Below are 57,671 nucleotides of genomic sequence, written 5' to 3' on the forward strand. Positions count from 1 at the left end.
GGGAGCAGGCATCATAAACGGTGTAGGTAACGATGAGTTTGCACCGAGGAAGAATGCCAGCCGTGCAGAAGCAGCAGTGATGATCTTTAATTTGTTGGGCTTGATGTAGACACATTAAGTATAGAGAAACGCCATCACATTACGTGATGGCGTTTTTATTTGGAATACTGGGGAACTCAGTGTACAAGGAAGAGTTTTTGTTCTCTATTCAGAGGTACGCGCTTTATGCCTTGTCTCAATTAATTTGAATACGTCATCCACGTCGAGGGAAAACATCATGCTCTTGCTCGTTATCGGCTGGAAGTGGAATTCCAGCTTTTCTTTGCCGAATTGCTTCTCTAACTCCGTCCACTGCTCCGTTGACAATAATAGAAATGCCAACGTGTCACTGCCCAGGGATTCCATAAACCATCGAATCTGATATTGGGGAGCGATCATCTCCTCCATAGCCCGAACGGCACTGTCCCGATCAGTCCAATCATCGGCGAACGGAATCGTCAGCGTACGCTCGTCCGAACTTAACACGATATCGACGCCCCTTGGTTTGTCGATTTGGATAATTTTACACTGGATTTGGTGAGATTCCGGCAGTTGGCCGTTAAAGTAATGGATGATATCTCCCTCGTCTTCTCTCCAATCAATCCAGATTAACGACTCGTACTCGAAAAACTGTTCTATGACGTCTTCATCGGACGAATGTTTCAAGACATGGATAATCGGTTGAAGCGTACTCATTGTCATCCCATCCCTTATATAAAGTTGATATATACTCTATATTATCCTATAAGATGATCAGTTCTGAATAGGGCAACAGACATACTGCTTTTCGGAAATAGAACTACTCTCATCTTTCAATTCGATGTTATGATAATGGAGAGTTGTCTTTTAAGTTTAATTTTTAAAAATAGGAGCATGTCAATTATACATATGGAGGTAATAACGTTTGAGTACTCACTATTATTTCAGTTGGTTTAATGATTTTTTTCCAGAAAAGCTGGTCGGGCGGTTACATGAGGATATCACAGATAGAAAATCGCTTGTGATGATAAGCGCTAAGCCGTCTGATTATGAAGGAGAGCAAGTGAACTTTGAGGATATTACGGAATGGACTTGGTTAACGCAGGCTAACCTTAGTTTTGATGAATATCACTTCATTGATTATCGTATGCAGAAAGAAGAGGCTCATCAGTTGATTCGGAACGCTTCTGTCATTTTTATGTGTGGAGGATATCCTGTTCAGCAGCACGAGTTTTTGGCGGAATATGAACTATCCGATATTATTAAGAACAGTAACGCCGTTATCCTCGGTGCAAGTGCCGGTGCATTAAATATGGCTGCAAAATGGATATCTTCGGCTGATACTAATCCTAAGGATGAAACAACTACGTTTTATGAGGGTCTGAGCTTTAATCATTTTGCCTATGAATCTCATGCTAGACGCGACTACAGCACGTTTGTTAAAGGATACCTGTTTCCACTATCTGAACAGATGAATGTTTATGCGGCAGAGCAGGAGAGTGCTATTCGTGTAAAGGATGGTAAAATGGATATCTTAGGCCCTGTATATTTAATTTCTGAATCTAAAATTCAGAAATTGATGGAAACGCTCTGATATACATACGGTTTGTAAACAGCTGCAGAGAATGAGCATTTTTAGACCGCCTTCAATGGCGTTTTTTTTAGCTTTAAAGGTTTTGGATGCTCCTAGGGAATCAAAAAAATCTGGGTATAACAGCGATAGGAAAGTTATTCTGTCATCTGAGTGACCTGTGTAAAAAGGAAAAATTAGCTTGTTGCCTCTACCATCTTTTTCGGAAATGTAGCCAATCAACAATCTCATAACTTTACCCTGATATCGGATGGATTTTTCCCCTAAGATTATCGGTATAGGCCAGATTTCCATCCGTCGTGATTACGGCAGCCTCGATATCCTTCATATTATTAACTTTATGAATAATGGAGACCGCATCTAACCCAAATAATTCTGTAGTATATATATCGCAGTCGAGCGATCTATCCGCAATAATCGTTAAAGAAGCGATATTACTTTCGATTGGATAGCCTGTTCCGCTGTTAAATATATGATGGTACTGACCCCCTTTCTTCTCTAAAACTCTCTCGTATATTCCTGATGTAACGACGGATTGCTCCCGTATACTAACGAGTGCTGCTGCATTTCCTCTAGGTAAAAAGGGATTTTGGATTCCAACTTTCCAGTGACTGGACCCGGTGGGAGAATCGCCATGAACCAGAACATTGCCGCCCATATCGACCATAGCTGATGTAACTCCGTTTTTCTTGAAAAATGACATAACTTGATCGGCAAAATAACCTTTAGCAATCGCGCCAAGGTCGATTTCCATGCCTTTTTTGAATAAATGAACCGTTTGCTGCTCATCGTCAAGCTGTATATGCTCCGGATTCAAGAGTTCCAGCACTGCTTTAATCTCTGTATCCTCCGGCACATGTGCCTCGCGGAAACCAATTCTCCACAATTTGATCAAAGGCCCTATCGCAATATTTAAAAATGAATCTTTATTCAGGCTGTGTTCTTTGCCTATCTTAATAAGATCATACAGTTCCTTGTCTACTCTAAGCGGATGTGATGCGGCTTCTTTTTTTAGCATGGCAAGCTGCGATTGCTCACTGTTGGCACTAAACACTTGTTCATAATGGACAAGCATATTCACGGCTTCCTCGGCAAGCTCTTCAGCATCTGTCCCCTTGATATAGAGGGATATGTTAGTTCCCATAAGCGGTATCGTTCTCGTAAAAGGTTTCATGATAGCCTCCTATATTGCACATTGTTGTCCGTGATTGAGAAAAGTATGGATGAGGTCATGATCCACGCTATTCAGCTTTTTTGCTCCATGATGGGCTATAAAATAATCCAGACTCATCTTCTCTAGAGGGATTGGATAGATGTTATATTCCGAAGGGCACTCCTTGATATGGATGCTTTCAGGCACAAAAGTCAGACCTAAATTATGCTTTGCAAGCTTGAGTACAGTGTAGATTTCATTGCTTTCCATAACGATATTAGGCTGTACCTTATAGACACTGAGCAATTGATCAATCTGTTTTCGGATTGCCGAACCTTTGGACGTTAGAATAAGCTTTTGATTCAAAATGGTGCTGATCTCAATTGTCCCCTCCGGGATGACTGCAACATTCTCTTGATATAATTCGCAGCAACGCGGAATGATGGCCTGGTAACTGTGCCTGCCCCAGTTAAACGAGTTCAAGTTAGGGGAGATACTGCTTGAATTTTGCCCGATCCAGAAGTCCAGCTCATTATTTTGGAGACGTTTCTCATTTTTTTCAGGTAAATCCTCGACAAGATTAATTTTATAAGCAGGATGAAGCTTGAGAAAATCTGGTAAAAAAAGGGGCGTTAAATAAGAACCAAGGCTCGGAAGAATGCCGATCCGTAACACTTTGTTGTCGATCTCCGATACATATGAGATTTCCCTTATAAGCTTGGCGTAGCTATGTTCAAGTGACGTTAGGTATTGATAATATATTTTCCCCTGCTCGGTTAATCGGTACGGAAGTTTGTTGCGAGTGATTAGCTCACAGCCCAACTCAATTTCGATTTTCTTGACAACCTTTGTGAGGTAGGGCTGAGATATGTAAAGGGATTGTGCGGCCCTTCTATAGTTGCTGTATTTTAATAGGCTGTCAATGTAACACAAGATATCTTGAGATTCTAACTTAGACATGTTCCTCACCCCTTGTGAAAAAAGTAACAAACTTTGAATTTGAGGTGATTATAACAAATTAGTTATCAAACTGCAATGAATAACTATTAGATCATTTGAGCTTTGATATGTTAGAGTTAGGCCGAAAGAATCGAGCCTGACAGTAACGAACATCATCTCGAATGACAGAGAGGGGATTACGATGAACTATTTAGCTATCGTGGGCACGAATTCGGATGTGTCAACGAACCGGACGCTACTTCAATTTATGCAAAAGCATTTTGCTAGTGAAGCCCAGATTGACTTGTTTGAAATTAAGGATTTGCCTGCTTTTATTGAAAAAGATGAATTAGAGGATGCTGAAGTTGATATTCCTTTGAAGGTACAAGAGTTATTAGATCAAATCTCTAAAGCGAAAGGTGTCATTATCGCTACTCCCGAGTATGACCATGCGATCCCTGCCGTTCTGAAAAGTGCGCTGGAATGGATCAGTTACACCACTCAAACCTTGAAAGACAAGCCTGTTCTGATTGTGGGTGCTTCACATGGTGCGCTCGGTTCTTCCAGGGCACAAGCGCATCTTAGACAAATCCTGGACTCACCTGAGCTTGGTGCAAGAATGATGCCTAGTAGCGAGTTTCTTTTGGGAAAATCCCAGAGTGCATTTGATAGCAGTGGTAATCTCATTGACGCTCAAAAAGTGGCCGAGCTTGACGAAATCTTCAATGAGTTTGTTTTGTTTACGGAGATCACTACGGAACTGTTATCCAAAAGGACGTTGAAGAAAAAAACGAAAAAATTTTCCTGGCAAGAGTAGGGGGCTAATCACAATGAAAATCATAGCAATCGTTGGCACAAATGCAAAGAAATCGTATAATCGCAAGCTGCTTCAATTCATACAAAAGCATTTTGAGTCCAGAGCAGCCATTGAAATCCTCGATATTACAGATGTTCCGATGTTTAATCAGTCCGATAACCAAACAAACAGTGTAATTATACAATCGTTTAATGAAAAAATTATCGCAAGTGATGGTGTCATTATTGCGACACCAGAATATAACCATTCCATCCCTTCATCCCTTAAAAGCCTGTTGGAATGGTTGAGCTTTGAAATCCATCCGCTGGCTGGCAAACCCGTGATGATCATAGGTGCGTCACAGGGAACACAAGGTTCCTCGCGTGCACAACTGCATCTTCGTCAAATCCTGGATGCACCAGGTGTCGAAGCTAACGTGATGCCAGGGTATGAATTTTTGCTTGGTAGCGCACATAAAGCATTTGACGAATCAGGCAACCTGAACAATGAAGGAACGATCGATTTCCTGGAAACATGTTTCCTGCGGTTCCTTCGGTTTGCCAAAATTTCAAATCAGCTGAACGAAGAAGAAGAATTCACTTATAATCCCGGTGTGTATGAGATCAATGCTATAGGTCACAGTGGCAATCTTCCGATGAAGGTATCCTTTAGTGAAAATAGAATTGAAAGCATCGATATCGATTCGAAGGGTGAAACCGAAGGCATCGCGGATGTTGTTTTTGTAAGAATTCCGAATAAAATCATTGAGGGACAGACGCTGAATGTAGATGCTCTCTCAGGTGCTTCTGAAACCAGTAATGCTGTCATCAATGGTGTAGCCAAAGCGGTTAAACTTGCCGGAGTGAATCCTGACATTCTGAAAAGACGTCCAAAACCTGCAAGCAGCCAGATGAAAGAGGACGAAGAATATATTTGTGATGTGGTCGTAGTAGGTGGAGGTGGCGCAGGACTCAGTGCTGCTGCTACAGCTTTACAACAAGGAGCAAGTGCGATTGTGCTTGAGAAATATCCTGCTGTTGGGGGAAATACGATCCGCTCAGGTGGTCCTGTCAATGCTGCAGATCCTGTATGGCAACAACAGTTCACTGAGAATCCAGGGGAAAGACAGACGATTGAGAATTTGTTAAGTACCGATGAGAGCTTGATCCATCCAGAATATGTAGATGATTTCCATGCACTCAAAGAAGAGTTTACTGCGTATCAGGATAAGTTCGGCACAGAAAAGGCTTATTTATTCGACTCCCCACTTCTTCACAGAATGCAAACGTATTTTGGGGGCAAACGTACAGACCTGAATGGGAGCATGATCTATGGACAATACGATCTGGTTAAAGTACTTACAGACCGTGCCTTGGAAAGTGTAACGTGGCTTGAGGATATCGGGGTTGAGTATGATAAGAGTATCGTATTTGCTCCAGTGGGTGCCCTTTGGCGTCGTGGCCATAAACCTGTCAAAAGTTATGGCTCTGCCTTTATCATTGCACTTAGCAAATATGTAGAAGAGCATTCAGGAAAAATTATTACAGATAGCCCGGTCAAACAATTGATCATCGAAGATGGAAAAATAACAGGTGTTATCGCAACAGGTGTCAATGGTCAGAACATAACCATTCATGCCAAAGCCGTTGTGCTTGCCAGCGGCGGTTTTGGTGCAAATACACAGATGCTCAAGGAATATAACACATACTGGAGCCATATTGACGATGATATCAAAACAACAAATTCCTATGCGATGACTGGTGATGGAATATCGCTTGGTAAGAGTGCAGGAGCAGCGCTGACAGGCATGGGCTTCACTCAAATGATGCCGGTAGCCGATCCGGATACGGGCGAGCTGTTCAGTGGATTGCAAGTACCTCCTGAAAACTTTGTCATTGTTAATAAAAAGGGAGAACGATTTGTTAATGAATTCTCTGGACGAGATGTCTTAACCAAAGCTGCTATCGAGCAGGGAAGTTTATTTTACCTGATTGCGGATGACGAGATCAAGAAAACGGCAGCGAACACAAGCCAGGAAAAGATAGACCGTCAAGTCGAAGAAGGTACCTTGTTCAGAGCCGATACCATAGAAGAACTGGCAGTGAAAATCAAAATGGAACCTGAAGTTCTTAGAAATACGATTGATAAGTATAACTCATATGTGGATGCGGGCTTTGATCCGGAGTTCCATAAGGATACGTTTAGCTTAAAAGTCGAGAAGTCTCCATTCTATGCCACACCTAGAAAACCGGCAGTTCACCATACCATGGGCGGAATTAAGATCGACACCCAAACCCGCGTATTGGATGAAAACGGTCAGCCGATTGCACATCTGTATGCCGCTGGAGAAGTTGCAGGAGGTATACATGCAGGCAACCGTTTAGGCGGTAATGCCTTGACGGATATCTTTACTTTTGGGCGAATCGCTGGTAAGACTGCTGTTGATGAGATGAATGATTAGAATGTAAAATAAGAAATATAGATCACTCTAGATTCCATATGTAAAAACCCGCTTAACACAAGGATTTTCGAGTGTTAAGCGGGTTTTTTCGATGTGGAAATGGTTTGGTTTTGTGGTGGTGGCCACACGAATGTTCTCAGACCCCAAACCAAGCCCGGTGAAGGGCATATACACCTTCTGTAATATCCTCAATACTCAATCCACCAAAACCAATCTGAACCATGGATTGCTCCGCTTGAGCTGGTTGCGCCCAAAAGGGGGATACCGGGTAGACCTGAACACCTTCCTTCTCAGCAGTAGCAATCAGCTTGTGTTCATCCATTCCGTTATGTACACGCATCAAAATATGAAGTCCTGCATCCTCACCAACGATGGTAACTTGAGCACCCATCATCTTCTGAATCATTGAAATAAGTGTGAATTGCTTCTGTCGATATACCTTCCTCATCTTGCGAATGTGGGCTTCCCAATGTCCATTACTCATAAACAGCTCTAGGGTGTTCTGCTGAAAAGGAGAGACTGTTTGATCATATAATCGGTAGTCTTGTTTACGGTGTAGCTCTACCAGGGCATGTGGTAGAACCATATACGCAATACGTAATGAAGGAAGAAGGCACTTTGAAAATGTCCCCAGGTAAACGGTTCGCTGTTGAGTATCCAGGCTTTGCAGGGAAGGTATCGGTTTGCCGACATATCTGAACTCACTATCATAATCGTCCTCAATAATGATCCCATTCTGATCTGTTGCCCATTTCAGTAATTGCATTCTCTTGGCCAGCGGCATGACCATTCCATAGGGGAACTGATGTGACGGTGTAATGTAGACGATGCGGGAATTGCTTTTGTATAACTTATGGATATGAAGACCATCTGCTTCCAGCGGAATCGGGTGAATGTTTAGACCTTTATGTTGAAAAACCGTCCGAACACCGTCATATCCCGGGTCTTCCATCGCGATACCATGACTAACGTTATCTATTAATCCAGATAACACACCGAGCAGGTATTGAACACCAGCTCCAATTATAATTTGATCAGGTGAACAATTTACTCCCCTAGAGCTGTGCAGGTAATTTGCAATTTCAGATCGAAGTCCCGGTTCTCCAAGAGGATCGCCATAAGAGAACAACTTCATTTGGTTCTGGAGCAAGCTCTGATTGGATAACTTGCGCCAAGTGGCAAATGGAAAATGCTCGGCATCTACGTCACCATAACGAAAATTGTATCGAATCTCAGGGCTATCCTGAATACTGTTTTCCAACCAATTTTTACTCACTACATGGGACAGGGGCAATGCTTCCAGCTTCAAATCCATTATGTATAAGCCACTCCTTGGCCTGCTCTGGACATAACCTTCGGCTAATAACTGTTGATAGGCCATATCGACTGTATTACGGCTAATGTGGAGGTGGCTGGATAGTGAACGAATAGAGGGAAGACGACTATCGGCTGGTAACTTTCCGTTCAAAATATCTTTCTTAATATAGTGATAAAGCTGAGCGTATAACGGATCTCCAGACTCTCTGTTCAACAATAATGTCAAATCAATCATGCTAATCCTCCTCGTTGCCAGAACTGACCCTATGATTTTGTTGAGAGTTGTCACTACTTATGGGGTCAATCGATGGTTACAATTATATCAGTTCCGGTCGAATTGAAAAGATATCAGTGCACTGGATTACTATTGTTGTAGGAGGAGAAGGAATGAACAAACCTATAGATGTTATGGAACGAATAGAAAATCCGTCAACAAAAGCGGTGGAAAACTTCAATCAACACCCTGGTTTCCGCCGTATGTTTGCCCCAGACCAATTAACAATAGGGCTGTTTTTACCATTTAAATTCTATAAAGGACACATGGATGTTCTAAAAGGTCAAGCTGACCTCGTGGAAAGCATTGATCAACGCAATTTTGCAGCCGTATGGGTGCGAGATGTCCCTTTATTTGATCCCGGCTTTGGAGATGCTGGACAAGTATTTGACCCATTTGTCTATCTAGCCTATCTTGCTGCAAGAACCAAAAACGTCTCCCTAGTAACAGGAAGCGCGATCTTCACGCTTCGCCATCCGATTGATTTAGCCAAGGCAGCTGCATCCATTGATGTACTCTCGGGCGGACGACTTGTGTTAGGGATTGCTTCTGGCGACCGACCTGCTGAGTTTCCGGCATATGGGATAGATGGGGAGCATCGTGATGTGCGATTCCGGGAGACGGTGGAGTTTTTTCGTGAGCTTATACAGGATAGAACTGGCGCAATTCAATCTTCTCTTGGTCAATTGAAAGAGCTTGAATTGCTCCCGAAGCCCGCAGCCGGTGGCATTCCGCTCGTTGTGACGGGTTCAAGCAGGCAGTCTTTAGATTGGATTGCGGAGAACAGTGACGGCTGGCTCACATATCCCGAAGCAACGGCAAACGAATCCGGTCCTCAGATGCTTGGCCATAAGATTAGTGCCTGGCGTGAAAAAATACCTAATGGCATGTTCAAACCGCATATGACCAACGAATGGATTGATCTTGTGGAAGATGTCAATTATCCGCGAACACCGCTTCGTGGCGGATACATATTACGTACAGGTCGGGCAGGTTTGATTCAGCTTTTGGAGGAATGGCGAGCGGTGGGAGTTAATCATGCTGCACTAGGTATTCATTTTTCGAGTCGGCCTCCTGCTGAGGTGATTCAGGAGTTGGCAGAGGAAGTATTGCCGCTCTTTCCTACGCATGTGGGTCCGAAGCCGTTGTTTACAGGGTGGTAGAGCATAAAATTATTGCCTGATGACACAGATGGCTTTTCTCCGCATTTCTGTTAACGATCAGAAGAGTATCGATCCGCTGACAGCGATAAGGTCAGGGGTTCGATCCCCTAGGTACCATAACGAAAAAGACGTCATTACGAAATATATTATGGTGTTTTTTTCGTTATGGATTGTTCAAGTAGCGAATGCGTAGCTTAGTCCGCGTGCGTGCATGAAGCTGTAAATTGACTCGATACAGCAGATCAGGGATGATGCCAAAGGTATGACACAGTCTTTGTGTAAACGCTTTAATTTAATATAGACAAGGGATGTCGACGGTGATAATATTGTTTCTATAAGAAACTATATTGTTCTTATCAAATATAATTATAAGGACTTCATTCTTAACTACACGAATAACGCCCTGTACTAAAATAATTTAATTGTTTGGTGCTTGAGCGTAGCGAGAGGGATGGGAAATATTATGAGTATAATTGAAAAAACAATCGAATCTTTTGACGGTACTCGGCTATATTCTAGTAAAAATTTAGTTAGTGATGCGAAGGCAGCTGTAGTCATTGTTCACGGACTAGCTGAACATGCAGGGCGCTACGATTATTTGACAGAGAAGCTGAATCAGCGTGGGTTTAGCGTATATCGGTTTGACCATCGTGGTCATGCCAGATCCGAGGGACAGCGTACGTTTTATAAAGAGTTTGATCATCTTATTGAAGATGTTCATGTCATTGTCGAGGCGGCATTGCAAGAGAGCGGCGATCTTCCGCTGTTTGTCATCGGACATAGTATGGGCGGTTTTGCAACCTCGTCCTTTGGAACGAAATATCCAGGCAAGGTCAAGGGCATCGTACTATCCGGAGCGCTCACTCGTTACAATACAAAAGTTGCCGGAGAACTGCCGATGGATCTTCCTACAGGCACGTATTTCCCTAATGAGCTGGGCAGTGGCGTATGTAGTGATCCCGCAGTTGTATCCGCTTACGCGAATGACCCACTGGTTGAAAAACAGATTTCTGTAGATTTATTTAACAGTCTGGGAAATGGAATAACATGGCTCAAGGAGAACGCCAAGCAGTTTACAGATCCCGTGCTTGTACTGCATGGGGCCAATGATGGACTGGTCAGCGAAAAGGATTCCCGTGACTTTTACGGCGATATCGTTTCAACGGATAAAACACTCAAAATTTATGCTCATCTGATGCATGAAATATTTAATGAACCGACTCGTGATGATGTTATTGAAGAAGCAATTACATGGATTGAAAAACGGATCTGATTTCAGTAGAGTAAGAGAGAGAATCTGAAATATGAAAGGGATTACGCATGAAATTAGATTGGATGGGCGACCATCGGGAACTGATTGAGAAAATTATCAAATACGGTAATGCGTACTCAAACACGTATAAGCTGCAGCGAAGTTATGGTACAGACATGATGTTCTCGGCTTCACAGATTCAGACGCTGGAATACATTCTGGAAGCCGAGGACAAGGAAGAGAAGATGTCGGAAATGGCAGCACGCCTGGGCGTAAGCCGCAGTACATTTTCCAAGAACGTGAAGAATCTGACGGAAAAAGGGCTGCTCGAAAAATTTCATTTAAGCGGCAACCGCAAAGACATATACGTCAAACCTTCGACGAAAGGTCGCGAGGTATATGCGAAGTACACTGAATTTGTAAGGGAGCTTTGCTTTGATGAGATTTTCAAGTATGCAGATCAGATTTCAGAGGCGGATAAGCAGAACTTTATTCGCATCATGGATTTGTTTGCTGACGTGCTCGTCTGGTATGGTGAAAAAGAACAGGAAGCGCGCAAGTTAATCAGAATTGATTCCTCTGAAACATGAACCTTGAAATTAAGGGCAACAGCCCATTCCCTCCGCGAATGTCCGTCATACAGTATAAAGTGCTTGATGCAGCAGAGGCTGTAGGACGATTATTCAGTAGGGAGTGGGATGTGTGAAATCATCAACAAAGCTTACCGGACGGGTTATTTATAAAGGAGATCCGGGATATGAAGCGGCGCGCAAGAACTGGGACCCGCATACCGACAAATATCCTAAAGTTTTTGTTTTTGCCCAAAAGACGAAAGATGTATCCAACGCTATCCGATGGGCTCGTGAAAATAATGTACCGATCAGGCCGCGGAGTGGAAGACATGCGCTTGAGGTTAATCTTTCACAGGTTAACGGCGGAATTGTCATTGATGTAAGTGATCTGAATTCCATCAAACTTGATAAAAAAAATGGGACCGTTGTTGTGGGTACGGGTAACCGAGTAGGGAGAATTGCGAATACCCTTGCCAAGCAAGGTTTCATAGCTCCTTTTGGTGACAGCCCTACTGTAGGGATCGGTGGAATTACGTTAGGTGGGGGAATTGGGCCTCTCCAGCGTACCATCGGTCTCATCAGTGATAACCTGCTTGAGGTAGAGATGGTGGACGCCAAAGGAAAAGTGATTCGGGCTAATAAAAATCGTAATTCGGATCTCTTTTGGGCCTCGCGGGGAGGAGGCGGCGGTAACTTCGGAGTATACACCCGTTACAAATTCAAAGTGCGCCGTGCTCCAGCGAAGGCGACTGTATTTAAAATCACCTGGCCATGGGCTCAATTCGAAAAGGTGCTTAAAGTATGGCAGAGGTGGGCTCCCTCTGTGGATACAAGACTGGGTAGCGAGTTGTCCATCGGACCGAAAAAGGGTGGTAATGTCGTCATGGAGGGGCTGTTCCTAGGGTCAAAAACAGAGGCACTCCGTCTATTGCAGCCGATTACGAGTGTTGGCACACCGACAAGTTCCATTGTTCGTTTGTTACCTTACACGGAAGTTGTGAAGTTCTTATTACAACCTGATCCGACCGAAACTCAACGGTATAGCAACCAGTTCTCGTCCGGTTTTGGACGAAAACCATTCCCCGACAAAGCCATTAAATCGATGCAAACATTTTTGGAGAACCTGGAAGAGGGGCCAGGCGGGTTCTATTTCCTCAACTGGGGCGGAGCAGTAAGTCGCAAATCACCTAGATCAACCGCCTTCTTCTGGCGTAAAGAGAAGTTTTATGTGGAATGGACCAGTACGTGGCTCAAACCTTCCCATGCCGCCAAAAATATCGCACTCGCTCGTAATACTCGCAAGAAATTGCAACCATACATTGTGGGTTCCTATATCAACGTTCCAGACCAAGGGATCAAAAATTCCGGTCCAGTGTACTATGGAGCCAACTATGCCAGACTGCGGAGAGTCAAAGCCAAGTATGACCCGAAAAATGTGTTTAACAATCCGCAAAGCATTACTCCAACTCGGATAGTGTAGTACATGTTCACTTGTTTAATACCTCTTCAATGAGTGAAGAAAACACGCCTTAATTGGCGTGTTTTTTGTTGAAGTGAACTTATTTTCAAAAGGAAACTAAAAAGCTGCCCTCGGTCATATGACCAAGAGCAGCTTTTTCACATGCACTATAAGCATGGCAGTTAATGCGCTATTAAGCTTTAACTTGTTCTCCAGCAAATACTTCAACGTTCATTGGAGCGGCCATGAATGCTGCTGCTTGTTGAACAAAAGCTTGGAAATGCGCGCTTGTGTTGTGGGATGCTGTAGCAGCTTCATCTTTCCACAGTTCGATCATCGTGTATTGTTGTTCGCGTTCTGTGCTTTTTGCCAAATCGTAGCTGATGTTACCTTCTTCTTGACGTGTAGCAGCCATCAGTTCTTTCGCAGCTGCGAGGAATGCTTGCTCTTGGTCCGGTTTAACTTGCAGATGAGCGTGAATGATAATCATAATGTATAACCTCCATATTGTGTTTGTTTGGAATGTGTTAAGAAAGGGGAAACCGTCCCTGATATTATGCCCAAGTTGTGATTGTTTCTACTGGCAGACGGTAGGAAGGATGACCTTCTTTGGCCGATTTACCAATCGAGATCAACATAACGGGTTGATAACGTTCTTTGTCCATGCCAAATGCTTCTGCAATTTGATCTTTTTCGTAACCACCGATTGGGTTAGTATCATAACCGTGAGCACGTGCTACAAGCATTAATTGCATGGAAGCAAGTCCAGCGTCGATCATATTAACTTCGCGAATAGCGGAAGCAGGCATATTTTCATAATAAGGCAATACTTTTGATAGTTGCATATCTTTAACTTCTTGTGGCATATAACCGAGTTCTACGGCTTTGCCAAAAATTTCTTCCATATGTTCCGCGTTTTTCATGTCAATGAATACGCCAATGACTGCGGAGGAAGTCAACACTTGATTTTGATTAAATCTCGCAAGTGGAGCAAGCTTTTCTTTACCTTCAGTTGTATCTACAACCAGAAAACGCCAAGGCTGCAAATTGATCGAAGATGGTGCACGGGAAGCTTCTGACAGAATTTCAGTCATTTCTTCACGGCTAATTTTCACTTCAGGATCGTAAAGTTTAACAGAACGACGACCGTAGGTGATTTCGTTAAAATCATTGGTTTTTTGGAATTTGCTTTGAATTGTACTCATGCATGGATCTCTCCTCTATATATGGGTTTAGAAATTGTTCTGCATACGTTCCAGGAAATCGGCGAGTGATTGAACTTCGTCTTCACTGAAATCCTGTAAAATCTGGTTGATAAAATTGGTCTTCTCAGCTTTGTAGCCTTCAATCTGCTTCCGACCGTGGTCCGTCAAACGAACAAAAGTGACCCGATTATCATCGGGATTTTTACGTCTTGTAACCATCAGGTCCGCCTCAAGCTGTTTCAAGTGGCGTGTAATCGCAGCACTATCAATGTTAATGATTTTCTGCAGCATGGATTGGTTAATCTCATCGACCTGATCCAGCTCATGCAGAATTTCAAAGCGAGAGGAACTGATACCTGTACAGCGTTCGAACTTGGGACTGAGTTTGTTACCCAACACGTTCAACAGATTGATGATTTGTTCTTCTTTGGAAACAATACGTGTCATGACTAGACCTCCCGGGTGAATCTGAATCATGAACAACGGCGTATGTTAACCAATGATTAATGCTGCAGTATACAATGCCATTGCCTAATGATTATTTGGATGCTCTCGAATCATTGATGTATCAATATTTGATGCGTCAATCATTGATGGCTCAATTAATATATCATGCCTTTTATGATTTTGCAACAGGTTAGAAAATGTTGCTGATTCTAGCGTTATTATCCCGCTACGTATACATTGCAGTCCATATATGTTGTCCAAATGGGTAAGTTAATATTGATTGTGCATGTTATTGAGAATTGTTATCAATTGATTTATAATGAAATGAAATATACATACTGAGCGAAAATTACAGGCTCTTCATAAAGAGTAGCAAGAAGGTATGTCGATGTAATATGGCGGGAGGGAAAGTACAGCGGATATGAATTTGAATGATCACATCAGGTTGTGGAATTATGTTTTTGTCAAAATACTGGATGTACGCCAAAACGCTTTGCATCCTGGGGAGAAGTTGAAGAATTATCAACTACCAGCAAGTACCTATCTATATATCACCGACGGAAGTGCACGGATACGAATGGATCAACACAGATACATCGTGGAGGGATTCCACATCATTCATGGAGGCAAGCAGGCGTATTTAAATATGGAGACGGATTCGGGCGTGGCGTATTATATGATTTTGTACAAAGCCATCCTAGCCTTGCCCTGTGGGATGGAAATTCAGTATCTGATGGACCATGAACGTCCGTTTCAGGACCAATATGCACTTGTACCAACCCGTCCGCTACACATGTATCAGTGTATGGAGGAATTGAAACAGGAGTGGGAGCAGTCTACTAAGCTTGCAAAGTTACATGCCAAAACCTTATTTCATCAATGGGTATATCTTTTATTGACAGACTTACACGAACAATCCATTCAGCCACATAAACCGGATACGGTCACACAGGCTATTGAATATATGAATGCTCATCTCCATGAGCCCATAGCTCTTGACGTAATGGCAGAAGCAATGGAATGCAGTGTGGGGCACTTGTCGAGGCTGTTCAAACAAAAGTTAAACATCAGTCCCATCCAGTATCTTGGACAGATTCGAATGGAGAGGGCCGCACATCTTCTGGTGCATACCAGTGCAACGCTGCAACAGATTGCAGAACAGATCGGCTATCCGGATGCACATTCACTGAGCCGCAGCTTCAAAAAAATAAAAGGGCTTTCTCCAATTCGCTACAAAAAAGGAGTAAGTCAACGGTTAAACAAGTCGAAACACCCATTGGTATTGAACAACAAGCAAGATTTGCCCAGTGTAATGCAAGAAAGTGCCCTTCATTCGTTACATTCCCATCTATATAATGATATTGATTATCAATATCAAAAGAGTGTTGGAGGGGAATTAATAATGCAAGGAAAATTCAAAATGACAGCACTAAGCATGATGTTGTGTCTCACGCTATTGCTCACGGCCTGTTCCAGTCCAGCGCCGTCTGCAAGTGGTACGCAAACAGAGACCAATGCGACTACTACACAATCGGGTAACCAGGCAACGGAGGCAGGGAAATCGACTGCACAGCCGGAGACGCGGACCGTCTCTACAATGAGGGGAGATGTGGTAATCCCGGCCAATCCGCAGCGTGTTGCTTCAGATCAATATATGGGGTACCTGCTGAAACTGGGCATAGTACCGGTTGGTGTAAGAACATTTATGCTGAACGAAGGATGGATTGAAAAGTCTGGCATTGCTACTGATGTTATAGCGGGTATTGAAGATTTGGGAGGAGAGTTCCCAATGAATCTGGAGAAGTTAGTGTCACTTGAGCCGGATCTCATCATCGGTTCCATTGATAAAAATATTGAGGATTACGAAAAAATTGCAACGACCGTCTTTTTACCTTATTGGGAAGGTGATAAAACTTCTGGCCCACTGGAAAAGCTACGCCGGATTGCTGGTGTTTTTGGAAAAGAGAAGGAAGCAGAGCAATGGATCACGACATATGAAGAGAATATCGAAGAGACTAAGAAGCAGATTGATGGTGTAATTAAAGAAGGCGAGACTGTATCCATCATACAAATAGGGTACAAAGCGTTGTATGTACTTGGTGCAGAAGGCGGGAACTATGGTAGTTCCACGATCTATGAGATGCTGAAACTGCCTCCAACTCAGCAAGCACTCGAAATGAAGGATGGATTCGAGACGATCTCCCTTGAAGTACTGCCTGAGTATATGGGAGATCATATCTTCTTATATGGTTCGGGTAGTGAGGACGCCAAAGAGATCCTGAACAACGAGGTTTGGAAACGTCTGCCTGCTGTGCAGAAAGGACAAGTCTACACCTATGGTTCCTTGGATGGTACAGAGGATGAGTTCGTCATGGAAGATCCCTATTCACTGGAGTTGCAGTTGGATAGTATAAAGAATTTACTATTGGGAGCTGAAAAATAGAGTGTAATCAGTTCACATAGAATCGGATCAGAACAGGGAGGGGACGTGAGCATGGAGGAAAATGATTGGATCAAACAACTGGAGCAACTACATTTCTCTGCTGTCCACGTCTGCCATTACTCTAGCAATCCGGGGGCTGTTCAGCGTCGGATCTGGAAAAGGTTCGCCATTTGCAGGGTCATCGTGGGCAAAGGATCTTTGTCTATGGATAACATTGTACATACGGTATCTCAAGACGAGTGGTTTTTGTTGAAGCCAGGAATGCATGTGGAGTTTCAGACGGATATGGAAGCACCTGTCCGATATCAGATCATTTTATTTTCCTGTGTTACACTTACCCGGCGTAAGAATGCTTGGCATACCGAGGCATTTGATCTCCCTGTGACGGGCAAGCTTAATGTTCCTTCCAATACACGTGATATTCAGGAGATGATGGATACCCTGGTGAGTGGAAAACACTCGTTTACGAGTCTGGAAAAGACGCGCAGGAAACATCTTTTGCATCAGTTGTTGATTCAGTTAATGATGCACGTGAATGAAGCAACTCCCCCTGTAGCGGGGATGGATTCGGCACTTGATTATATGACACATCAGTATAGGGAAGACATTCGAATTGATCAGATGGCCCGCATGGCAGGGCTTAGTGTGAATCATTTTATAAGAACATTCAAACGACAATTAAATATGACCCCGATTGAATATATCCTGAAACTACGTATGGCAAAGGCCAAGCAGCTGTTATTTTCTTCAGATAAAATCAAGGAAATTGCGGAGCAAGTGGGTTATAAGGACGAGCACTATTTCAGCAGAGTTTTCAAGAAAAACGAAGGAATCGCCCCAACGTTGTATATGAAAAATAAAGTGAATCGCATTGCCACCTTGTATTACGGGTTGGACGATTATGTGATAACGCTTGGTTTGAGGCCAGTATCCGCTTTATCCTATGGTCAGAGGGTGGCTCGACATGTTGCCATACCTGCGCTTCAAGCACACAGTCATCAGGGACTTATTCTGGATAGCTTCAATCAGAACTATGATGATTTGAGGCGAGTCCAACCGGACCTGATCATTACAAGTGATCGTTTGGAGCCAAATGACTCCCTGAATCGTATCGCGCCTACCACCATGCTGGAGCATACCAACCATTTTGGCGAGAGGCTTCTGTATATGGCGGACATTATGGGTCGCACCGAACAGGCCGTACAGTGGATAGAACAACATGCTGAACTGAGCCGGGTTCTTCGAGGACGCATTCAATCGAGGTGGGGGAAACAGAGTGCCATGTTCATCCGGGTGACTTCTCATTTCTACCGAATGTATGGATTGAACAACCAGACAGGGGCGCTATTGTATGATGATCTGGGATTTTATTTGCCTCGTGATTTTCCGGAACAACAGTGGGCTGTAGAGAGCAAAGTTTGCGATTTGCAGTTATACGACGCGGATCATGTGTTTGTAATGGTCGATCCCACAGAAGACGCACGTGCTCAACTGAGGCAATTACAGCAATCCAGTGCATGGTTGGCATTAAAGGCTGTTCAAGAAGGCCATGTATATAATGCAGGAGATATTTTTTTCAAAACGCTGGGTCCCACCGGACGCATGTGGGCCATGCGATATGTGGCAGAGCAACTTGGGGTTACCTTACGGTGATATTGTGCAAGAGAAGAGAGTGGAATAATCCATGGTAAGCCTGTATGCTTTTCCCTACTATAGTGATAATGATTATTATTATTAAATAGTAGAGGGGATTTACTACAAATGGTAAGACAGAGAGCAACAACGATGATACTGTTGGCCCTGCTTGTGCTCGTTCTGACGGCATGTAGCAAGGCATCAGAAGTAACAGAAGCAACGCCTCCGCAACAGGATACGCCTGTGGAAGAGAGTGGTACGCAAACGATTGAGCATCTTAAAGGAACAACGGTTGTACCGCAAAAAATAGAGCGTATGGTGGTATTATCTGCTGCTTACATCGATCACATGTTGACGATTGGTGAGAAACCAGCAGGCGTTAATGTAGAAGTTCGTTACGGAGGAGATTATTTGCCTTACTTTGCAGATCAGCTTGCCGGCATTCCAACGGTAGGGTCTGCAGACAGTCCTAACCTGGAGGCTATCCTTCAGATTGATCCGGATGTCATCGTTATTGAGAGTCGAACTGCGGAGAGTACGTATGATCAGTTGGAGAAAATCGCTCCGACGATTGTACTGGGTACTGAATGGCTGGATTTTGTTGATGATTCAACATATTGGACACAGGATCTGTTGACCATTGCCGGGATGTACAACAAAGTGGATCTGGCAAAAGAAAAGATAGCCGAGGTAGAGCAGCAGGCGAAGCAATTAAAAGCGAAGATCGAACAACTGGATCAAAAAAAGTTGGCTTATCTGCGTGTAAGAGAGAAGACCTTACAAATTTACGCGGCAAAAGGACATCCAACCAACACACTTTTGTATCATGATCTTGGATTTGTGCCAACGACTGTGACACCTGCCGAACAACGTGAGGACCTGTCCATGGAGAAAATTGCAGATGTGGATGCTGATTTCGTAGTTCTGGAGATTGACCCGAATGCCGATGAGTATGTAAACAACATCAACGCAAGCTCACTCTGGAAGGCAGTGCCGGCTGTCGGTGCAGATCAGGTCTATACGACAGACTCGTTCTGGTTGTTTAAGGGCTGGGGAGCGATTGGGCGAAGCGAGATTATCAACGAAGTTGAAGAGATGATTCAATAGATGAGACATTATCCAAGACATGATTATTCAGAGATGTCGGAAGTGTTACAGCAATTTTTTGTGACGACGATCCAAGTGGACTGCGATGATTCCAAGTATCCTTTCCGTGTGAAGGATCTGCTGAATGAAGAGAAACGAAACTTGATATTGCGTGAACAGGCTATGCAGCAAGGGCTTCAATTGGGCGGAAGAGGAAGTGCGGCCGTCGGTACACTTTTTGCCAAACGTTACTCCGTATTCGTGATGTCCGTAATTTCAGCATTCAGTCTATACGATACTATACTTAGCGTTGCAGACGATGATGTGCGGTTTGAATTGAATGGTGCAGGTGGCATGCGATATGAGACTCTGCTGGAGAGAACCTCTCTGGAGGGTGAAGATCCTGTTCAGCGCAGGTCAGAGAGTGGCTTGCTCAAGAAAAGAGTGCTGTTACATCTGGAACCTGTCCTGCGAGCGGTAGCCGTCGCTACAAGAGCGAGCGATAAGGTCATGTGGTCTCTGGTTGCCCATAATGTGCAACAATTGTATGCACGTATGATCAATGATCAGAGCATTTGGAAGACAGATGAACGGCTTGCAAAGATTCAAGAAGATCAAAGCCTCTGGCTGGATCGGCAAAACGATAATGCATGTACATTTGCCAATGAGCTGCAGCGCTTCGAACATTCCGGGTGGCAGGGACCTCCGTTCCTGCTACGCCGATATTGTTGTTTGGCTTATCTGGTTGGAGACGGAAGTCATACACATGGGTATTGTGACAGTTGTCCGAAGCTGGATTCGGAATCCCGATTGCGTAAACTTCTTCAGCAGTGAACAGACACTCTTGTACCGCATGGTACGAATCTGTTTCAGACAAACCATGTTCTCTTCGGTTTCCAGTGGATAGAATCTATGATCGACAAGTTACACAACCTGCAGCGGCTTGAGCCAGCGTCTGCGGGTTTGTTGGCTTTGTACAAGGTCACGATACCTTTGCATCGAGGGATAGTATTCGTTATACTTCAAGCTATTGATCAATTAATCACTAACTATTGGAGGGCGGATTATCATGGCAAAGGATGCAGCAGCGTCGGTTAACCGGCGAAATGATATTATCTCTGCAGCAATTGACGTCTTCGCGGAAATTGGCTATTATCGTGCGACCACAGCCCAGGTGGCTGAACGGGCACAGATCTCACAGCCGTATATATTTCGTTTTTTCAAAACAAAAGAAGCTTTATTATTAACTGCAATTGAGGTCTCATGGACACGGGTGATTGATTCGTTTCGAATTGTGATGGAGACGGCGACACCAGATCAGTTAGAGAATGATCTCATTGAAGCCTATGATAAGATTCTGGAATCGCACAAGAGCGAGATCTTGCTTCAGATGCAGGCGCAAACGATCCGGGAGGAAGTCATTCGTCAGGCTATGCAAAAAGGCATTAGTGATGTAAGAGCCATGGTACTGGAAGCTTTCACCGTTGCAGGAATTGCTGAACCGCTAAAAAGAACCATGATTTTTCTGGCAATTGGGATGTTGTGTAATGTATCTAATGCACTGGATATGCCGGAGCTGAAGGAACGATAGAGAGGGAGGTAAAGTCCCTTTTTGAATTTTAGTTATTGATCAATCACTAAATGGATGAAAGAGGTCGATCTACGATGAAAAGAGCTATTGTGATTGGAGCCACAGGTGGAACAGGTGCAGCAATTACGGAGGAATTGATTAGACGAGGGATTTCAACGATCGCATTTGGGCGCTCCCGTCAAAAGTTGGAGCAACTTGCGGTAAAATTGGGATATCCGGATCACCTGCTAATTGCAGTTGGAGATGCATTTCGGTCGGAGGATATTATTGCTGCTTCCCAGGGTGCCGATGTCATATTTCATAGTGCGAATGTCCCTTATAACGAGATGGAGAGCAAGCTGATTCCGCTAGGCGAATCCGTAATGGTAGCGGCAGAACACTTGGTTCTGAAAGTGGTGGTAATAGACGGAATTTACCCCTATGGCAGAAGACAAATGAACGAGGTAACCGAAGAACATCCGAAACAGCCACATACCCGTAAAGGCAAGATACGACTTGCCTATGAACAGATGTTATTCAGCACAAGTTGGAGCAGAGCTCAGGTGATGATCGTTCGTTTGCCAGATTATTATGGCCCATCGGCTAATCAAGCTTCCTATTTGGGTTCAACCCTTGAAGCGATAGCAAAAGGTAAGATGGCTTTTTTTATCGGAAATATGAAGGTGCCGAGAGAGTACATCTATTTACCGGATGCAGCGGTCATGGTGGTGGAGCTGGCAAGCAGAGAGATGACGTATGGACAGAATTGGAACATTCCTGGATCGGGGATCATCTCGGGTCATGACATCGTGCGATTGGCACAGAAGGCTGCGGGAAGAAGCAAACCTGTGATGGCGTTAGGAAGAGTGGGATTGTCTTTGATTGGACTAGGTGTACCCGTTATGAAAGAAATTGTAGAAATGTTATATCTGACTGAGGAACCCCTGATCCTGAGTAGATAGAAGTATGAGGAACGGATTGGCCCGGTTGTGGCAACATCTTTTGAGGAAGGAATTGCATTGACGATTAAGGAGTTGGAGTTGCAGGGGGAGTAGAGGGGAATATATTTTTTAGAGAAAAGTAATTGATTGATCACTAACTGTGAAGGTTTCATAGGTATATTGAATAGGGGGGCGCACAAAGCTAGTCCAGGGCATAGAGTGTACTATTGTAAAATGCGGGGATTTGACGTGGTGTACAAGGAGGGGGGATTCTCTTGTGAGCGGTATATCCAAAAGGAAACGCAAAATTTCCTCAATCAGTACAGGTAAACGGAAAGCAAAAAAATCAAAAAAACACTCTATCCCAAAGAAGAAGAGTAAGTCTTGTAAGAAAAGCAGACGTAAATGCAAAAAAAAGAAAAGTCACAGGATTCCTTTCCTTCGCGGCCCACGGGGTTATCAGGGAATGAGAGGATTCACTGGAGCAACAGGTGCTACTGGGTTAACTGGAGACCCTGGGTATCCCGGCATATGGGGAGCAACCATTTTAACAGGACGGACCGGAGTAACCGGAACCACGGGAAGTACCGGAATAACTGGAGTCACAGGTGCAACAGGAGCTACCGGACTGATGGGCACCACAGGTGTGACTGGTACTACAGGATTTACAGGTCCGACCGGTCCAACGGGTGAGGCGGGAGCAACTGGATCTACAGGAAGCACAGGAGTTACAGGTGCAACGGGTACAGGATCGACTGGAGTCACAGGAACAACCGGCGCAACTGGAATTACCGGATTTGGTGTTACAGGCGTGACCGGTGCTACAGGAAATACCGGTATAACCGGCTTCACAGGTCCAACTGGAGTTGCAGGATTAGCTGGGGCTACCGGGTTCACTGGAGCAACTGGTCCAACTGGGATTGGTGTGATGGGACTAACGGGATCTACTGGTGAAACAGGATTCACAGGAGTTACAGGTTCGACTGGATTAACGGGAAGTACTGGCGAAATTGGAATCACAGGCCCGTCCGGAGCAATAGGAACAACTGGTATTACTGGAACCACAGGTATCACAGGTATCACTGGAGTTACAGGCGCTACAGGATTTACTGGGGCGATAGGAGCAACGGGAAGTACGGGTCCAACTGGAAATACTGGCATAACCGGCATGACAGGGATAACAGGTGCGATCGGCGCAACTGGTGCCACTGGGGGGATCGGGTCTACGGGAGTTACTGGTGTAACCGGAACTACAGGAAGCACTGGTACTTCTGGAACAACAGGCACTACGGGGGCAACTGGATTAACGGGTGTGACGGGAGCAACCGGCGAAACAGGCATCACTGGCGTTACTGGAAATACTGGTGCTTCAGGGATTACTGGATTTACGGGCAGTACAGGTGCGACCGGCACGACTGGTTTGACAGGATTCACCGGAGCGACAGGAAGTACTGGTGAGGCGGGGCTAAGAGGAGTTACAGGCACGACTGGTCTAACGGGACCCACCGGGGTCACTGGCGAAACAGGAACAACCGGAACTACAGGAAGTACTGGAATAACAGGTAATACTGGTGAAACAGGATCAACAGGTACTACCGGATTACCTGGCGTTACGGGTACCACGGGTGTAACCGGTTCTACTGGAATTACAGGCCTCACGGGAATTACTGGTGTGACAGGACTCACTGGGGCCACTGGTATAAGTGGTGTCACTGGTGAAACAGGACCAACAGGTACAACCGGAGTAACTGGCGTTACTGGAATTGCGGGCACAACAGGAACGACTGGAATAACAGGTGCAACAGGTATTACTGGATTTACAGGCAGTACAGGTGCGATCGGAGCAACTGGTGCCACTGGCACAACCGGAGTCACAGGTACGACTGGTGTGTCAGGACCCACCGGGGATACAGGAGTAACGGGAACTACCGGTACCACAGGAATAACTGGCGTTACCGGAGCAACTGGCGCCACTGGAGAGACGGGTCTAACTGGGAACACCGGCACTACTGGAGAAACGGGTACCACCGGAGTTACAGGTGCTACAGGATCTGCTGGGGCGATAGGGGCAACGGGAAGTACAGGTACAACCGGCGTTACAGGCATAACCGGCATAACCGGCAATACTGGTGTAACAGGAGCCACAGGAATTACTGGAGCAACTGGAACTACTGGAGCAACTGGAACTACTGGAGATACAGGTCCAACAGGGGTCACAGGAACGACAGGGTTAACAGGGGTAACCGGAATCACCGGTGAGACTGGAGCCACAGGGATTACAGGTACAACTGGACTAACTGGCATTACTGGAACCACGGGTATCACAGGCGTGACCGGAGCTACCGGACTGACTGGTGTCACTGGGGAAACGGGTCTAACAGGATTCACAGGCACGACAGGAGCGACGGGACCGACTGGGGCGACTGGAGCAACCGGAATTACAGGTATCTCGGGAGTGACTGGCGTAACCGGAATGACGGGAATTACGGGAGCGACCGGGGCCACTGGTGTCACTGGAGAGACGGGTCTAACAGGAGGTACAGGTGCAGCTGGTATTACAGGTCTTACGGGTGCGACTGGGACCACAGGAATCACGGGTACAGCTGGTGTAACTGGCCCAACAGGTGCGACTGGAGAAACAGGAAGTACAGGTGCCACGGGAGTAACCGGAACAACTGGTGTAACTGGAGAGTCGGGTCTAACTGGGGCTACAGGTGTAACGGGCTCAACCGGTTCGACTGGCCCAACAGGAGAGACAGGACTAACAGGTCTAACTGGAGCTACTGGAAGTACCGGTGCGACGGGAACAACTGGTGTTACAGGTGCAGCCGGAGTTAGTGGCACAACAGGAATTGCTGGCGTAACTGGCGCGACAGGACTCACCGGGGTTACTGGTTCAACTGGTAATACCGGAGCTACTGGCATAACCGGGGTCACCGGCGAAACAGGGCCAACCGGCACAACTGGCTTAACTGGCGTTACGGGTACAATTGGTGTGACCGGAGCAACAGGCGTCACTGGAGAGACAGGAGCTACAGGTCTGACGGGAAATACAGGACCAACGGGTGTCACCGGATTTACGGGTCCAACAGGTGAAACAGGAATCACTGGAGTTACAGGCCCTACTGGAGCAACCGGCTCAATCGGAACTCCTGGAGATACAGGTCCAACAGGGGTCACAGGTACGACTGGTGTGACGGGATCGACCGGTGCAACTGGAGAAACGGGAATTACAGGTGCGGCTGGACTAACTGGCAATACCGGAACCACGGGTGTCACAGGAGGTACCGGAGCTACAGGAATTATGGGAGCGACCGGAACCACTGGCGTTACTGGGGAGACTGGTCTAACAGGGAACACAGGTGTAACGGGACCAACCGGCACGACTGGTTTAACTGGCGTAACGGGACTTACTGGTGTGACCGGAACTACTGGCACTAGTGGTATAACGGGAACAACTGGTATTACAGGAGTAACCGGAGCAACAGGTGTCACTGGAGAGACGGGTCTAACAGGAGGTATAGGTGCAACTGGAATTACAGGTCCGACTGGTGTGACGGGACTGAACGGTGCAACTGGAGAAACTGGAATTACAGGTACAACTGGACTAACTGGCATTACTGGAACAACGGGTATCACAGGCGTGACCGGACTGACTGGTGTCACTGGGGAAACAGGTCTAACAGGATTCACAGGCGCGACGGGACCGACGGGATCGACTGGGGCGACAGGAGCAACCGGAATTACAGGTATCTCGGGAATGACTGGCGTAACCGGAACGACAGGTGTTACTGGAGAAACAGGGTTCACAGGAATTACTGGAACGACGGGAGCAACTGGCGTCACTGGAGAGACAGGAGCAACCGGCTCAATCGGAACTACTGGAGATACAGGTTCAACAGGGGTCACAGGTACGACTGGTGTGACGGGCCCTACCGGTTCGACTGGCCAAACTGGTGAAATAGGACCAACAGGCACAACGGGTGCAACTGGTATTACAGGTCCTACGGGTTTGACTGGAGAAACAGGAAGTACAGGTGCCACGGGAGTAACCGGCGCAACCGGAACAACTGGTGCAACTGGGCTAACAGGAGTCACTGGTGTCACCGGGGCTACAGGTGTAACGGGATCTACCGGTTTGAATGGCCCAACAGGAGAGACAGGACTAACAGGTATAACTGGAAGTACGGGTACGACGGGAACAACTGGTGTTACAGGAGCAACCGGAGTTAGTGGCATAACAGGAATTGCTGGTGTAACCGGTGAAACGGGTACGACTGGAGCAACGGGAAGTACGGGTACTACGGGAGCTACTGGTGTAGCAGGCACAACTGGTATCACAGGGGAAACAGGTCTAACAGGAATTACTGGTCCAACTGGTGTTACGGGATTAACTGGAGCCACGGGCACGACAGGACCAACAGGACCAACCGGAGCCACAGGTGTGACTGGCATAACTGGAGTCACAGGTACGACTGGAGTTACAGGAGCTACGGGGAGTACGGGTTCCACAGGAATAACTGGCGTATCCGGGCCGACTGGTGCTACTGGAATTACCGGCGCCACCGGCACAACTGGCCAAACTGGTGAGACGGGAGTAACTGGACTTACTGGACTTACTGGGGTTACAGGTAATACTGGAATTTCTGGAACGACGGGAGCGACTGGAGCCACTGGAGAGACGGGTCTAACTGGGGTCACAGGTACGACTGGTGTGACGGGGCCCACCGGGACTACTGGAGCAACAGGAACCACGGGCATTACAGGAGTGATGGGTGTAACAGGCGCTACCGGCACGACAGGTGCAACAGGACCAACCGGAGCCACTGGTGCGACTGGCATAACCGGAGTTACAGGTACGACTGGTACTACAGGGGCAACCGGTCCAACGGGTATTACTGGTGACACAGGAATAACCGGCACGACCGGCGTAACTGGCATTACGGGTGTGACTGGAGCTACCGGAATTACAGGTGCCACCGGCACAACTGGCCAAACTGGAGAGACGGGTGTAACAGGGGTCACAGGTACGACTGGTGTGACGGGACCCACCGGGGCTACTGGAGCAACCGGTCCAACGGGTATTACTGGTGAAACAGGGCCAACCGGCACGACTGGCGTAACTGGTGTTACGGGCACAATTGGTGCGACCGGAGCAACAGGCGTCACTGGAGAGACGGGTCTAACTGGGAGCACAGGAGCCACAGGAATTACTGGTGCTACAGGTCCAACAGGGGTCACAGGAACGACAGGTGAGACGGGTCTAACCGGGATTACAGGTGCGACTGGTGCTACTGGAGTTACTGGGGTAACTGGATTTACAGGTGTTACAGGAGCCACTGGCACAACTGGCCAAACTGGAACGACAGGAGCCACTGGAGAGACGGGCGTAACAGGTGCCACCGGTACAACAGGTGTAACGGGACCAACCGGTGTTACAGGAGCCACTGGGGCAACCGGAACTACGGGAGTTACTGGCGTAACCGGCTCGACTGGAGAGACGGGTGCAACAGGCGTTACCGGCACGACAGGTACAACAGGACCAACTGGAGCTACTGGTGCGACTGGCATAACCGGAGTCACAGGTACGACTGGTGCTACAGGGGCAACCGGTCCAACGGGTATTACTGGTGAAACAGGAGCAACCGGCACGACCGGCGTAACTGGCATTACGGGTGTTACAGGAGCTACTGGAATTACAGGAGCCACCGGCACAACTGGCCAAACTGGAGAGACGGGTGTAACAGGGGGCACAGGTACGACTGGTGTGACGGGACCCACCGGGGCTACTGGAGCAACCGGTCCAACGGGTATTACTGGTGAAACAGGGCCAACCGGCACGACTGGCGTAACTGGTGTTACGGGCACAATTGGTGCGACCGGAGCAACAGGCGTCACTGGAGAGACGGGTCTAACTGGGAGCACAGGAGCCACAGGAATTACTGGTGCTACAGGTCCAACAGGGGTCACAGGAACGACAGGTGAGACGGGTCTAACCGGGATTACAGGTGCGACTGGTACAACAGGTGTAACGGGACCAACCGGTGCGACCGGAGCCACTGGGGCAACCGGAGCCACTGGGGCAACCGGAACTACGGGAGTTACTGGCGTAACCGGCTCGACTGGAGAGACGGGTGCAACAGGCGTTACCGGCACGACAGGTACAACAGGACCAACCGGAGCCACTGGTGCGACTGGCATAACCGGAGTTACAGGTACGACTGGTGCTACAGGGGCAACCGGTCCAACGGGTATTACTGGTGAAACAGGAGCAACCGGCACGACCGGCGTAACTGGCATTACGGGTGTGACTGGAGCTACTGGAATTACAGGTGCCACCGGCACAACTGGTCAAACTGGAGAGACGGGTCTAACAGGGGGCACAGGTACGACTGGTGTGACGGGACCCACCGGGGCTACTGGAGCAACGGGAACTACGGGTGCGACTGGTGCCACTGGCACAACTGGCGTAACTGGTGTTACGGGTACAACAGGTACAACAGGTACGACTGGAGCCACTGGGATCACAGGTGTGACTGGAGCAACAGGAACCACGGGTATTACAGGAGAGACGGGTGTAACAGGCGTTACAGGCACGACCGGCGCGACGGGAACAACAGGAACCACGGGTATTACTGGCGTGACCGGAGCAGCTGGGGCTACAGGGCTCACAGGTGTATCAGGAGCCACAGGCACAACAGGAATTACGGGTATTGCGGGTGTGACCGGTGCTACAGGAACTACAGGTACAACGGGTGTAACAGGTGCCACCGGAAGTACTGGTTCAACAGGAGTTACAGGTATAACTGGCGCGACCGGAACAACTGGAGAAACAGGAATAACGGGAGCTACAGGACTAACTGGTGTAACTGGGACAACAGGAACTACAGGTGCAACTGGGGTTACAGGCATCACAGGAGCAACCGGCCCGACTGGACCAACTGGGGCTAATGGAATTACGGGGGTAACCGGTGTAACGAGTGCAACCGGAGCTACGGGTGCCACTGGAGCAACAGGCATAACAGGAACTACCGGTGCGACTGGGGCAACGGGGCAGACAGGAGCCACGGGCCCAACCGGCCCCAATTTTGCAACACAAGGGTTCTCGGCATTCCTGGCTACACTTTCGACAGCAACCAGCACTCAGTTAACCAACTGGACGACTACGGCTCCCTATTACGGTAATGCCAACTTCAATGCAACAACAGGAAACTATACCGTCCCGGTAACCGGAAGATACTCCATTGTGGCCACGATCAATTATGCAACGACTGCAGCGATTGCCCTATCTCTGGGTGCTGGGGTTAACCCAGCCTTTCTTGTACAGAGAACATCACCTACGGTAACGACACTTGTCAGTGGCTTGTTGCCCGTCCTAAATGTCGCGATTACGCTACTTACACTGCGGGCAGTGCTGGGAAGTGGTTCAGTGACTTTGGCAGTAGAAGTCGCATTGAATGCGGGAGATGTGATTGGACTGTTCTATGCCGCAAACGGGCTGACGATTACGTTGAACCTGGGCAGTGGTGCTACAAATGGAATTGTGTGGTCTGTGCATGAGATTACCTAAAAACTTCTCAACGGATTGCGCCTATGGACAAATTCGTAAAGTTGTAATAAGTTAGTTTGAAGATATTCGAAGTATCTTTCGAAATTTGGACTAACAAGTGAGGTGGATTGCATGATTCCTATTTTGGGACGCATTAACGAATTAAGTCGAAAACAACGCAACAGCGTCGGCTTGACAAAAGCAGAACAAAGCGAGCAGCAAGAGCTTAGAAAACAATATTTGCAGGCTATTCGAGGTCAGGTGCTGACAACCATGCTGGCAGTATCCGTTGTGGACCCACTGGGTCATGATGTGACCCCTGAGAAATTAACCAATGAAAAATTGCAGCGCCGTGAACAAGCCAGCCAATAGCATTCCTTTAAAAAGACAGACCAAGGTTACATCTTGGACTGTCTTTTTTTTTCTGCAAATCATCCGCTCAGCAGGAACTGCATTAATAATCCAGTTAGAGTTTCGTAGGAATTAACAAGCATGTTAGATATTTTTAGCATTGATGACAATAAATCTACCGCGAACTTCAAAAAATCCCCGATAACTCATATAATAACGATAATATATTTCAGAAAAACAAAGAAAAATCACAATTAATCTCAATATAACTGACAACAAACTTACATCAAATAATCAAAGAAAGATTAGTTCATATATGTATCTCGAAAGGGTTGATGAATCATGAGCCTGGAAGCTTTGAATGAACGTGTGAAGAATGATCTGGCTTATTTGTCATTTGGTGGCGCGAACTGGGTACGTCCAAGAGAACATGCGGATGGTCATGTCTATGATGTCGTCATTGTGGGTGGAGGCCAGAGTGGATTAGGAGCGGCATTTGGACTTCTTCGTGAACGGATCTCCAATATTGTGGTCATTGACGAGAATGCATCGGGGCTTGAAGGACCTTGGGAGACTTATGCACGTATGGTTACTTTGCGCACACCCAAGCATCTGACTTCCATCGATCTGGGTATCCCCTCGTTAACCTTTCGCTCATGGTGGGAAGCACAGGTAGGGCCCGAAGGTTGGGAAGAGGTAGATAAAATCCCGCGTGGAGACTGGATGAATTATTTACGCTGGTATCGGAAAGTGCTGAATCTGCCTGTGCTTAATGAGGTAGAATTGACGCTGGTTGAGCCTATGGAGAACGGAATACATCGACTTCATGTGAACAAGGCTGGATCTCAGATGGATGTTATACTTGCTCGCAAAGTAGTGTTTGCTACGGGAATACAAGGTGGTGGAGAGTGGCATGTGCCATCCATGATTGCCGATAGATTACCTCGGGATCGGTATGCACATACGTCGGAAGCAATTGATTTTGATCGGTTAAAAGGTAAAAGGGTTGCTGTACTTGGCGGCGGCGCTTCTGCATTCGATAATGCCAGTTATGCCCTTGCCACCGGTGTGGCAGAAGCTTATGTATTTGTCCGGCGGGAACAACTGCCTAGTGTTAATCCCATTCGTCAGATGGAACAATCCGGTATGATAGAGCGATACCACGCTCTTCCGGTTGCTGATAAATATGAAGTGATCTCTCATTTCTTCAAATTCAATCAACCGCCTACCAATGATACGTTTAATCGTGCGGCAGCCTGGCCTGGATTCGAACTACATTTGAATTCGCCTTGGCTGAGTGTAGAAGCAACAGACCAAGGCGCGATTGTGCATACCACACAGGGAGCATATGAGTTTGATTTTCTGATTATTAGCACAGGTCTTCTCAGTGATCCGGCACTCCGTCCTGAACTGAAGCTTGTGGAGCCATACATCGCACGTTGGGAGGATTGTTACCAGGCTCCGCCAGAGCTTCGCAATGCGTTGCTGGACGCACATCCATACTTGAGTTCCGGGTTTGCAATGACAAGCAGGAGTGAACAGGGTGAGAAACCGTTGCACGGACTGTTTGTATTCAACTACTCTGCACTTGCCAGCTGTGGTCTGTCGGCATCGGCAATATCGGGGACCAAGAGCGCGGTGCCGAAACTGGTCTCTGCCATAGCGGATCAATTGTTCCTCGATGATCGGGAGATTATTTTGCAACAATTCTATGCGTATGAAGAACAGGAATTTACGGCTACGTGGGTGAAAAGTGGTGCCCTCGCTGAGTAATCGCACTCTATAATATTGTGAACGTGTGGCATCTGATGCTGCACGTTTTTTCGTTTTTCATATGATGAAGGTTACACTTGCCTTTAATTTGTTGTAAAATGTCGGTTGGAACATGTTAAAGGCAGGGATAATAGATGAATGAAATGAACTATGAACAATTTAGAGCCCATTTGAAGAAAGCGTCGCGTAAACGAAATGTACCTTTGATTAAGATCGTAGCATTTCAAGAGAAATACATGAAGATTGAAGAAGTTCAATTTTACGATGTGGAACAAAATCATATGAGTGTTCGGGCCTGCAATACGTTGTGGATGCATCTGGAGAATAAATCTTTCCGTAATATGGTGTCCCAACATTTGCAGTTTTATAGAGATATGGAGAACCTGGGTCGGCATTCCTTTGAGAATCTGATCAAAGAACTATATGATACGTCTGTTCCTGTGCTGCTCGATTACAATCCCGCTCACTATTACACTTCGGGGCAGCTCGCTGAGATTCTGGTCATGGACGAGGAGAGGTTAATTGAACAATTGGAGATGGGCCGCTTCAAGGGTGCTTTTATTAATGAAGATGGCAAATGGCTTAAACCCAAACCGGATGCTATGGTTGTAGAGTCATAAACGTCATGCAGTTCCCATGAACAGCAAAATCCTGCAACGCCGCGCATCCAGCGCTGGAGGCTGCAGGATTTTTAATGAAGATTTGAAGGGCACGGAATTCCAACTTTAAGAACATGAAGTAAGGGAAAGGGACAATTGGACAAGAAAATAAGTCGAAAGATGCGGGTTTTTGAATGTTTTTAAATTATTTTGAATGAAAGTGGTTGTTTTTTGAGTGAATTATGATACTATAGAAGCAGTTGGAGGAATGAAGATGCTGACTGAAGAACGATATGCTGCAATTATAGAGCGCTTACATTTACAGGGAATTGTGAAATTGCAAGAGCTTGTTGATGTGTTGGGTGCTTCTGAATCAACGATTAGGCGTGACTTGATCGATCTGGAGAGTCGTCAGATGCTCAAACGCATCCACGGCGGTGCCGCACTGGTGAATGAAAAAACGCTGGAACCGGGCATGGAAGAAAAAACGTTCAAAAACATTCAACAAAAAACGACAATTGCCCGTTTGGCTGCACAGGAGATCGAAAATGGCGAATGCATTTATCTGGATGCAGGAACGACAACGTTAGCCATGATTCCTTTTATTGAAGCTAAAGACGTAACGGTTGTTACCAATGGACTTTCACATGTTGAGGCTTTGGTAAGCAAGCGTATTCGCAGTTATTTGCTCGGAGGTATGATGAAAATTCATACAAAAGCAGTCATTGGCAGTATCGCATTACAGAACATGGATAATTTCCGTTTTGATAAATGTTTTCTTGGAAGCAACGGAGTTGATCCCGAAATGGGGTATACAACACCGGATCCGGAGGAAGCCTTGATTAAAAGGCGTGCACATCAATTGTCGGGAAAATCTTATGTGCTGGCTGATTCCAGCAAAATAGGGGAAATTACTTTTGCCAAATTGTTTGATTTGGAGGAGGCCGATTTGATTACCGAGCAGATGCCAGAACATTGGCGGCCTGGAATCGCCCAGAAAACTAAAATAATTGAGGGATAACGATGATATATACGATAACACTTAACCCGTCCATTGATTACATCGTGGAAGTGGATGAGCTGAAGCTTGGCGGATTGAATCGAATGAATCGGGATTTGAAGCTCCCTGGCGGCAAAGGCATTAATGTCTCTCGCATACTGAATCAACTTGGAGCAGATAACACGGCTATTGGTTTCCTTGGTGGATTCACGGGACGTTTCATTAATGACAAGTTGCAAGAAGATAACATTCGGACAGACTTTGTTACGATTGCAGACGATACTCGCATTAACATCAAGCTGAAGCATGGAGAAGAGACAGAGATTAATGGTCTTGGACCTGCAATAAGTGCCGAAGAGGCGGAGCAGTTGCTTCACAAATTGTCCTCATTGCAAAAAGGAGATATTGTCATTCTCTCCGGAAGTGTACCTCCTTCACTTGGAACGGATTTTTATGATCGTCTCATTAAAGTGTGCAAGCAAACGGGTGCCGAATTTGTAATTGACACAACTGGACCTGCACTAATGGAAGCTCTTGTACATGAACCATTGCTGGTGAAGCCAAATCATCATGAACTGGCTGAACTGTTTGGTGTAACGATTGATACTCGCGAGGAACTGGTGTTATACGGGCGTAAGTTGCTGGAAGCCGGTGCTAAACATGTGTTGATCTCCATGGCAGGCGAAGGTGCACTATTCATTACCAAAGCGGAAGTTCATCATGCGAATGTGCCTAAAGGCACTGTGAAAAACTCGGTTGGTGCCGGTGACTCCATGATTGGCGGATTCGTAGGTACCTATGTACAGAGCGGAGATTTGCTGGAAGCTTTCCGCACAGGGGTTGCATCTGGAAGCGCAACTGCGTTCTCGGATGATCTGGCAACACGTGAATTGATTGATGAATTGCGTAATCAAGTAACCATTACGACGATTTAGTCTAACGGCCATATAAAAGGTTTTCACTGTAATTGTAATGTAGTGAGGCCTGCCTAGGCAGGCCGACTGAACTTAAGGGAGTGTACCAAGATGAGAATAACAGACTTGATGATCCAGGAAACGATGATCATGGACCTGCAAGCCACAACCAAAGATGAGGCTATTGATGAACTAATTGCAAGCCTGAACCGAAGCGGACGAATCAATGATCCTGTTCTGTTCAAGGAAATGATCTATAAAAGAGAAGCTGAATCCAGCACGGGTATCGGTGGCGGAATTGCAATGCCACATGCCAAAACAACAGCGGTGAACGAACCAACAGTTGTATTTGCCAAGAGTAGAAAAGGGCTTGATTTTGAAGCGTTGGATGATCAGCCTGCTCATGTGTTCTTCATGATTGCGGCTCCAGAAGGCGCAGGTAATACCCATCTGCGTACGCTTGCAGCTCTTTCCAGGTTATTGATTGATAGCGATTTCATCTCACAATTGATGAGTACAGATACACCTGCTGAAGTTAGTGCATTGTTTGATGCCAAACAGGCAGAAGCAGCTGAGAAGGAAGCAGCCAAAGAAAAAGCAAAAGCTGAAAAAGCAGCAAATGCCGTATCCACTTCTACTACTGGTCAGCAACAAAATACTTCTGGTGTGATTGTAGGTAATGCCAATTCGGAAGATTTTGTTGTTGCGGTTACAGCCTGTCCAACCGGAATAGCGCATACGTTTATGGCTGAAGATGCACTTAAAAAGAAAGCTCAGGAAATGGGCATTAATATTCGCGTAGAGACAAACGGCTCTGAAGGAGCGCAGAATGTTCTCACTGCTGATGAGATCGCTCGTGCTAAAGGGGTTATCGTTGCCGCAGACAAAAATGTGGAGATGGCACGTTTCGATGGCAAACCGGTATTACAAAGACCGGTGAGTGATGGAATCCGTAAATCCGAAGAGCTGATTCGCAAGGCCGTTAACGGTGATGCACCGATTTATCGCAGCCAAGGTGGAAATGCCAAGGAAGAGGGCGCAAGTACTGGTAAGATTAGTGTAGGTAGCAAAATCTATAAAGATCTGATGAATGGTATCTCGCATATGCTACCATTCGTTGTAGGTGGCGGTATCCTGCTAGCAATCTCCTTCTTGTTCGAACAGCTTGCTAGCCCTGAGAATCCGATTGTGCAACTGCTTCAAACGATCGGTGGCGGAACAGGTGCGTTCCACTTCCTGATTCCGGTACTTGCCGGATTTATCGCGATGAGTATTGGTGATCGCCCGGCCCTGATGCCTGGTATGGTCGGTGGATTGATGGCGGTTAACTCAAACGCCGGTTTCCTTGGTGGCTTGGCTGCCGGTTTCCTGGCGGGTTATGTAGTTATTGGTCTCCGTAAGTTGTTCAAAGGATTGCCAAAAGCGATTGATGGCTTGAAACCAATCTTGCTGTATCCGGTATTTGGTTTGCTGATCGTAGGTGCCATCAGTTTCTATGTCTTTGATCCAATCTTTGGTTCCCTGAACACCTGGCTTGTAGATGCACTGGGTAATCTGGGTACAGGTAATGCGGTATTGTTGGGCTTGCTGCTTGGCGGTATGATGTCCATCGATATGGGTGGACCATTCAACAAAGCGGCTTACACATTTGCTATTGGGGTATTCACATCCAGTGGTAACACAGACGGTGCATGGATGGCAGCGGTTATGGCAGGCGGTATGGTGCCTCCTCTGGCGATTGCACTTGCAACAACGTTCTTCAAATCCAAATTTACAGAGCAAGAACGCAAATCAGGCCTAACTAACTATGTACTTGGATTCTCTTTCATTACAGAAGGTGCAATTCCATTTGCTGCGGCTGATCCATTACGTGTATTGACTTCTTGTATTCTGGGTTCCGCTGTTGCTGGCGGATTGACACAACTGTGGAGCATTAATGTACCAGCTCCGCACGGCGGGATCTTTGTTGCAGCACTGGCAAACCACGCATTATTGTTCCTGCTCGCTGTTGCGATTGGTTCTGTGATCTCCGGTCTGATTTTGGGACTGTGGAAGAAGTCACCAACGCTTGTGAAGTAATAAATATAAGAAACATCTCCTGGGTGAAATTCACTTGGGGGATGTTTTTTATTTCAGCTTTTACATTCATCTATGGTAAAATAAATATAAATATATTTTGAAACTATGTTTCGTCTAATGAAACTTATGCAGGAGGAATTGGAATGTCTGATGTAATTAAAAGTCAGGTACAGAAGCAGTTTACGAAAAATGCTGGTAAATACGTGACGAGTTCGGGGCATGCCAAAGGTGAGGATCTCGCGTTGCTCGTGGCTTTATCTCAAGCCACTCCGGATATGAATGTGCTGGATATCGCCACTGGGGGAGGGCATGTCGCGAACGCTCTGGCTCCACTTGTTCAGCGGGTGACAGCTCTCGATCTAACGGAGGAAATGCTACAGGTGGCTGAACAATTTATCCAGGGCAATGGACACTGTAATGTAGATTTTGTTGCCGGGGATGCAGAGAAGCTTCCATTCGATGATGATATCTATGACCTTGTGACCTGCCGAATCGCTGCTCACCATTTTCCGGACGTTTCTTCGTTTGTTCATGAGGCATTACGAGTCATGAAGCCTGGTGGAAGGTTGTTATTCATTGACAACGTGGCACCTGAACGTGATGAGAATGACCAGTTTTACAATGAAGTGGAGAAGTGCCGGGATGCAAGCCATGTTCGAGCATGGCGCAAGACGGAATGGATTCATATGCTGGAGTATGCGGGCTTCCGAATGGAAACGATGTTTTCCTTCCAGAAGCGCTTTAAGTTTGAAGAGTGGTGTAACCGTGCGGCACTGCCGGAACGGGAGAGAAGGGAACTTGAAGCAAGTATGTTGAGTGCACCGTCCATCATCAGAAAATTTTTCAATTTTGAAGTGACAACGAACGGGAAGCTCGACAGCTTCCAAGGAGAAAGTGTGTATATCCAAGCGACTAAACCGACTCATGTCTGATTAGGTACAGACCATTTAGCTGGCTGAGCAGTTTATGCAACGGTAACAGGATGAATGTCGATAAAATAAAACAAGCAGAGTACCTTGAACAGGTAGTTCTGCTTGTTTTATTTTGCATATTTATAGTCAAAGCGACGGTTCAGGGTTTTAGTATAACTTTGGTACATTCGTCTTCATGATCGTTGAAAATGCGGTATGCATCGCTTGCATTCTCCAGTGAAATCCGATGGGAGATGATCTCCGTTGGATCAAATTCACCAGCAGTGATTTTGCGGAACAATTCAGGCATGTAATGTATAACAGGAGCTTGTCCCATTTTAAGATTGATATTGCGTTCAAACAAATTACCTAACGGAAACATGTTGTAGGAAGAGCCATATACACCCGTAAGTTGGAGTGTACCGAATTTGCGGATTGCTTTCATGCCGATTTCAATCGCACTCAGTGAACCGCCATGAAGTTTCAGCTTCTGTCCGATCTCCTCCAGCGTGGTTTTTTTACCATCCATACCTACACAGTCGATAACAACGTCGGTTCCGCCTTGTGTAATCTCACGAATGTGCTCACCCATATCATCGTAATCTTCGAAATTAAAGATCTCTGCATCGTTCAAACGTTTGGCTTTCTCCAGTCGATAGGGCAGGCGATCCACAGCAATAACGCGTTTGGCACCTTTCATCCAGGCGAACTTCTGCGTCATCAGCCCAATAGGTCCACTACCGAGTACAGTAACCGTATCTCCCGGTTTAACTCCGGCATTCTCCACGCTCCAATATGCGGTTGGAAGAACATCGGACAGGAATAATAAAGCCTCATCTTCCAGTTCACAGGATTCAGGAATCACAAACGGAGTGAAGTTCCCGTAGGGAACACGCAATAATTCTGCCTGACCTCCGGGGTGGTTTCCGTAACGTTCGGTGAATCCAAAATATCCACCTGTATGAATATCCGGATTGCCATTGGAATTATCGCACTGGCTCTCCATGTCATGATTGCAATAGAAGCATTCACCACAAGCGATGTTAAAAGGCAGGACCACACGGTCCCCCTTCTTCACACGTGTCACTTCTGGACCTACTTCTTCTACAATGCCCATCGGTTCATGACCGATAACGTAATCTTTGGCAGCAGGCAAGGCTCCCTGATAAATATGCAGATCCGATCCACATATAGCTGTGGAAGTAATACGAACGATAATGTCATCCTTCTGTTGCAGTTTGGGATCTTCAACCTCTTTGACTTGAATGTCCTTGATTCCCTGAAACGTAACGGCTCTCATCTTTCATATTCCTCCTTATATAGTGGGATTCTCTGACAATTACCCCATTTCAGCTTAAATGATAGATATACATACTAAATTAAACGACAGGCCATTTTACTTTACGCAAGGCATTGAGCAACTCAGGCGGCGCATTCAGATTGTCACGGACCAGATCCTGCGGGGTTAACGCCATCCACTGATTCAGCGATACATCCTCGAATCGATCACTTCGGAATATCTCCAAAAACCATAAAGTGTCTGTGCCGGTATTTTGTATATAGTGTCCCATTGCGACAGGAACATATCCGACATCTCCAGCCCGATAGTCAAATGTGCGAGCAATGCCATTGCCTCCAAAGACAGTCATTCTCCCTTGTCCTGTCAGATAGTATTGCCATTCATCTGCATTGGGATGCCAGTGCAGTTCACGCATGGCGCCAGGTCGGATCTCAACGAGTGCGGCTGCAACGGTAGTTGAGATGGGGAAGTTGGTGGAGTCGACAATCCGGACGCTTCCGCCGGGGGTAATGAGTGGTTCCTGGGCCAGCAATCGGTGTTTGAATGTGAGAGGAACGGTACCATATGGCGACTGAACTTCTTGGCTCTCGATGGAACCCGGGACGGTATCTTGGAAAATGTAGACCTGTTCCTTCGGCATTGACTGAAAAGCGGATTCGGGCACGCCGAAATTGACAGACAATACCTCTGGTGGGGTATGGGCAAACCAATCGGATATGGATAACGTATTCAGATCGGAGAAGGACCCGTCATCAAACACAAGCAGAAATTCACAACCATCCTCCAGTCCCTGAATGGAATGGGGTAGACCCTTGGGGAAAAACCAGAGATCGCCAGGCCCGACATCCGCAATAAAATTACGTCCGTTCTGATCTACCGAAGTGATTCTTGCCGTTCCCCAGATCATATAGGCCCACTCGGATTGCTGATGCCAGTGCAATTCCCTTACACCTCCCGGTGTCAGGCTCATGTTCACACCTGCCAGTGTAGTGGCAATAGGGAGATCCCGTACGGTGATTTCACGTGACCAACCCCCATGGTTCAATTGCATATGGGTATCGGAAAAAGACATTCTCAGATTGGGCAATAACCCGTTATCGGTTGCCGGAGGTACCAGCATATCGGGGTTTTGTATATCTCTCATGACGTCTCTGGGTCCCAGATCAGGTCCACCAGCGCCATCACTGCGAATGGGTTGCGGGATAATAAATGATTTTTCGTTAGGTTGCTGTCCTTTAGTCATTGAGTGATCCCTCCAGATTCAATAACATGTCACACGCGACATTGTATCGTTATGTTTACACCTATGAATCAGGGCCTGGATAATATGAGGGACAAACGACAAAAAAAGACGTGACCGCATGCGGTCACGTCTTTATACGGATGTGAGAAAGTCGAACAATCCATGAATCCGGTTATCGAATCAAATGAAGGCAGAATTCCAGATCGGATTGCAGATGCTCTTTCATCAGTCGTTCGGCAGTCTGCCCGTCATGTGCCTTGATCGCTTCACAGATCTGATGATGCTCTTCAATGAGGAAGGGGCGCTGATAATACACAACCGTCTGACGGAATAGATAAATGACGGATTGCATTTTGTCGAAGAGATCAATCATCAATGCGTTATTACTCGCGCGCATGATGATTTCGTGAAACTCTTTATTGGCTTCCATAATCTCTTCTTTGCTTCCGGTATGTCCCACTTGAACGCAATGCTCAAGAGCCGCCACTTCCTGGGCGGATAAGAAGGCAGCTGCAGATTGAGCCGCATGTCCCTCCAGTAACTTCCGTAATTCAAACGTATTTCTTAGATCGGTCTCGGTTAGCTTGACGACCCGTTTGTTCACGACTAATCCTTCCTGTTCCAGCCGGCGGATGGATTCTCGGATCGGAGTCCGGCTGACATTCAGATCGGTCGCCAGCTTCTCTTCCACAAGTTTGGATCCCGGAGAAAGGGTGCCTTGCAAAATCATGTCCCGCAGAACTTCATAGGCCTGCTGATAAGCTGGACGGGACTTGTCCGTACTTGGTTGCATTGTATTTCACCTCTCCCTTTACTTTAGCGAAAAAGAAGGCAATAAACAACAAGATTAAAAACCAAATTTTAATTTTCGGATACATAAATAATAAAATTGTATACAAAAATTAAAATGTTGTGTACAATAACGAATGTGAACAGGAATGATAGCGATTACAAGAGTGAAAAGCGAAGAATTTAGGCTGGAGGGATTGCAAGATGAAGAAACGAATTGGATTTATTGGACTCGGTATTATGGGACGTCCTATGTCATTGAACCTGATCCGGGCGGGATATGATGTAAGCGTATACGATATTAATCAAACGGCTGTGATGTCATTGGCTGATGCAGGAGCGCGAGGCGCAGCATCTCCGAAAGAGGTGGCTGAGCATAGTGATGTCATCTTCACGATGCTGCCCAACTCAGAGCATGTCCGCACCGTTATAACGGGCGAACAAGGTGTACTGGCAGGAGCCAATACGGGAAGTATCATTATCGACATGAGCTCAATCTCGCCGGTCGTTTCCAAAGAGCTGGCTCAGCTTGTATCCAAATCAGGCTTGCATATGTTGGATGCGCCCGTAAGTGGTGGGGAACCCAAAGCTATAGATGGTACACTCGCCATCATGGTGGGTGGCAATGAAATGATTTTCGAATCTGTGAAAGAGGTTCTGCAAGTGGTCGGACAGGATGTAACGCGAGTGGGGGATAATGGTTCAGGTGCAACAGCCAAGCTGGCGAATCAGATTATCGTGAACCTGAATATTGCCGCCATGTCCGAAGCGCTTGTATTTGCAGCCAAGGCTGGCATTGATGTAGAGAAGATGTATCAGGCAATCCGTAGTGGCCTTGCTGGAAGTGCGGTACTGGATGCAAAAGTGCCACTCATTCTGGATCGTAACTTTGTCGCTGGAGGACGGATTGATATTAATCTCAAAGACATGACCAATGTGATGGAAACGGCGCATGATATCGGTGTTCCTTTACCGCTTAGCAGTCAGTTGCTGGAGATTTTCCATGCACTGAAGATTGATGGTAAAGCCGCAGATGACCATGGCGGAATCGTTCAGTATTTTGAGAAACTCGCAGGTGTAGAAGTGAATCGGGTCCAATAAAAATTCAAAAAAGAAAAAAGAATTTTAATAGATATAGATATGAGGTGGAGAGACATGACCTATCAGACGTTATCGGATATCCCCGCAGCTCTTCGGACGGAAAACTCTTCTGAAGGAGTGCGAGGACAGATTAAACAATTGCAGGATGCGAGGGCTCGCAAAATTATCGTGCTGGATGATGACCCAACCGGTGTACAGACGGTTCATGATATTGATGTGTTGACACAGTGGGACAAGCCACTGTTGCAGGAGGCGTTTCGATCCTCTGAATCGTTGTTCTATATTTTGACCAATACACGAGGGCTGGATGCAGATACAGCGGAACGTATTAATCGGGAGATTGCTCGCAATGTGCAAGAGGTTGCAGCAGAGGAAGGAACGAATTTCACCTTTGTGAGTCGTAGTGACTCCATGCTACGTGGTTATTATCCGCTGGAGACGGATGTGCTAGCCGAAGAAGTGGCGCGTGTCAGCGGACGTGCATATGACGGACAACTGATCATTCCGGCCTTTTTCGAGGCAGGACGGGTTACGATAGGCAACACGCATTATATGGTTGAAGGCGAACAGTTGATTTCAGTTCATGAGACGGAATTTGCCAAGGATAAAGTATTTGGGTATGAGCATGGAGATCTGCCATCGTGGGTGGAGGAGAAGACTTCAGGCCGTATTAAGGCTAGTCGCTGCCTCACCATTTCACTGGAGGAAATCCGTCAAGGAGTCGATATAGTCAAAGCGATTTTGCTAAAAGCCGAAAGCAATGTACCGATTATCGTGAATGCGCTCTCTTATGCAGACATGGATGTACTTTCTCTGGCTTTGCTTCAAGCAGAGGATGAGGGGAAAGCTTTTATTTTTCGGACGGCGGCTTCCTTTGTCAAATCGTATGCAGGCATCTCGGATCAGGCATTTCTGCCGAAAGAGCAGCTGATCGCAAGCGGACAGGAACAACATGGCGGAATCGTTGTTGTTGGTTCCTATGTGCAGAAGACGACTCGTCAACTGGAACAACTGCTTACGTTTCCGGGCATCATCAGTCTGGAGATCGATGTGGAGCGTGTATTAACGCCGGATGGATATACGGAAGAAATTCGACGTGTGATTGTTGAAGCGAACAGACAGCTTGCGGAGGGCAACAATGTTGTTGTATACAGCAGCCGTAAGCTCATCACCGTAGAAGGACATGAGGGCAATTTCAAGATCAGTCAGACGGTATCATCCGCGTTGGTCGAGATTGTGCAATCTCTTGAAGTCGTACCGAAGTTCATTATTGCCAAAGGTGGCATTACATCCAGTGATGTGGCAACAAAAGGTCTGGCCATACGCAAAGCAAGGGTGCTCGGTCAAGTGGCTGCGGGCATTCCGGTATGGTTGACAGGGGAAGAAGCCAAATTCAGTGGTATCCCATATATCGTGTTTCCAGGGAATGTTGGCGGGGAACGTGCGCTACTGGAGACGGTAGAGAAGATCGAAGCTTAAGCTTAATACGAAGGTGCGCAGTGTTCAGGTCGTTTGGGCCAGTGTAATTCTGCGTGCTGACACAACATAACAACTTGGGGGAGGCTATTCGGATGTATTCCGTATTCGGTCTTAGTCATGATGCAAGTCTGCTGCTCTACGCACTGATATCCATTCTTGGATTGATTCTGTTAATTGCCAAATTTAAAATGAATCCATTTGTTGCCCTAATCGTGGGCGCTGTCTTTATGGGATTGATCTCGGGTATGCCGTTCACGGATATCGTGAAGTCTTATCAAGAAGGTGTTGCAAGCGTTCTCGGATTCATCGCGATTGTTCTGGGACTTGGAACGATGCTCGGGAAACTCATGGCCGAGTCTGGTGGGGCGGAACGAATAGCCCAGACACTCGTTCGTGTCTTCGGTGAGAAGAATGTACACTGGGCGATGATGGTTGTTGCACTGATCTGTGGTATTCCGGTATTTATCCAGGTTGGGATCGTGCTACTCTTCCCGCTGGTATTTGTTATTGCGAAGCATACAGGGACGTCGCTGATCAAAATCGGACTTTCACTTGTCGCGGGTCTTGCCGTGGTACACAGTCTGATTCCGCCTCATCCGGCGGCGATGCTCGCGGTAGGAATCTTCAATGCCGATGTTGGTAAAACAATATTCCTGGCTCTGATTGTATCCATTCCAGCCGCAGCAATTGCAGGTCCGCTCTATGGAACATGGATTTCCAAGCGGATCAAAGTCGAGACTTCAAGTGAGCTAATGGAACAGTTCACTGAGACCAAAGATCGGGAACTGCCTGGTTTCGGCATCACCCTCTTTACGATCTTGATTCCGGTGATTCTGATGTTGCTCGCTACGATTGTGGATCTGATTTTACCAGAGACAAACGGATTCCGTCAGGTCGTTGATTTCATCGGTAGTCCGATTATTGCACTGCTGCTCGCTTTGCTCTTTTCCTTTTATTCTTTTGGATATGCACGTGGTTTCAGCAAACAGCAGATATTGAAATATACAAATGATTGCTTGGGCCCAGTTGCTTCCATTATCTTGCTGATCGGTGCAGGAGGCGGATTCAACCGTATCCTGACAGACAGCGGTGTAGGTGACGCGATAGCGGGTTTTGCCCAAAGTGCGCATCTGTCGCCACTCGTGCTGGCCTTTGTTATTGCCGGATTGATTCGTGCGGCGGTAGGTTCAGCTACGGTTGCTATGACAACAGCGGCGGGCATTGTGGCTCCAATCGCTATGACGATGCCGGGGGTAAGTCCGGAGTTGCTGGTGCTCGCAACGGGAGCAGGTTCAATTATTTTGTCCCATGTGAATGATTCGGGATTCTGGATTGTCAAAGAGTATTTGAATCTGTCTGTGCCGCAGACACTTAAGACATGGACGGTCATGGAGACCATTCTCGGATTTGCCGCCTTTGGCATGGTGTTATTGTTGAGTGTCTTTATCTAACAAGGAAAAAAAACCATAAAGCCTATAAACCTAAAAACACGCCGCTATGGCGTGTTTTTTTGTTATGTTTACTGCTCACCATCCATCATGATTAAGATGGGGTGATTGTGGTCTTTCCAGACTGCGTTGTACGAAAACGCTGCTCGTAGATCTCGTTTACCCGCTTTAAAACAGCAGGGCCTTGCTCTGTGAAACGAAGCGCTGCCGCTTTATTTTTAACCAGGAACGCACCGGATTCGTGTCTGTTTGGGGATAAGGCCGCATTGTAGAGCAGCGAAGCGCCATGGCTTGGATGAGGAAAGAACCATTTCATGATAGGTTTGATATAGAAGGGCAGGCCGGATGTTTTGTTGCCCCTTAGCGTGTTATTTCCACCGGGATCTACGCTTAGTAATTGTATGCCATCCGCACTGGCAGACTTGGCAACCTCGCGTGTCCATAGGGATAAGCCGAGCTTCGAGGTGGCATAAGGACCAAACAGCTTTTTGAATTCGGCTGGACGTTCCAGGATGTTCATATCAAATTGTCTGACCATATTGAACGAGGTGGTGGAAGTATTAATAACTGTTTTCATCTGTCCTTTGAGTAATAGCTCAACTAATTCCATGTAGATGATGTAAGGGACTACCGTCTGAAGTTCAAAGTGTAGTTCATGCCCCTGATCAGAGAAACGAAGTTCGGCAGCGCTACCCCCGGCATTGTTAAACAAGACATCGATCGAATCGGTATCGGATTTAATCTGATCCAGTGCAGTTCTCAGACTGTCATAGTTGGTCAGGTTAGCCTGAACCCAACGGAGCTGGCCTGAACGTAAGGCGTTCTGAATATCGGTATCCTCGGATGGGAAAGCAGAACGGTTGAGACCGATTACCTGCCATCTCTCAGCGAGTAACCTGCGTGTCAGTTCAAGACCAATTCCTGACGTTGAACCTGTGATGAGAGCGGTGCGAAGCTGATTTTGTATATTCATATATACCTCCAGATAGAATGGGATTACAGAACGAATCTGTATGCTGCGCTCATTCTATAACTTGGAGTCGACTCCAAGTCAAGGGGTGTTGGGATGGAATGGATCATGCTTGACTTGGAGTCAGCTCCAAGTTGTAATATGGAGAGAAATGAATGTGGAGGAGGCCCATATGATGAGTGAGAATGAAGTGTTCTCCATTAAAGAAACGTCAGAACAGGCCGGATTATCAGAAGATACAATTCGTTATTATGAGAAGATTGGGCTGCTTCCCCGAGCGGAACGCAAGGCCAATCGCCATCGGGTATATCGCTCGGAGGATATCCATACGATGAAGTTGATCACTTGCCTGAAAAAAACAGGAATGTCTCTGGAGGAAATGAAGCCTTATTTACAAATGTCCATGGATTCCGATCTCGCCGATTTCCCGGATGAACGGGAGATGCTGGTGAATCACCGGAAGAAAGTTGAAGCACAGATTGCTTCGCTACAGCAGGTGGTTGATTTTATCGACGAGAAGTTGGAGAAACGAAGTATGTATCCTGATGAATGTCCTATTACCGGGGAGAACCAGATGTCTGTTTTTGAAAAACAGAGCCTATTCTCTTGATGGCACTGCTACCTATTTGAATCCGAAAACCCACGTCATGATGACGCGGGTCTTTTTGCTGTTTCTAGTTTTTAATATCGAGTGTATGACGAAGTCGTTTGATATCGCTTTTGGGAGGGAGACCATACATGCGTGCATACTCCCGGCTGAATTGAGACGGACTTTCATAGCCAACCTGGAACGCAGCGTTGGCGGCATCGGTTGAACCTGCAAGCAACATTCGCCGGGCTTCATGCAATCGAATTTGTTTCTGGAATTGCAAAGGGCTCATGGCGGTAATCGCTTTGAAATGATGATGTAGTGAGGAAGAACTCATGTTGATCATGGCAGCAAGTTGCTTAATCCGAAGTGGCTTAGCGTAATCAGATTGGATGACTTCGATCACCTCAGCGATGTGCTGTGCATGACTGTCCTGAATCGCAAACTGCTTGATGGAATGTCCATGTTCATCCTGAATAATACGATATAGAATTTCGCGGATAAACAGAGGGGCAAGGACAGGAATGTCTTCAGGTGTATCCAGCAGCCGAACCAATCGGATCACGGCTTCAAGAAGGGAAGGTTTGGTTGAGCTAACAAACAATCCTCTTTGTGTTGAATGGTCAGGTTTGGGTTGTGCAGAAGGCGTATCCTGAATCAGATCAAAAATCTGCCCTGAATCAAAATCTAATCGAATACATAGATAGGGATGTTCGGTTGTAGCCTGTACAACCTGCCCTGAAATAGGCAAGTTTACGGAAGCCACCAAATATTGTGACAGGTCGTAGGTGTAGCTCTCGCGGCCGAGTATAACTAATTTGGAACCTTGGGCGACAATGCAAAGGGAAGGCTGATAAACGGAATATATGGGTTGTGAGATCTCGGAGGCACGGATTAAGGCAAGGGATGGAATTGCTGTTGGATGTATCCCGTCACTTGGGGTGAAATGCTCAATAAGTTGAGCCAATTGTTGCTGCTCCGTGATGCTCGTATCCGCTTCATTTGTTTTGATAAGCATGAATTGCAGCCCCCTTGTAAACCACGATTACTATTATTTTAAAATGCTCTGGAGGAATAGGCAAGAATACTGCGGGATTTTTCTATCGTACAACGGTTGATCCTTTACATAATGGAGAGAAGCCACGGAATCTTTTGAAGCAGAAAGGAGTGAGAGACAATGGAGCGCAATTCAATGGGCGACCAACAAGAACCAAAACACCCGTATGTGGGGATGTGGGTCACGAAGGATGGATATATCAGACATGAACTTCTTCCTTGCGGTAGATATGATGAAGCGAGAGGAGATCGGCAAAGTGCATATCAGGGTCGCTATGTTGTTCATGGGAAACATATAGAGTACGTGGATGATACGGGATTTACAGCGGATGGAGACTTCAGGGACGGCGTTTTGTACCATGCAGGCATGGGTTTTGTATAGAGAAAATGTACAATAACAACTAAATAAGGAGCGATTAAAATATGTCCAATGTAAAAGGGAAAGTGGTTGTCATTACCGGTGCGAGTAGTGGAATTGGCGAGTCAACAGCTCGATTGCTTGCACAGCATGGAGCACATGTAGTTATTGGAGCTAGACGTATGGAACGTTTGGAGGCATTGGCCTCCTCCATTCGTTTGGAGGGCGGATCGGTGGAGTATCATTCGCTGGATGTTACCAGATTGGAAGAGATGCAAACCATCGTTGACCTCGCTCAAACTCGCTATGGACGTATCGATGTTATTTTAAATAACGCTGGAGTTATGCCGCTATCTCCCCTTGAATCGTTAAAAGTAGATGAGTGGAATCGCATGATAGATGTTAACATTCGTGGTGTTCTGCATGGCATTGCGGCTGGACTGCCCGTCATGAAAAAGCAGGGTTTCGGCCAGTTTATTAATATCGCCTCTATTGGAGCCTATGCCGTGTCACCAACGGCAGCGGTGTATTGTGCAACCAAATACGCGGTCCGCGCCATTTCGGAGGGGTTGCGACAGGAATTAGGCGGAGATATCCGTGTAACCCTTGTATCACCGGGCGTGACGGAATCGGAACTCGCGGATACGATTTCTGATGAAGAAGCACGTGATCTCATGAAAGAGTATCGGCGCATATCCATTCCTGCCTCGGCGATTGCGCAAAGTATCTTGTATGCCATTAGCCAGCCGGCAGAGGTGGACGTAAATGAGATTGTAGTGAGACCGACAGCAAGCATGGCTTAAGTTCGGATCCTCTTTTGGTATATAATAGATTCAATTGATACGAAAAGAGGAATAGTGCAGTGACATTACAACAACTAAAATATGTGATCGAAGTTGCCACGCGCGGTTCCATGAATGAAGCAGCCAAAAGGTTGTTTATCTCGCAACCCAGCCTTTCGAATGCCATTCGGGATCTGGAGCAGGAGTTGCGAATTACTATTTTTGAACGTACCAATAAGGGAATATCTCTGTCTAAAGAAGGCGTTGAGTTTCTGAGTTATGCACGTCAGGTGGTAGAACAAGCTGAATTGCTGGAGAATCGTTATCTGAACGCCAAGCCATCCCCGCAGCACTTCTCTGTATCGACGCAGCATTATGCGTTTGCAGTGAATGCCTTTGTTCGTCTGGTGCAGCAGTATGGTCAGGATGAATACGAGTTGGCGCTTCGGGAGACAAAGACCTACGAGATTATTCAGGACGTGAAAAGCCTGCGTAGTGAAATTGGCATCCTGTATTTGAATGAGTTCAATGCCAAGGTAATTAACAAATTGTTAAAAGATGCGGGATTGGTTTTCACGAGTTTGTTCACAGCCAAGCCCCATATCTTTATCAGTGTGAAGAACCCGCTGGCGAAGCAGGAGTCGGTTGCAATCGAGCAACTGCAGGATTATCCGTACCTGTCATTTGATCAGGGAGAGTACAATTCCTTTCACTTTTCCGAAGAGATCCTGAGTACGTTATCTCACCCCAAAAGCATACAGGTCAATGACCGCGCAACATTGTTTAACCTATTGATTGGTCTGAATGGTTATACGATCTCTACGGGCGTACTTAGCGCTGATCTGAACGGAGACGAGATCATTCCTGTACCGCTGGAATGCGAGGAATCCATTAATGTAGGGTGGATAAGCCACAAGAGCACTTCTCTCTCTAATCTGGGTGTAGCATATGTCCAGGCTCTGCATGAGGCCATAGGGTCTTAGAAGTGTTAAATGGTTCATCAAAAGGCCGTTTCCGTATGAGTCGGAACGGTTTTTTTGTTGTACTATGATCTTTAAAGTATAGGGTGGTATGTTGTCATCACGTGTAATAGAATGAAGGTATATGTCGAATGTGTGCAAGAGATCGAAGGGAGAACGGTTAGTGAGAGTTCTGTATCGGAATAAAAGTGAACAGCATGAGCTGACGGTATATGATACCAAAAAGCTTTATGGAGAGAAGGGCCAGTTTCGTGTATTAGAATTCTCCAATGCAGCTGTGCAGGGAGCCATGGATCTGGATGAGCCTAACCGGATGGTGTTGGAGTATCCGAGAGCGATGGTGCATCTAATGGAACGGAATGATCCTGAGTTTGATACCGTATTTGTGGTGGGACATGGTATTGGCACATTGCCAACCTACTTGTCTGATCGTCAGGTAAAAGTGGCTGAGCTTGACGCGGAGGTCGTGGAGTTGAGCCAAACCTTTTTTGGTTATGAGGGAAGCCCTGTGCTCATTGGGGATGGTCGTGAATTATTGAGCCAGGAACCTGCTGCGTCATATGATTATATTATTATTGATGCCTTTACGGCAACGGGTACACCCGAGCAGTTTATATCCAGTGATTTTTTTGCGATGGTCAAGGACAAGCTGGACTCGGACGGAGCTGTCATCCTTAATGTGTTTGGGCGTGCGGGCAACGATCGGCTTGTCAATGCGATCTATACGACACTTCAGGCACAGTTTGCCTATACACGTGCATTCGCATTACCTACAGAAACAGCGGATGAAGTTCAGAATCGCATTTTAATGGGTAGTCATCACCCGATCGAATTTCAGGTTCGTCAGATGGCAGGGTTTGTTGAACAAGAGCCAGAAGAAGGATATATCATTGTCGATTAGGGCGATCCTGAACAGTGATTCTTCCAGGGAAAGTAAAATGTCATTAAATCGTCAATCTTACGATGTAATTGTTAAGATTTCTCAGTCTCTTTATTTGATCTTAACAACTTTCGTATAAGATAGAAGGAATATGCTTTTTCATGAAAATCCGGGGGAAGTAAACGATGATTGCACAGATCAAGAGATCTAGAAGATTACGAAGAAAAATAAAAAACATCAAGAAGATCAGCCTCACGGCTTTACTCGGCGGGTTGGTCACTATTTCAGTTATAATGACATTGACCCTCATGGTCATCTCATCTTATACATCTCAGAAACAGTCACTCATTGATAACACCCTGTCCTTAAACTATGCAAGCGCTGTGCAAATGAGTCAAACGCTGGATTCGCTTTTTTATTCCATGCAAGAGAGCTTGAAATATGCAGCCAATTATTTCCCGGATATGGATCACTCCAATACAAAAGAGTTGAATTCCACATTGGATTTGGTTCGCAATAGTAGTAATTTTTTTAATTCCGTTTCTTTGGTAGATAAAGCGGGAGTAGTCAGGTCTACCTCACCTTACTCACAGGCTAGCGTAGGTCACCATGTTAGTTCCAATGCAGCAAAAGAAGCGGTTAGCTTGAGGACTTCGTATATCTCCGAAGCGTACCAGACACCCAGAACCAAACGCAGAATTGTATTTGTCAGTGAACCGATCTTTGATTCGGCAGGGGAGTATCAAGGAACAATCGGTGGAAATATCTTTTTACAGGAAAATAATATATTGAGTCTGTCTTTTGGCAGTCAGCTCAAGACAAGTAACGGGTCCTACTTTTTTATTGTGGATAAGAAGGGCACTTTGTTATTTCACCCAAACACCAACCGAATTGGTGAAAATGTCAGTAAAAATGAAGTGGTGCAAAAGCTGTTAGCAAACAAGCACGGTAAAGAACAATACAAAAACCTGGCAGGTGTGGATTCGCTTGCAGGTTATTACAAAGTTCCATCAACAGGTTGGGGCGTCGTAATCGTGTCTCCAACCCAAACGGTGTACGATCAGTTGAATCATCATATCCGTATGTTGTTGCTGTACACTTCAGTGCCTTTCCTGATCCTGACCCTTATTGTGGTTCGGGTTGCACGCAAGCTGGCCAGTCCTTTTGCTATGCTGGCTGATTTGGTGAATCAGGTCGATAAGGGACAAGTAGAACTGCCTGTGATGAAACCTCACTGGAATAGAGAGGCAGACCTTCTAACAAGAGCAGTTGTTGGCGCATTGGCGAACTTTAGGAAACAGACAAACCAGCTTGTCTATGATGCCAGAACAGATGTTTTAACAGGCATGAACAATCGCAGAACCTTCGAAGAAGTCATTCAGGAATGGATTCAGGATGAGGCGCCATTCTCCATTATTGTTCTGGATATCGACCGCTTCAAGTCCATTAATGATACATTCGGGCATCATGCTGGGGATGAAGTATTAAAACACATTGCCAATATCATTCAATTGTCTGTTCGACCAGAAGATGTCTGCGCCCGGTTTGGTGGAGAGGAATTTGTAGTCTTGTTAAGAAATTCCGAGTCTAACGTCGCTTTTGAGATTGCTGAACGTATCCGAATAACGGTCGAAGAAAGCGTATTGCCTATAGATCGTTCCGTGACCATCTCGGCTGGAATTGCTGAATATCCGAAGCACTCCACAACATCCACAGAACTGTTTCACTTGGCGGATAATGCACTGTATCAAGCGAAGGAAGAGGGACGTAACCGTACGGTTACGATCCAATCGGTTATTAAATAAGCAAGTAAAGAAGCAAGTAAAGAAGCTGTTCCCTAAACACCAGGGACAGCTTCTTTTGTGTACTATACCTCTTGTGAGGATCTGGCTAGAACCTCATTTGTATACGTTTCTCCCCAATCTCGCATGCTGAAGATAATCGGCCGTAACGTTTCACCAAATGGTGTGAGGGAATACTCCACTTTCGGTGGGATCTGGGGGTATATTTCACGATGAACAATTCCGCTGCTTTCCAACTCTCGAAGTTGCAGGGTGAGCATACGCTGGGTGATGTCAGGAAACAATTTTCGGATCTCGTTAAATCTCAAAGGACCGGAGAATAAATGATACAAAATGGCACCTTTCCATTTGCCTCCGATCACACTGAGGGTAACTTCCACGGAACAGCCGTATGGCGCGGGACATAGCTTGGTTGCGTCCTTTTTCATTATAAGTACACCTCCACTTTCCGGTGATTTTCTATAGTATCTATTTGGGTGGTTATATTACATAACGTACGTATAGTTCATGAAAGAGCATATCACTTATGATGCGGATTATAAACCCTAATTCTAGGCGAAGGCAGATGTGCTGATGTCTATAATATAAAAAAGAGCCCCGGTTTCAGGCTCTTCGCTGGAAGTATAAAATATGATGATGAGCGTATATACGCTACTTCAGTGACGATAGAATGGAGTCACATAGAGCCATTGTTGCAATATTATCCCTGGCGCTGGAATGTGGGACAGTCTGATTCTGGCAACACGCGATGAAGTGCGCCATTTCACCAACAAACCCGCGTAGATAAAGGTCACGATAAGCTCCGGACATGGGAGATCCGGAAGGTGTATATACAGTATCCTGCTCCTCGAGAGATTTCCAGGGAAGGCTGGTCGAGCTTCGGGATTGATGAACAGTAAGTGTGTTGATCTCTTCAGCTGACGCAAATCCGTTGTCAAAGGTGACGAGTACACTTTCACTCTCCCGTGACCAAGCACTCATGCCGGTAAAATAAGCGCTGCCTACTACGTTATTCTCAAATACAAGGGAAATGCTTTGATTAATGTGTTCCCCGTCCTTCACGGTTGTGCCTGTAACTCGTATTGCTTCTCCGAATAAGTAACGCATCAGATCGACCATATGAATGGCAGCGAGCTTCATGAACTGTTCCTCATCCTTGCAAAATGGGGTACTGTCTACAGCGAATTTCATCTGGAATGAACGTACATTACCTAGCGAACCACTATCAATGATCTCCTTCAGCTTCATGTATATGGGGGCATAACGTTTCATAAAACCAACCATGACAACGACGCCAGCCTGCTCGGCAGCTTCTGCTACAGTGGCGGCTTCCGCTGCGTTCCATCCGAGCGGCTTATCCACGTATACATTCTTGCCAGCCCCAATGCATTCGAGAACAAGAGCGGTCTGATCTACAGGCTGGGCGACCACAACGACACCGTCACAAGTTTCCTGCTGTAACATAAGCTGAGCGTTATCATACGCTTGTCCGTTGCTGCCAAATCGCAGCAGAGCTGCTTCAGAGCGTTCCATACTGCGTGTGGCAATGGCCTGGATCTGCGCTCCGGCTTCAACAACAGAAGGGTAAATATTCGTGGATGCATGAAACCCTGCACCGATAAAGCACAGATGGGTTGTTTTCAAGGTGGATCTCTCCTTCATTTTTGCATTCTTATGGATGGTATATTTGTTGATTAATGCTACGATAGGGTGTTTGAAGTTGAGAAAAAAGGACATATGTCCTATTCTTGAATGAGTAAAAAAAGAAGTTGCATTTTTATTTTGGAGCATGTATACTCTGAATTACGGTAAAACAAGGAATTGTTTCACCGGAACGCTTTTCATCGATGGATGAGGAGATACATATTATGCGGTCGTGGCGGAATTGGCAGACGCGCACGGTTCAGGTCCGTGTGGGCTAACCCCCGTGGAGGTTCGAGTCCTCTCGACCGCATCTAACAAAAAAAGGTTCGTGAGTTGCTCTAGGGCAATTCACGAACCTTTTTTTATTTTGTGGATCATTCGTGTGAAGCCTACATTTTGCTACCAGCATGCTAATGCTAATGTTGCCGCTGGCGCAGAATGACTGCCGTGATGATCCCAGCAATGGCTCCTGCAATACCAAATAGCGTTACACTGGCAACCACTTCAACCGACTGGAGACGAAACAAAAAAGCGATACCGCTGCCAAAAGTGGTTCCAGCGAGAAATCCGAGCGAAATTCCTAATTCTTTCGTTAATTTCATTGCTTCACCTACTTGGAAATGTGAGATATGGATTTGCAAATATTGGATACAGGCAGTAAAGTGTGATCAGGAAAATCATCACATTTTATTTCCTTTTTTATCTTGTGGTTTTAACCCGTTAATTATGCATGATATCTCATATGGGAGGGTAAGAGCGAATGAATATGAACGAACGAATTGCAGCATGGAATGAGGAAGCACAGCAGTGTGCTTGCGGTCATCAACACCGAGTGGTGGATATGCTGATACATCTGGAAGCTGGGGCCATTCAGAGGTTACCGGGTTATTTGTCTGAGCAAGGATATCGTCAGGTGACGGTTGTTTATGATCGACATACGTTTCGGGCCGCCGGATCTGATGTGCTGAGTAGTATTCGCGAAGCGGGAATGCATGTGGATGAGATCGCTCTTCCGGAGAATCGCACGGGGGATATCATTGCGGATGAAGCAGCTATTGTGCAGGTTATGTTGGGTGTGAGACTCGAAAGTCAGGCTGTAATTGCGGTGGGTTCAGGTACCATTCATGATCTGGTGAGATTTGTTTGTTCCAAAATGAATAAGCCCTTTCTGTCGATACCGACAGCGGCTTCAGTAGATGGCTTTACCTCTGCTGGTGCACCCTTAATTGTAAGCGGAATCAAACAGACATTTCAGGCTGTTCCGCCTGAAGCCATTTTTGCCGATATGAATATCCTGGAGCAAGCTCCCCAAGTGATGACAGCTGCCGGATTCGGAGATATGCTTGGCAAATATACTTCCCTTGCAGACTGGATTGTTTCTCGTGATCTGGGCGGGGAACCGTTCTGTCCGGTTGCTTATTCGATGACAGAAGAAGCGCTGCATACCTGCATAGATCATGTACAAGCGATTGCGGAGGGGCGAGCAGAGGGAGTAGCTGTATTAATGGACGCCTTAATTGTTTCCGGTATCTCCATGCTGATCATTGACCATTCTCGTCCGGCATCTGGAGGTGAGCATCATCTGTCCCATATTTTGGAGATGGATCTGATGCAAGCGGGAGAAAGACCGGTTCTGCATGGTGCCAAAGTTGGCGTAGCATGTGCATTACTTACAGTGAAATATAAAGAACTTGCACAGACATCGGGTGAACCGGTGTTTGGGATATATGACCAATTGCCGGAGGCTTCTCAGCTCATCGCATGGTTGGAACAAGTAGGTGGCCCTGTGACTACTGAGCAACTCGGTGTAACCCCGGCGATGGTGGAACATGCATTCAACACAGCGCATACGCTTCGTCCTCGATATACCGGATTGAGATATATCAATGAAGTGTTAAACACGAGATTAGGATGACCTTTTAGAGAGAATGATCATGATGAAATGCATTAACTTCGCTTGTAGCAGGCTGTGATGGCTCTCCTTGGGAGCAAAAGACGAAAAAGGGTAGGTTATCTGACATTTATGCTGGAATAGCCAGAACAGTGCTTCAAGTCCGAGAGAGAAGGCATGCATTTATTTTAAAAAAGGCTCTGGCCTCCCTATGGGGAGATCAGAGCCTTTTGGCTGTTCGCTTATTTAGTTGTTGCGACGATCTTTCAAGATGACATCTGCGAACAAAATAGTTTTCGGGATACGGAAAAATTGCTCCGCTTGTTCCTGAAATGCAGCAGAAGGCAGTGTTCCCTGATGCAGCCATTTGCGGAAAGTGCCGGGATGAACCCCGATCCAGTGGCTGACATCTGTCACCGACAGATCATGGACCATACACAAGCCTGTCAAAATACGGTTACTAACCGGAGAACGGGTCACCGTACGCTTCATGAAGCGAGATGACTCGGGTTGACATATGACAGGGCTATTACGTACAACTTCTTCATTGAAGAGAATATGACGCGGGTAGCCGAGTAATTGGCAAGTCTTGTCCAAATTGGTACTGCCGGGTATCCGTCCTTCATATACCCACGCACTGACACTACGTGAAGAGATGGAAAGGTCTTCAGCGAGCTGGGACAACTTGATATCATTGGCCATCAGCACGGCAAGAAGAACACGATTGCGGATTTGACAGCGTGTCGGTTTTCGGAATCGTTTAACACGGACGCCTTTTCCCAAGTATTTACGGTTGATCAGAGACCACGCCTGGATGGAATGTTGTTCTGGTTGATTAGGCATATTTCCTCCGATTTTTTTTAACCAAATACTACAATAAACAACGGGGTACTTTCAAGTGCCGGGATTACCGGTTACAAATGCGTCAATGCGTCAATCCACGATAAAGAGGGAACTACGAACTAGACCATGCGCAATTCACATCCTAGTATATTCCTAGATTACAATGTTTCACTAAAAATGAGGGGAGAAATTGGACAGGAATAAAAATAATATAGTTCTAATTACTTATTACTAGGTCTAAAGAACTTTTATCTGTTTTTTGTTGATATGATGCGGTTTATTTCCCTGAATTCCCCAAAAGCATGTGATTTTCGTTCCCCTGTTGCGAAGAGGATGTGCACAAATCTGAAATGATAAATCCGCATGTTCAGCATGACATGTGACCTGTCAAATCTCTTACTTTTACATATATTGTATGATACTCAAGTGTAAAGGAGAGGTGAGGAACGTGCATCTATCTGTGAATACCTTTGCTGTCATCTCGGGAGCATTTGTTACGTTTGCTTTTGGCGGATGGGATCAATTGCTGAGCCTGCTCGCGGTCGCGATGGCTGTGGATTATATAACAGGTTTGGCAGCGGCGGTAAGAACAGGTACCGGCTTGAATAGCAACATTGGATTCTGGGGGATTGCCCGCAAAGGGCTCATGCTGACCGTTGTTTTGCTTGCTCATCGAATTGATCTGATCATGGGAACCGATTTTATCAAAGGCGGAGCTATTTATTTCTATCTGGTGAATGAACTCATTTCGATTACCGAGAATTATGCCAAAATCGGTCTTCCATTGCCTGCAAAGCTCAGACAGGCCATTGCAGTGTTGAAGAAACAGGAGGATCAGGAGTATCTGACGAATCGTGAATGGTCCAAACCGCAGCAAACCCCGGACAACATCAAACAGCAGGCTGAAACAGGACAAACTTTGCAGGATGACTCCGAGAAACAGACGGAGGATGGATCGCAAAAGAAATCCGAATCGAAAGGAAACGGTTCGGATTAGTTTTTCTTATCAAGAGAACGT

47 protein-coding genes, 1 tRNA gene and 2 pseudogenes (1 of these 50 cut by a window edge) are annotated in these 57,671 nt (G+C 46.2%); 34 read left to right on the top strand and 16 right to left on the bottom strand.

Annotated elements, in window-relative coordinates; genetic code table 11:
* On the top strand, positions 1–109 hold the end of the coding sequence (locus tag NSQ20_RS10050; RefSeq protein ID WP_340032369.1) for an immunoglobulin-like domain-containing protein. The gene continues 7,940 nt to the left of window position 1, outside the view; 109 of the gene's 8,049 nt are visible here — the last part of the coding sequence; its start codon lies beyond the left edge, outside the window; the stop codon is at positions 107–109.
* 95 nt (positions 110–204) lie between these two features.
* Here the strand turns inward: NSQ20_RS10050 and NSQ20_RS10055 are convergent, their stop codons facing one another.
* The gene (locus tag NSQ20_RS10055; protein ID WP_340019905.1) at positions 205–735 is read right to left on the bottom strand and encodes a hypothetical protein; all 531 of its coding nucleotides are present in this window, start codon (positions 733–735) and stop codon (positions 205–207) included.
* Between the two features lie 208 nt (positions 736–943).
* On the opposite strand from NSQ20_RS10055, the gene NSQ20_RS10060 reads away from it, so the two are divergent.
* Complete coding sequence (locus NSQ20_RS10060; protein WP_036609801.1) at positions 944–1,612, top strand: Type 1 glutamine amidotransferase-like domain-containing protein; 669 nt, start codon at positions 944–946, stop codon at positions 1,610–1,612.
* Between the two features lie 232 nt (positions 1,613–1,844).
* Here NSQ20_RS10060 and NSQ20_RS10065 read toward each other — a convergent pair whose 3' ends face one another.
* Positions 1,845–2,783, bottom strand: a complete 939-nt coding sequence (locus NSQ20_RS10065; protein WP_340032370.1) for an FAD:protein FMN transferase — start codon at positions 2,781–2,783, stop codon at positions 1,845–1,847.
* A gap of 9 nt (positions 2,784–2,792) precedes the next feature.
* On the bottom strand, positions 2,793–3,722 hold the full coding sequence (locus NSQ20_RS10070; RefSeq protein ID WP_340019907.1) for a LysR family transcriptional regulator: 930 nt from the start codon (positions 3,720–3,722) through the stop codon (positions 2,793–2,795).
* Between the two features lie 181 nt (positions 3,723–3,903).
* Here NSQ20_RS10070 and NSQ20_RS10075 point away from each other — a divergent pair, with 181 nt between their 5' ends.
* A complete protein-coding gene (locus tag NSQ20_RS10075; protein WP_340019908.1) occupies positions 3,904–4,518 on the top strand; it encodes an NADPH-dependent FMN reductase in 615 nt (204 codons plus the stop codon).
* Between the two features lie 13 nt (positions 4,519–4,531).
* The gene (locus NSQ20_RS10080; RefSeq protein WP_340019909.1) at positions 4,532–6,958 is read left to right on the top strand and encodes a flavocytochrome c; all 2,427 of its coding nucleotides are present in this window, start codon (positions 4,532–4,534) and stop codon (positions 6,956–6,958) included.
* Positions 6,959–7,094: 136 nt separating this feature from the next.
* Here the strand turns inward: NSQ20_RS10080 and NSQ20_RS10085 are convergent, their stop codons facing one another.
* Positions 7,095–8,510: a PLP-dependent aminotransferase family protein gene (locus NSQ20_RS10085; protein ID WP_340032371.1), complete on the bottom strand. Its 1,416-nt coding sequence runs from the start codon at positions 8,508–8,510 to the stop codon at positions 7,095–7,097.
* Positions 8,511–8,662: 152 nt separating this feature from the next.
* Here NSQ20_RS10085 and NSQ20_RS10090 point away from each other — a divergent pair, with 152 nt between their 5' ends.
* From NSQ20_RS10090 to NSQ20_RS10105, 4 genes are all read left to right on the top strand, one after another.
* A complete protein-coding gene (locus NSQ20_RS10090; protein ID WP_338708305.1) occupies positions 8,663–9,712 on the top strand; it encodes an LLM class oxidoreductase in 1,050 nt (349 codons plus the stop codon).
* A gap of 463 nt (positions 9,713–10,175) precedes the next feature.
* Positions 10,176–10,985, top strand: a complete 810-nt coding sequence (locus NSQ20_RS10095) for a lysophospholipase (protein ID WP_340032372.1) — start codon at positions 10,176–10,178, stop codon at positions 10,983–10,985.
* A gap of 47 nt (positions 10,986–11,032) precedes the next feature.
* Complete coding sequence (locus tag NSQ20_RS10100; protein WP_340032373.1) at positions 11,033–11,554, top strand: MarR family winged helix-turn-helix transcriptional regulator; 522 nt, start codon at positions 11,033–11,035, stop codon at positions 11,552–11,554.
* 112 nt (positions 11,555–11,666) lie between these two features.
* The gene (locus tag NSQ20_RS10105; protein WP_340032374.1) at positions 11,667–13,016 is read left to right on the top strand and encodes an FAD-binding oxidoreductase; all 1,350 of its coding nucleotides are present in this window, start codon (positions 11,667–11,669) and stop codon (positions 13,014–13,016) included.
* Positions 13,017–13,188: 172 nt separating this feature from the next.
* Here NSQ20_RS10105 and NSQ20_RS10110 read toward each other — a convergent pair whose 3' ends face one another.
* The 3 genes from NSQ20_RS10110 to NSQ20_RS10120 all read right to left on the bottom strand — a co-directional run bounded on the left by NSQ20_RS10110 (position 13,189) and on the right by NSQ20_RS10120 (position 14,647).
* Positions 13,189–13,485 (bottom strand): putative quinol monooxygenase, encoded by a 297-nt coding sequence (locus NSQ20_RS10110; RefSeq protein WP_036609783.1) that lies wholly within the window; start codon positions 13,483–13,485, stop codon positions 13,189–13,191.
* Between the two features lie 64 nt (positions 13,486–13,549).
* Positions 13,550–14,200: a nitroreductase family protein gene (locus NSQ20_RS10115; RefSeq protein ID WP_036609781.1), complete on the bottom strand. Its 651-nt coding sequence runs from the start codon at positions 14,198–14,200 to the stop codon at positions 13,550–13,552.
* 27 nt (positions 14,201–14,227) lie between these two features.
* A complete protein-coding gene (locus NSQ20_RS10120) occupies positions 14,228–14,647 on the bottom strand; it encodes a MarR family transcriptional regulator (protein ID WP_036609779.1) in 420 nt (139 codons plus the stop codon).
* Positions 14,648–15,068: 421 nt separating this feature from the next.
* Here NSQ20_RS10120 and NSQ20_RS10125 point away from each other — a divergent pair, with 421 nt between their 5' ends.
* The 14 genes and pseudogenes from NSQ20_RS10125 to NSQ20_RS10190 all read left to right on the top strand — a co-directional run bounded on the left by NSQ20_RS10125 (position 15,069) and on the right by NSQ20_RS10190 (position 37,519).
* Positions 15,069–17,090, top strand: a complete 2,022-nt coding sequence (locus NSQ20_RS10125) for an AraC family transcriptional regulator (protein WP_340032375.1) — start codon at positions 15,069–15,071, stop codon at positions 17,088–17,090.
* A 51-nt stretch (positions 17,091–17,141) separates the two neighbouring features.
* Positions 17,142–18,743, top strand: a complete 1,602-nt coding sequence (locus tag NSQ20_RS10130) for an AraC family transcriptional regulator (RefSeq protein ID WP_340032376.1) — start codon at positions 17,142–17,144, stop codon at positions 18,741–18,743.
* A 108-nt stretch (positions 18,744–18,851) separates the two neighbouring features.
* A complete protein-coding gene (locus NSQ20_RS10135; RefSeq protein WP_100528702.1) occupies positions 18,852–19,832 on the top strand; it encodes an ABC transporter substrate-binding protein in 981 nt (326 codons plus the stop codon).
* A complete protein-coding gene (locus NSQ20_RS10140) occupies positions 19,833–20,645 on the top strand; it encodes a (2Fe-2S)-binding protein (protein ID WP_036609771.1) in 813 nt (270 codons plus the stop codon).
* Between the two features lie 235 nt (positions 20,646–20,880).
* Positions 20,881–21,402, top strand: a complete 522-nt coding sequence (locus NSQ20_RS10145; RefSeq protein WP_340032377.1) for a TetR/AcrR family transcriptional regulator — start codon at positions 20,881–20,883, stop codon at positions 21,400–21,402.
* Between the two features lie 74 nt (positions 21,403–21,476).
* Positions 21,477–22,436, top strand: a pseudogene (locus NSQ20_RS10150) (NAD-dependent epimerase/dehydratase family protein).
* A gap of 352 nt (positions 22,437–22,788) precedes the next feature.
* The gene (locus NSQ20_RS10155) at positions 22,789–29,892 is read left to right on the top strand and encodes a hypothetical protein (RefSeq protein WP_340032378.1); all 7,104 of its coding nucleotides are present in this window, start codon (positions 22,789–22,791) and stop codon (positions 29,890–29,892) included.
* A gap of 111 nt (positions 29,893–30,003) precedes the next feature.
* Complete coding sequence (locus NSQ20_RS10160) at positions 30,004–30,243, top strand: DUF896 domain-containing protein (protein WP_340032379.1); 240 nt, start codon at positions 30,004–30,006, stop codon at positions 30,241–30,243.
* A gap of 321 nt (positions 30,244–30,564) precedes the next feature.
* Entirely contained in the window at positions 30,565–31,995 is a 1,431-nt protein-coding gene (locus tag NSQ20_RS10165) for an NAD(P)-binding domain-containing protein (protein ID WP_340019918.1), read from the top strand.
* A 134-nt stretch (positions 31,996–32,129) separates the two neighbouring features.
* The gene (locus NSQ20_RS10170; RefSeq protein ID WP_036609765.1) at positions 32,130–32,615 is read left to right on the top strand and encodes a hypothetical protein; all 486 of its coding nucleotides are present in this window, start codon (positions 32,130–32,132) and stop codon (positions 32,613–32,615) included.
* A gap of 253 nt (positions 32,616–32,868) precedes the next feature.
* On the top strand, positions 32,869–33,615 hold the full coding sequence (locus NSQ20_RS10175) for a DeoR/GlpR family DNA-binding transcription regulator (RefSeq protein WP_017689448.1): 747 nt from the start codon (positions 32,869–32,871) through the stop codon (positions 33,613–33,615).
* Between the two features lie 2 nt (positions 33,616–33,617).
* Positions 33,618–34,529: a 1-phosphofructokinase gene (pfkB, locus tag NSQ20_RS10180; protein WP_340032380.1), complete on the top strand. Its 912-nt coding sequence runs from the start codon at positions 33,618–33,620 to the stop codon at positions 34,527–34,529.
* A 90-nt stretch (positions 34,530–34,619) separates the two neighbouring features.
* Positions 34,620–36,587, top strand: a complete 1,968-nt coding sequence (locus NSQ20_RS10185) for a fructose-specific PTS transporter subunit EIIC (protein WP_340032381.1) — start codon at positions 34,620–34,622, stop codon at positions 36,585–36,587.
* Between the two features lie 143 nt (positions 36,588–36,730).
* On the top strand, positions 36,731–37,519 hold the full coding sequence (locus NSQ20_RS10190) for a class I SAM-dependent methyltransferase (protein ID WP_340032382.1): 789 nt from the start codon (positions 36,731–36,733) through the stop codon (positions 37,517–37,519).
* Positions 37,520–37,658: 139 nt separating this feature from the next.
* Here NSQ20_RS10190 and NSQ20_RS10195 read toward each other — a convergent pair whose 3' ends face one another.
* From NSQ20_RS10195 to NSQ20_RS10205, 3 genes are all read right to left on the bottom strand, one after another.
* Complete coding sequence (locus tag NSQ20_RS10195; RefSeq protein WP_036609757.1) at positions 37,659–38,798, bottom strand: zinc-dependent alcohol dehydrogenase; 1,140 nt, start codon at positions 38,796–38,798, stop codon at positions 37,659–37,661.
* Positions 38,799–38,877: 79 nt separating this feature from the next.
* Positions 38,878–40,041, bottom strand: a complete 1,164-nt coding sequence (locus NSQ20_RS10200; RefSeq protein ID WP_047842342.1) for an oxalate decarboxylase family bicupin — start codon at positions 40,039–40,041, stop codon at positions 38,878–38,880.
* 172 nt (positions 40,042–40,213) lie between these two features.
* Positions 40,214–40,834: a GntR family transcriptional regulator gene (locus NSQ20_RS10205; protein ID WP_340032383.1), complete on the bottom strand. Its 621-nt coding sequence runs from the start codon at positions 40,832–40,834 to the stop codon at positions 40,214–40,216.
* Positions 40,835–41,034: 200 nt separating this feature from the next.
* Here NSQ20_RS10205 and garR point away from each other — a divergent pair, with 200 nt between their 5' ends.
* From garR to NSQ20_RS10220, 3 genes are all read left to right on the top strand, one after another.
* The gene (garR, locus tag NSQ20_RS10210) at positions 41,035–41,931 is read left to right on the top strand and encodes a 2-hydroxy-3-oxopropionate reductase (RefSeq protein ID WP_076318389.1); all 897 of its coding nucleotides are present in this window, start codon (positions 41,035–41,037) and stop codon (positions 41,929–41,931) included.
* A gap of 54 nt (positions 41,932–41,985) precedes the next feature.
* Positions 41,986–43,410 (top strand): four-carbon acid sugar kinase family protein, encoded by a 1,425-nt coding sequence (locus NSQ20_RS10215; RefSeq protein ID WP_282322028.1) that lies wholly within the window; start codon positions 41,986–41,988, stop codon positions 43,408–43,410.
* 92 nt (positions 43,411–43,502) lie between these two features.
* Positions 43,503–44,861 (top strand): GntP family permease, encoded by a 1,359-nt coding sequence (locus NSQ20_RS10220; protein WP_340032384.1) that lies wholly within the window; start codon positions 43,503–43,505, stop codon positions 44,859–44,861.
* Between the two features lie 91 nt (positions 44,862–44,952).
* Here the strand turns inward: NSQ20_RS10220 and NSQ20_RS10225 are convergent, their stop codons facing one another.
* On the bottom strand, positions 44,953–45,831 hold the full coding sequence (locus tag NSQ20_RS10225; RefSeq protein WP_340032385.1) for an SDR family NAD(P)-dependent oxidoreductase: 879 nt from the start codon (positions 45,829–45,831) through the stop codon (positions 44,953–44,955).
* Between the two features lie 172 nt (positions 45,832–46,003).
* Between NSQ20_RS10225 and NSQ20_RS10230 the strand changes: the two genes are divergently transcribed.
* On the top strand, positions 46,004–46,438 hold the full coding sequence (locus tag NSQ20_RS10230) for a MerR family transcriptional regulator (RefSeq protein WP_338708922.1): 435 nt from the start codon (positions 46,004–46,006) through the stop codon (positions 46,436–46,438).
* Positions 46,439–46,502: 64 nt separating this feature from the next.
* Here NSQ20_RS10230 and NSQ20_RS10235 read toward each other — a convergent pair whose 3' ends face one another.
* Entirely contained in the window at positions 46,503–47,435 is a 933-nt protein-coding gene (locus NSQ20_RS10235; protein ID WP_340032386.1) for an AraC family transcriptional regulator, read from the bottom strand.
* Between the two features lie 159 nt (positions 47,436–47,594).
* On the opposite strand from NSQ20_RS10235, the gene NSQ20_RS10240 reads away from it, so the two are divergent.
* From NSQ20_RS10240 to NSQ20_RS10260, 5 genes are all read left to right on the top strand, one after another.
* Entirely contained in the window at positions 47,595–47,855 is a 261-nt protein-coding gene (locus NSQ20_RS10240) for an Atu4866 domain-containing protein (protein WP_340032387.1), read from the top strand.
* A 41-nt stretch (positions 47,856–47,896) separates the two neighbouring features.
* Positions 47,897–48,634: an SDR family oxidoreductase gene (locus tag NSQ20_RS10245; protein ID WP_340032388.1), complete on the top strand. Its 738-nt coding sequence runs from the start codon at positions 47,897–47,899 to the stop codon at positions 48,632–48,634.
* 59 nt (positions 48,635–48,693) lie between these two features.
* Positions 48,694–49,596, top strand: coding sequence for a LysR family transcriptional regulator (locus NSQ20_RS10250; RefSeq protein ID WP_017689438.1), 903 nt, complete (start codon positions 48,694–48,696; stop codon positions 49,594–49,596).
* A 160-nt stretch (positions 49,597–49,756) separates the two neighbouring features.
* Positions 49,757–50,494 (top strand): fused MFS/spermidine synthase, encoded by a 738-nt coding sequence (locus NSQ20_RS10255; protein ID WP_036609741.1) that lies wholly within the window; start codon positions 49,757–49,759, stop codon positions 50,492–50,494.
* Positions 50,495–50,658: 164 nt separating this feature from the next.
* Complete coding sequence (locus NSQ20_RS10260; RefSeq protein ID WP_340032389.1) at positions 50,659–52,278, top strand: sensor domain-containing diguanylate cyclase; 1,620 nt, start codon at positions 50,659–50,661, stop codon at positions 52,276–52,278.
* Between the two features lie 62 nt (positions 52,279–52,340).
* On the opposite strand, the gene NSQ20_RS10265 is transcribed toward NSQ20_RS10260, so the two are convergent.
* Positions 52,341–52,703, bottom strand: a complete 363-nt coding sequence (locus NSQ20_RS10265) for a helix-turn-helix domain-containing protein (protein WP_036609739.1) — start codon at positions 52,701–52,703, stop codon at positions 52,341–52,343.
* Positions 52,704–52,926: 223 nt separating this feature from the next.
* Positions 52,927–53,919 carry a Gfo/Idh/MocA family oxidoreductase gene (locus tag NSQ20_RS10270; protein WP_340032390.1) on the bottom strand — a complete coding sequence of 331 codons (993 nt, stop codon included), beginning with the start codon at positions 53,917–53,919 and terminating at the stop codon, positions 52,927–52,929.
* A 226-nt stretch (positions 53,920–54,145) separates the two neighbouring features.
* Here NSQ20_RS10270 and NSQ20_RS10275 point away from each other — a divergent pair.
* Positions 54,146–54,229: transfer RNA gene (locus NSQ20_RS10275), tRNA-Leu, on the top strand.
* Between the two features lie 106 nt (positions 54,230–54,335).
* Here NSQ20_RS10275 and NSQ20_RS10280 read toward each other — a convergent pair.
* Positions 54,336–54,521, bottom strand: a complete 186-nt coding sequence (locus NSQ20_RS10280) for a hypothetical protein (RefSeq protein WP_036609735.1) — start codon at positions 54,519–54,521, stop codon at positions 54,336–54,338.
* A 158-nt stretch (positions 54,522–54,679) separates the two neighbouring features.
* On the opposite strand from NSQ20_RS10280, the gene NSQ20_RS10285 reads away from it, so the two are divergent.
* On the top strand, positions 54,680–55,834 hold the full coding sequence (locus NSQ20_RS10285; RefSeq protein WP_340032391.1) for a sn-glycerol-1-phosphate dehydrogenase: 1,155 nt from the start codon (positions 54,680–54,682) through the stop codon (positions 55,832–55,834).
* 222 nt (positions 55,835–56,056) lie between these two features.
* On the opposite strand, the gene NSQ20_RS10290 is transcribed toward NSQ20_RS10285, so the two are convergent.
* Positions 56,057–56,653: a helix-turn-helix transcriptional regulator gene (locus NSQ20_RS10290; protein WP_017689431.1), complete on the bottom strand. Its 597-nt coding sequence runs from the start codon at positions 56,651–56,653 to the stop codon at positions 56,057–56,059.
* Between the two features lie 448 nt (positions 56,654–57,101).
* On the opposite strand from NSQ20_RS10290, the pseudogene NSQ20_RS10295 reads away from it, so the two are divergent.
* Positions 57,102–57,485 (top strand): annotated as a pseudogene (locus NSQ20_RS10295) (phage holin family protein); the annotation flags it as partial.
* Positions 57,486–57,671: the final 186 nt, after the last annotated feature.

Source organism: Paenibacillus sp. FSL K6-1122 (assembly GCF_037977015.1).
Classification (GTDB): domain Bacteria; phylum Bacillota; class Bacilli; order Paenibacillales; family Paenibacillaceae; genus Paenibacillus; species Paenibacillus amylolyticus.

Coding starts and splice junctions, on each gene's coding strand:
- NSQ20_RS10115 (WP_036609781.1), bottom strand. CDS start 14,200: ATGAGTACAATTCAAAGCAAATTCCAAAAAACCAATGATTTTAACGAA.
- NSQ20_RS10100 (WP_340032373.1), top strand. CDS start 11,033: ATGAAATTAGATTGGATGGGCGACCATCGGGAACTGATTGAGAAAATT.
- NSQ20_RS10140 (WP_036609771.1), top strand. CDS start 19,833: ATGAGACATTATCCAAGACATGATTATTCAGAGATGTCGGAAGTGTTA.
- NSQ20_RS10195 (WP_036609757.1), bottom strand. CDS start 38,798: ATGAGAGCCGTTACGTTTCAGGGAATCAAGGACATTCAAGTCAAAGAG.
- NSQ20_RS10165 (WP_340019918.1), top strand. CDS start 30,565: ATGAGCCTGGAAGCTTTGAATGAACGTGTGAAGAATGATCTGGCTTAT.
- NSQ20_RS10145 (WP_340032377.1), top strand. CDS start 20,881: ATGGCAAAGGATGCAGCAGCGTCGGTTAACCGGCGAAATGATATTATC.
- NSQ20_RS10240 (WP_340032387.1), top strand. CDS start 47,595: ATGGAGCGCAATTCAATGGGCGACCAACAAGAACCAAAACACCCGTAT.
- NSQ20_RS10205 (WP_340032383.1), bottom strand. CDS start 40,834: ATGCAACCAAGTACGGACAAGTCCCGTCCAGCTTATCAGCAGGCCTAT.
- NSQ20_RS10280 (WP_036609735.1), bottom strand. CDS start 54,521: ATGAAATTAACGAAAGAATTAGGAATTTCGCTCGGATTTCTCGCTGGA.
- NSQ20_RS10075 (WP_340019908.1), top strand. CDS start 3,904: ATGAACTATTTAGCTATCGTGGGCACGAATTCGGATGTGTCAACGAAC.
- NSQ20_RS10170 (WP_036609765.1), top strand. CDS start 32,130: ATGAATGAAATGAACTATGAACAATTTAGAGCCCATTTGAAGAAAGCG.
- NSQ20_RS10285 (WP_340032391.1), top strand. CDS start 54,680: ATGAATATGAACGAACGAATTGCAGCATGGAATGAGGAAGCACAGCAG.
- NSQ20_RS10225 (WP_340032385.1), bottom strand. CDS start 45,831: ATGAATATACAAAATCAGCTTCGCACCGCTCTCATCACAGGTTCAACG.
- NSQ20_RS10130 (WP_340032376.1), top strand. CDS start 17,142: ATGGAGGAAAATGATTGGATCAAACAACTGGAGCAACTACATTTCTCT.
- NSQ20_RS10230 (WP_338708922.1), top strand. CDS start 46,004: ATGAGTGAGAATGAAGTGTTCTCCATTAAAGAAACGTCAGAACAGGCC.
- NSQ20_RS10125 (WP_340032375.1), top strand. CDS start 15,069: ATGAATTTGAATGATCACATCAGGTTGTGGAATTATGTTTTTGTCAAA.
- NSQ20_RS10235 (WP_340032386.1), bottom strand. CDS start 47,435: ATGCTTATCAAAACAAATGAAGCGGATACGAGCATCACGGAGCAGCAA.
- NSQ20_RS10260 (WP_340032389.1), top strand. CDS start 50,659: ATGATTGCACAGATCAAGAGATCTAGAAGATTACGAAGAAAAATAAAA.
- NSQ20_RS10085 (WP_340032371.1), bottom strand. CDS start 8,510: ATGATTGATTTGACATTATTGTTGAACAGAGAGTCTGGAGATCCGTTA.
- NSQ20_RS10095 (WP_340032372.1), top strand. CDS start 10,176: ATGAGTATAATTGAAAAAACAATCGAATCTTTTGACGGTACTCGGCTA.
- NSQ20_RS10070 (WP_340019907.1), bottom strand. CDS start 3,722: ATGTCTAAGTTAGAATCTCAAGATATCTTGTGTTACATTGACAGCCTA.
- NSQ20_RS10080 (WP_340019909.1), top strand. CDS start 4,532: ATGAAAATCATAGCAATCGTTGGCACAAATGCAAAGAAATCGTATAAT.
- NSQ20_RS10055 (WP_340019905.1), bottom strand. CDS start 735: ATGAGTACGCTTCAACCGATTATCCATGTCTTGAAACATTCGTCCGAT.
- NSQ20_RS10215 (WP_282322028.1), top strand. CDS start 41,986: ATGACCTATCAGACGTTATCGGATATCCCCGCAGCTCTTCGGACGGAA.
- NSQ20_RS10200 (WP_047842342.1), bottom strand. CDS start 40,041: ATGACTAAAGGACAGCAACCTAACGAAAAATCATTTATTATCCCGCAA.
- NSQ20_RS10120 (WP_036609779.1), bottom strand. CDS start 14,647: ATGACACGTATTGTTTCCAAAGAAGAACAAATCATCAATCTGTTGAAC.
- NSQ20_RS10090 (WP_338708305.1), top strand. CDS start 8,663: ATGAACAAACCTATAGATGTTATGGAACGAATAGAAAATCCGTCAACA.
- NSQ20_RS10190 (WP_340032382.1), top strand. CDS start 36,731: ATGTCTGATGTAATTAAAAGTCAGGTACAGAAGCAGTTTACGAAAAAT.
- NSQ20_RS10290 (WP_017689431.1), bottom strand. CDS start 56,653: ATGCCTAATCAACCAGAACAACATTCCATCCAGGCGTGGTCTCTGATC.
- NSQ20_RS10155 (WP_340032378.1), top strand. CDS start 22,789: ATGAGAGGATTCACTGGAGCAACAGGTGCTACTGGGTTAACTGGAGAC.
- NSQ20_RS10160 (WP_340032379.1), top strand. CDS start 30,004: ATGATTCCTATTTTGGGACGCATTAACGAATTAAGTCGAAAACAACGC.
- NSQ20_RS10065 (WP_340032370.1), bottom strand. CDS start 2,783: ATGAAACCTTTTACGAGAACGATACCGCTTATGGGAACTAACATATCC.
- pfkB (WP_340032380.1), top strand. CDS start 33,618: ATGATATATACGATAACACTTAACCCGTCCATTGATTACATCGTGGAA.
- NSQ20_RS10265 (WP_036609739.1), bottom strand. CDS start 52,703: ATGAAAAAGGACGCAACCAAGCTATGTCCCGCGCCATACGGCTGTTCC.
- NSQ20_RS10175 (WP_017689448.1), top strand. CDS start 32,869: ATGCTGACTGAAGAACGATATGCTGCAATTATAGAGCGCTTACATTTA.
- NSQ20_RS10110 (WP_036609783.1), bottom strand. CDS start 13,485: ATGATTATCATTCACGCTCATCTGCAAGTTAAACCGGACCAAGAGCAA.
- NSQ20_RS10245 (WP_340032388.1), top strand. CDS start 47,897: ATGTCCAATGTAAAAGGGAAAGTGGTTGTCATTACCGGTGCGAGTAGT.
- NSQ20_RS10220 (WP_340032384.1), top strand. CDS start 43,503: ATGTATTCCGTATTCGGTCTTAGTCATGATGCAAGTCTGCTGCTCTAC.
- garR (WP_076318389.1), top strand. CDS start 41,035: ATGAAGAAACGAATTGGATTTATTGGACTCGGTATTATGGGACGTCCT.
- NSQ20_RS10185 (WP_340032381.1), top strand. CDS start 34,620: ATGAGAATAACAGACTTGATGATCCAGGAAACGATGATCATGGACCTG.
- NSQ20_RS10135 (WP_100528702.1), top strand. CDS start 18,852: ATGGTAAGACAGAGAGCAACAACGATGATACTGTTGGCCCTGCTTGTG.